Below are 56,098 nucleotides of genomic sequence, written 5' to 3'. Positions count from 1 at the left end.
CGAGGCCATGGCCACGATAAACAGCGGGATACCGATGCTGATGGCCGCCGCCAGGGAGAAGCTTGGCGTGGTCCATTCCGGCACCGCCAGTTGCAGCTCGAAATGTTCGAAATTGAGCAGGCCGAAAATCCCGGCCAGCACACTGCCGACGATCAAAGCGGCGAGTACCGCATAGCGCGGCAGCAGGCGTTTACCCAGCAGGTAGGCGAGCAGCATGGCCACCACCAGCACCGGCTGCTGCTCGGCGGCCACGCAGATTTCCAGACCGATCTTGAACAGCACGCCAGCCAGCAGCGCGGCAGCGATGGAGGCGGGGATGCGCCGCATCAGGCGGTCGAAGGTGCCGGTCAGGCCGATCAGTACAATCAAACCGGAAGCCAGGATATAGGCACCGATTGCCTCGCTATAGGGAACTCCCGGCAGGCTGGTGATCAGCAGGGCGGCGCCAGGGGTGGACCAGGCGATCATGATCGGCGCGCGGTAGCGTAGCGACAGGCCGATGCAGCAGATCGCCATGCCAATCGACAGCGCCCAGATCCACGATGAAATCTGCCCGTTAGTCAGCCCTGCGGCCTGGCCGGCTTGAAACATCAGCACCAGCGAGCTGGTGTAGCCGGTGAGCATGGCGATAAATCCGGCGACTACCGCCGAAGTTGAAGTGTCGGCCAGCGGCCGTAGGCGTGCTTGCGGCAGGTCGTGCATCAGAGCAGTCCGGTGTCGGCGAAGATGGGGTACAGCGAGGCTACCAGCAGCAGGGCCATGCCGATATTAAACACGCGCAGCGCTCGGGCATTGTTCAGCCAGTTGCGCAGCAGGCTGCCAGCCACTGTCCACAGGCCGACGCTAGGGCAGTTGACCAGGGCGAACAGCGCCGCGATCAGCAGCACATTGACCACGAAGTTTTCCTGCGGGGTGTAGGTGGTGATGGCGCCGATGGCCATGATCCAGGCTTTTGGGTTAACCCACTGAAAGGCCGCAGCCTGGAGAAAGCTGAAAGGTTTGCCGGCCGCGTTGCTCTGGCTGTCCGGTGCGCCGGAGTTAGCGATTTTCCAGGCCAGATATAGCAAGTAAGCCGCGCCCAGATAGCGCAGCACGCTGTAGAGCAGCGGCACCTGCTCGAACAACTGACCAAGACCGAGGCCTACCGAGGCCACCAGCAGCATAAAGCCCAGGCTGATACCGAACATATGCGGCAGGCTGCGGCGTAGGCCGAAGTTCACTCCGCTGGCGAGCAGCATCATATTGTTCGGCCCCGGCGTTACTGAGGTGACAAAGGCGAAGGCGATAAAGGCGAGCAGCAGTTCGGTGGTCATGGCGCAGCACTCAGGGGCAGTGCTGATCAGCCTAGGAGGAGTTGGGCAGGCCGTCGCGGTACAGCGACGCGGGCAATCGACGGTACAGTTCTGCAATGGTTGTGTGCGGTCAGTACAGTTTGCCCTAGCCTTCGCCGGTACCGCTCTGGCGGCTGTTACCCAGGGTCTGATTAACTTGCAGCCAGCCGCTGACGGCGGTCTCCCCGGCTTCACTGAAGGCGCGTTGCAGCAGTTTGGCCTGTTCGCGGCGCAGTGCCTGCTCCAACTTGGCACCTTCGGCGGTAAAGCCGAGCAGACGTTTGCGCTTGTCGTCTTCGGCGGTAAGGCTCTGCACCAGATCCATTTCCAGTAATTGGCGCAGCGGGGTGTTTAGCGCCTGCTTGCTCACGCCCAGGTAGCCGAGCAGCTCTTTCATGCTCAGGCCTGGGTACTTGGCGATAAAAAACAGAATGCGGTGATGCACCCGCGACAGCCCACGGCGCGCCAGCATTTCATCGGCTTTGGCGGTAAACGCCTGGTAGCCGAAGAAGAATGCTTCCATGGCAGTCTGCTGAGTGATTGGATTTTTAAGGTCAATCATGTTGACGTATCCAGGCTGATCGTCGTAATTTCGGTCAAACAGTTTGACCTATTTTTATTTGCCTTTGCTACCGGTGATATCCATGGCCTTCTCCGAACGTGTTGCCCGCCTGAAAAGCTCCCTGATCCGTGAAATCCTCGCCGCGGCGCAGCGTCCGGAAGTGATGTCGTTTGCCGGCGGCCTGCCGGCCGAGCCGATGTTGCCGAAGGTCGAGTGGGCTAACATGCCGGCCAGCATGGGCCAGTACGGCATGAGCGAAGGCGAGCCGGCGCTGCGTGAGGCGATTGCCGCCGAAGCGCGTGCCTTGGGCGTGCCGTGCGATGCGAGCCAGGTGCTGATCGTCAGCGGTTCGCAGCAGACGCTGGATCTGGCCAGCAAGCTGTTTATCGATCCGGGCACCGAAGTGCTGCTCGAAGCGCCGACCTACCTGGCCGCGCTGCAAGCCTTCCAGCTGTTCGGCGCCGATTGCATCGCTGTGCCGCAAGAAGCCGATGGCCCGCAGATCGATGCCTTGCGCGAGCGGCTGCAGAACCACAAGCCGGCTTTCGCCTATTTAATCCCAACTTTCCAGAACCCCTCGGCGGTGCGCTACAGCGAAGCCAAGCGCGACGCGGTGGCGGCGCTGCTGGATGAATTCGGCGTGACCCTGATCGAAGATGAACCCTACCGCGAGCTGGTGTTCGACGAAGGCAGCGCCACGCCGATTGTCAGCCGCCTGCAGAAGGCCAGCTGGATCTACACCGGCACTGTGTCGAAAACCCTGCTGCCGGGCCTGCGCGTGGGCTACCTGATCGCCACCCCGGATCTGTACCCCTACCTGCTGCGCCTCAAGCAGTCGGCGGATCTGCACACCAACCGCATAGGCCAATGGCAGGCGCTGCAGTGGCTGGGCAGCGAGAAGTACCGTGGCCATCTGGCCGAGTTACGCGACTTCTACCGCATCCGCCGTGATGCCATGCAGGCGGTGCTGGAAGAGCATTTCAGCGACCTGGCCGACTGGCAGATTCCCCAGGGCGGGCTGTTCTTCTGGCTGACCCTCAAGCAGCCGCTGGACACTCGCACGCTGCTAGCGCCGGCTCTGGCGCAGAACGTGGCGTTTATGCCGGGCGAACCGTTCTTTATCGACCCGGACGCTCATCCGGGCCATTTGCGACTTAACTTCAGCCACGTTGCGCCGGAGCGTTTGAGCGAAGGCCTCAAACGCCTGGCCGAGGTAATCCGTCAGGCGCAAGCGAGCTAGTTGAGCGGTTTCAGAAATATTCGGGAGGAGGGCGATATGTTCAAGGTTTATGGCGATTACCGCTCGGGCAACTGCTACAAGATCAAGCTGATGCTGCATCTGCTTGGTCAGCCCTATGAGTGGATACCGATCAATATCCTCAAGGGCGAGACCCAGAGCGAAGCCTTTCTGGCCAAGAATCCCAACGGCAAGATCCCGGTGCTGGAGCTGGAAGACGGCACCTGTCTGTGGGAGTCCAATGCCATCCTCAACTTCCTCGCTGATGGCAGCGCGTTTCTGCCCAGCGAGCCGCGCCTGCGCACCCAGGTGCTGCAGTGGCAGTTCTTCGAGCAGTACAGCCATGAGCCCTATGTCGCGGTGGCGCGCTTTATCCAGCTGTATCAGGGCCTGCCCGAGGCCCGCCGCAGCGAGTACGAGGAGTGCCATGTGCGTGGGCACAAGGCCCTCAAGGTGATGGAGAAACAGCTGCAACGCGCGCCGTATCTGGTCGGGGAGAACTTCTCGATTGCCGATATCGCGCTGTATGCCTATACCCATGTGGCGGACGAAGGTGGCTTCGATCTGGCCCCGTATCCGGCCATCCGCACCTGGCTGGCGCGGGTTGCCAGCCATCCGCGCTATATCGGCATGCTCGACTGACAGTCCGTCGGGTGAAATGAGCGGTGAGAGGCGCTGCGCTTTCTCACCGCTCAGTCGCCAGCTCGCCGTAAAAAGCACTTATCATTCAACGATCTGTATATTCGACTGGGTCGCGAATGCCATCTGCTGTTCAGCGCTACAAGCGGCTCCTGTCCGCTGCTCTGGCGCGTTATTTCCCCCATACCACTGCCTATCTGCGCGCCGAGCGTGAAGCGGCTGCGCCGCTGAAAAAGCCTGCATCACGGGCCAAAAAAGCGGCTGCCAAGGTCAAGTCGGACAGTACACAGACGCAGGGCAAACCGCGCCGCGCTGTCAGTAAACCGCTTATTCAAGGCATTTACGGGCCGGCCATGCTGGCGGTCGATGCGACGCAGAGCCAGGCCATGCGCGAGCAGGTAGCGCGGGCGGTGACGGCTGGGCTGCTTAGTGCACCATCGGATGAGCAGTGGGCGATGATCCTCAGCAATCATCCGCTGACGCGCATCTTCGCCGGGGCCGGCTCGGGCAAGTCCACCACGCTGGTGCTGCGGGTGGTGTTTATGCTCTGTCACCTGGGTATCAAGCCCGAACAGCTGACGGTGATTTCCTTTACCAATGCTTCCTGCGCCGAGCTGCGCGAACAGCTGCTTAAGGTACTGGGCTTCTTTAACTATCCCTTCGATGCCACTCAGGCGCGCCAATGCGTGCGCACCTTCCACTCGGCCATGGGCAGTGTGGCCAAGAGCGTGCTGGATAACCCGTGCTGGTTCGAACAGCTGGATGACCCACAGGCGGCGAGCCGCGAGCTGGATAACCCACTGAGCGCCGGCCGCCTGCGACCTGCGCAGCTGCGCCTGCTTAAACAGGCCTATCAGCAGTGCTATGCCGAGCAGCCGGTATTTCGCCAGCGGGTGCATAGCCTGTTGCAATTGCCCATGCCGCCGGCTGAGGGCAAGCGCCTGCCGAAGGCGCCGTTGGATGCCTACAAGCTGCCGGGCGAATTCAGTGCTGCGCCGCTGTATGAGGCGTTCTACGCCCAGGCCGGGTTTGCCGAAAGCATTGGCATCACTGTCGCGGCCTTACAGCCGCAGGCGCTAACGGGCCCGGCAGCGGTACGCGAGTTCAGCGAAGCGCTGCTGCTGTTCTGGCCGTACTTCGAGCGTTGCCTGCAAGCGCAGGGTTTGATGACCTTCAATGGCGCCTTTGCCCAACTAACGGCGCGACTAAACGCCGGCGGGCAGGGCGTTCCAGCGCAGTTGCTGGCGCCATTTAGCCATTTATTGATCGATGAATTTCAGGATATCTCGCCGCAAATCGTTCTGTGGCTGCAAGCCGTACAGCGTGCCCAAGCCGGGCAGGGCGCAACCGTCAGCCTGATGGCGATTGGGGATGACTGGCAGTCGATCTACGGATGGCGCGGCAGCTCGCCCGAGCTGTTTATCGACTTCGACCGACACTTTCCGGCCAAGGGTCGGGCAAAGCAAAGCGCGGTGCTGACCCTGGCCAACAACTACCGTTCGATTGAGCCGATCATCCTTGACGCCGAAGCTCTGCTGGGCGGCGTGTTGCACAAGCAGGCGAAGGCCAGCCAGGCGATCAAACCCACTCAGCCGGGCGATCATGGCGTGCGCCTGATTCAGCGTTTCGACAGCAAGGTACGCCTGCCGGAACTGCTCAAGCAGATCAACGAGCAGTGCGCCTATGCCGCCGGGCGCAACAGTCGCGAGCGCAACGCGGTATTGCTGCTCAGCCGGCGCAACGAACCGCTGCAGGCCATCACCGCGCAGCTGGACAAGAAGCTGGCGGTCAAGGCCTACACCATCCACCGCGCCAAGGGCCTGCAGGCCGAAGTCGCGATCATCCTCGACGACTGCCAACCGCCTGAACCGCACCCGCTGCGCAATGCGCTGTACGCCTACTCGGGCTTTTTCAGCAACAGCTACGGCCAGGCCATGCAGGACGAAAGCCTGCGCCTGGCCTATGTGGCCGTCACCCGCGGGGTCAGCCGGGTGTTCTGGTACTGCCAGAGAACCCAGGGCGCAACGCGCATCCTGGCGGGGCGGGGCAAGTAGAAGCTCCCTCTTGATGTCAGTGCTGCGATGTCGTTGGCAGATTGGCTAAATCACTTTTGCTTATTCACCCAGACGGGATCGCTGCACTTGTCGGCCAAAGCCGCACGTGGGCTGCAGGTTCGCTGCGGATGGCTGCAAATCCCACCATTTCGTCTCAGTAACCCTCGGGCTAGAGCCTTAGAAATAAATTGACGCAACTTCTGCGAGTGGTTAGTTTTGCCTCCTTTATGTAAATGCTAATTGTTCGTATTAGCGTTAGATATGGAGGTTGGAGTGAATGCATTGACGCGTGTCGCTCGTGGGGGCTCCCCGTGGAGCGATATCTATGCACCCACTTATCGGTTCTATTCCCCCGAAGGCGGGGTTGAGGCCAGCGGCTGTTTCAAGGCCATCGAGACACCGGCCGGTGAGGATGGTCACGGCGTTGAACGGGCGGTAGAGGCGGCCTTTGCCGAGGCTAGGGCGGCGGGCTTGGGCCAGCCGATGGTGGTCGGGGTGATTCCCTTCGACAAGCAGCAGCCGTCCAGTCTTTTTGTCCCGCGCCATGTTTCGCGCCTGTTGCCTGTCGCACCGCCAACCAGGGTTTGCGGTTTACCCTGCGGCAAGGCCCGCCAGTGTACCGAGCAGCCGGATCAGGCTGGTTTCAAACAAGCCGTCGGTCGTGCCGTCGAAGTGTTGCGTGGTGGCCAGGTGAGCAAGGTGGTGTTGTCGCGGCTTTTGCAGCTGGAGTTCGACAACGCACCATGCGCCGCCACAGTGTTCCAGGGGCTGCGCCAGCAGAACCCCGAGGCTTACCATTTTTCCATGGATTTGCCGGATGGCGGCGTGCTGATCGGCGCGAGCCCCGAGCTGTTGCTGCGTCAACACGGTCGGCACTTCACCTCCAACCCACTGGCCGGCTCGGCCAAGCGTCTGGCTGACCCTGCTGCCGATGCGTTGGTGGCGCAGGCGCTGCTGCAATCGACCAAGGACCTGCACGAGCATCGCCTGGTGATCCAGGAGCTGGATCGTCAGCTGCGCCCGCTGTGCCGCAGTCTGAACGTGGCCGATGCGCCTTCGTTGTTGAAAACCGCGCGGCTCTGGCACCTGTCGACGCAGATCGCCGGCGAGCTGGATACGCCTGCGTCTGCGCTGAGCCTGGCTTGCCGCCTGCACCCGACGCCGGCGCTGTGCGGCTTTCCGACAGCGGCGGCCAAACGTCTGATCGCCGAGCTGGAGCCGTTCGACCGCGGCGTGTTTGGCGGCATCGTCGGCTGGAGTGATGCCGACGGAAACGGCGAATGGGCGGTGGTAATCCGTTGCGGCATTGTCGACCACACGCGGGTCAGCCTGTTTGCTGGCGCGGGACTGGTTACCGCGTCCTGCCCAGAATCGGAGTGGCTGGAGACCGGCAACAAGCTCGGCACCATGCTCTCGGCCTTCGGCCTGGAACGGGAGGCGCTATGAGTCTGGTGCCGTTCACGCCCTGGCCGGCGGAATTTGCCGCGCGCTATCGCCAGGCCGGCTACTGGCGCGGTGAGCCGCTGACGCAACTGCTTGAAGCCCAGGTGCAGACGCAACCCGAGGCGATTGCGCTGATCTGTGGCGAACGCCAGCTGAGCTACGCCGACGTGGATGCGCAGGCCGCTCATCTGGCTCAGCGTCTGGCCAATCAGGGCTTCGCTCCGGGCGATCGGGCGTTGGTCCAGCTGGGTAATCAGGCTGAGTTCTATATCGTCTTCTTTGCCCTGCTCAAAGCCGGCATTGCGCCGGTCAACGCGCTATTCAGCCATAGCCGCCTGGAGCTGCTGGCTTACGCTGGGCAGATCCGCCCGCGGCTGTTTATCGGCAGTCGCCAGCATCCGCTGTTTGCTGATGACAGTTTCCTCGGCGAATTGCAGGCCGCCATTCCTGAGTTCGATACTTTGCTGCTCGATGCCGATGCCGATTCTGCGCGGTCGCTAAGCGCCTGGCTGCAGCCGGCTGCCGCGCTGCGTGCCTATGCACCGACGCCAGCCGATCAGGTGGCGTTCTTCCAGCTTTCCGGTGGCAGCACCGGTACGCCGAAGCTGATTCCGCGCACCCATGACGATTACGCCTACAGCGTGCGCCGTAGCGTGGAAATCTGCGGGTTCGACCGCGACACCCGCTATCTCTGCGCGCTACCTGCGGCGCACAACTTTGCGTTGAGCTCGCCTGGCGCGCTGGGGGTATTGCATGCCGGCGGCTGCGTGGTGCTGGCGGCCGATCCGGGGCCGGCGACCTGCTTCCCGCTAATCGCCCGTCACCAAGTGAATGTCAGCGCCTTGGTGCCGCCGGCACTGTCGCTGTGGTTGCAGGCCGCTAGCGGGAGAGCGGCAGAGCTGGCCAGCCTGCAACTGTTGCAGGTCGGCGGTGCGCGCTTGCCCGAGGCACAGGCGCAGCGCATCGGCAGCGAGTTGGGTTGTCGTCTGCAGCAGGTGTTCGGCATGGCCGAGGGCTTGGTCAATTACACCCGTCTTGATGATGACGAGGCGCACGTCTATGGCACTCAGGGTTGCCCGATGAGCCCTGCCGATGAAGTGCGCGTGCTCGACCGCGCCGGCAACCCGGTGGCGGTCGGTGAGATCGGTGCGCTGCTGACTCGTGGCCCGTACACCATTCGCGGTTATTTCCAGAGCCCCGAACACAACGCCCAGGCCTTCGATGCTGAGGGTTTTTACCGCTCCGGCGATCTGGTGCGGCTGCGCGCTGATGGCTATCTGGAGGTGGTCGGGCGGATCAAGGACCAGATCAATCGCGGTGGCGAAAAGATCGCCGCCGAAGAAGTGGAAAACCTGCTGATGGCGCACCCGGCAATCACCCATGCGGCGCTGGTGGCGATGCCCGACACGGCGCTGGGCGAGAAAAGCTGCGCCTTTGTGGTCAGCCGTGACCCTGCGCTCAAGAGCATCGCCTTGCGCAAGTTCCTGCGTGGCCTGGGGCTGGCCGATTACAAGCTGCCTGACCGTTTCGAACACCTCGACAGGCTGCCCATGACCGCCGTCGGCAAGGTCGACAAGACCCGTCTGCGCCAGCGTATTGCGGCGCACCTGGCTCCTACTGAATTAGCTCCTACTGAATAAGGAAATCCCCTCATGGCTATCCCGGCTCTGCAGCCCTACAGCATCCCCAGCGAATGGACGCCAAACAAGGTCAAGTGGACGCTTGATCCTGCCCGCGCGGTGTTGTTGATTCACGATATGCAGGCGTACTTCGCCGACTTCTGGGAGGCCGACAGCGCCTTCGTTCAGGCCTTGGTCGAACGTCTGGTGGCTGTGCGTGCGCAGTGCAAGGCGCTGGGCATTCCGGTGGTCTACACCGCCCAGCCCGGCGAGCAAAGCGACGCCGAGCGGGCCCTGCTCAACGACATGTGGGGGCCGGGCATTACCCAGCACCCCGAGCGCCAGGCGATCATCGCCGGGCTGGCCCCGGAGTCTGACGACACGGTATTGGTGAAGTGGCGCTACAGCGCCTTTCAGCGCTCGCCGCTGGAGCACATGCTCAAGGAACTGGGTCGCGATCAACTGATCATCGGCGGCATCTACGCCCATATCGGCTGCCTGATGACCGCCTGCGACGCCTTTATGCGTGACATCCAGCCGTTCCTGCTGGCCGATGGCGTGGCCGACTTTAATCAGGCCGACCACCAGATGGCGCTGAATTATGTGGCGACGCGCTGCGGCCAGGTGATTCGCTGCGCTGATGTGCTCAGCCTGGGCCGCACCGCCGCACCGGCGTTGACCCGCGCCGCCTTGCAGGCGCGCCTGCTGAGCCTGCTGGATGAGCTGGACGAACCCTTCGACCCCGACGAGAACCTGCTCGACTACGGCCTTGACTCGATTCAGGTGATGGCGCTGCTCAGTGAGTGGCGCGCGCAAGGTCTGGAACTGAGCTTTACCGACCTGGCCAAGACGCCGACGCTGAACGGCTGGTGGAGCCTGATCGAACAGCATGGCGGTGCCGCATGAGGCGCTTGGGAGTAGCCCAGCAGGGCCTGTGGCACGGCTATGTGCTGAATGAAGACCGCGCCATGTTCAACACCGCCGAATGCATCGCCTTCGCCGGCAAGATCCAGGCGCCGCCGCTGCTCGCCGCGCTGCGCCAGGCGGTCAGCGAGTGCGAAGCGCTGTCCGGGCATTTCGTGGTCGATGGCGAGCAGGTGTGGTTCAACTCTGCCGAGCTGCCGCTCAGTGTGGCGCAGGTGCAAATACCGGATGGGGTCGATGCCCAGGCCTGGGTGCAGCAGTGGGGCATGGCCGAGATTCGCCAGCCGTTCGATCTGGAACGCGAGCAGCCATGTCGCTTCACTCTGCTGCAGGGCGAGCAGGTGGATTTTCTCTACGGCTGCATTCACCACATCGCCCTCGATGGCTACGGCAGCAACCTGCTCTATCAGCGCGTTGCCGATTTGTACGGTGCGTCTCTGCGCGGTGAGCCGGGCGCGCCTTGCGAGTTCGGCGACTACGCCGCCGTGCTGAGTGAGGATGCCGAGCGCGACAGCCAGGGCCGCACGACCGCAGCCCGCGACTACTGGAGTGAACAGCTGGGCGCACTGCCTGAGGCAGTCAGCTTTAGCGAGCGTGTCGCGCCGATTTCGGCGACCTTCCTTCGTCATTCGGCGGCGTTCCCGCCGGCGCTTTGGCAGGCCCTGAATCAACTGGCCGAGGCCAACAAGCTTGGCTGGCCAGACCTGCTGCTGGCCACAATGTCGGCACAGCTGCGCCAGGTCAGCGGTAGCGCCGCCCAGGTGCTCGGCCTGATGGTGATGAACCGCATGGGTTCGGCCTCCTTCAACGTACCCTGCATGCAGATGAACATCGCCCCGCTGTGTCTCGATCTGAGCGATCAGGCCAATCTGCTAGAAGCCGCACAGAGCATCGGCAAGCTGCGCCGCAGCAGCCGCAAACATCAGCATTACCGCTACGAGTCACTGCGTCGCGACCTCGGTCGGGTTGGCGGCGAGCAGCGTCTGTTCGGTCCGCTGATCAATATCATGCCGTTCGACCGACCGCAGACCTTCGGCGACTGTCCGGCGCGCACCTTGAGCCTGAGCGCCGGCCCGGTGGAAGACCTGACCCTGGAAGTGCACCTGGGGGCTAACGGTGTGCCGCTGCTGGATTACGACGCCAACCCGGCGTGCTACAGCCAGGCGCAGGTGCGCGCGTTGCAGGAGGAATTGTTCAGCCTGCTGGCCGCCTGGTTGCAGGCCCCGCAACAGCCGCGTGATCAGTTGCTGAGCGCCTGGAGCGCGCAATACCGCGCGCAACATTTGCTTAGCGCGCCAGCCAGCGAGCAGGCCGCCATGGCTGAGGTCGGCAGTGTGCTGCAGGCCATTCGCGTCCAGGCCGAACGCCAGCCGCAGCACCTGGCGCTGTGCCAGGGCGAGCGCAGGCTTACCTACGGCGAATTGCAGGCGCAGGCCGAAACCATCGCCTCCGCCTTGAGTGAACGTGGCGTGCAGCCGGGCGAGCGGGTCGGGGTGATGCTCAGTCGCAGCCCCGAGGCGATTGTCGTGCAGCTCGGCGTGCTGTTGGCCGGGGCGGTGTATGTGCCGCTCGATCCGGAGCAGCCTGGCGAACGCCAGCGGCTGATCTGCACCACCGCGCAGCTGGCGCTGGTGGTTACCGAGGCGGCGTTCCGCCATCGCCTGGCCGATAGCTACAGCGGCCCGGTCGAACTGGCTGGCGTGCTGCACAGCGCCAAGCGCCTCTGCGCGCCGCGTCAGGGCGAGGCAGCGGCCTACCTGATGTTCACCTCCGGCTCTACCGGTACGCCCAAGGGTGTGGAAGTCAGCCACCGCGCGCTGGACCACTTTATCCAGGCGGCGCGCCTGCGTTATGGCGTGGATGCCACCGATCGCATGCTGCAGTTCGCCCCGTTCAACTTCGACGCCAGCATCGAGGAGGTATTTGTCAGCCTCAGCGCCGGCGCGACGCTGGTGCTGCGTACCGATGCGCTGCTGGAGTCGATCAGCGCCTTTGTCGAGGGTCTCGAACAGCTGGAAATCAGCGTGCTCGACCTGCCAACCGCCTTCTGGAACGAATGGGTGGTGGCCCTGCGCGCCGGCCTGGTGCAGGTGCCGGGTGGGTTGAAGAGCGTGATCATCGGCGGCGAGGCGGTTTATCCCGAACAACTCACGGCCTGGCAGCGCATGGCCCCGCCAGCGATTCGCCTGATCAACACCTATGGTCCGACCGAAACCACGGTGGTGGCGACTACCTGCGATCTGCAAGGTGTTGCGCCGGCCAGCGATAGCCTAACGAGTAGCGCCAACTTGCCGATTGGTCAGCCGCTGGCCGCCGTCACGGCGCTGGTGCTGGGCCGTGGCGAACGCCCGGCCGAGGAGGGCGAGCTGGTGCTGTGCGGCGCGCAGTTAGCCAACGGCTACCTTGGCAGCGATTCGCAAGCCTTTGCCAGCCTGCTGATCGGCGCGCAGCAGACACAGGTCTACCGCACTGGTGACCGGGTGCGGATAGAGGAAGGCCGGCTGGTTTACCTCGGCCGTCTGGATAACGAGTTCAAGATCAGCGGCTATCGCATCCAGCCCGGCGAAGTCGAGTCGCGCCTGCTGGCCTTGAGTGGCGTCGATGAGGCCTGCGTGCAGGGCCTGGAACTGGGCGGTGGGCTGCGCCGGCTGGTGGCCTTTATCAGTGGTCCGCGGGATGACGTGCGCGGCATTCGCCAGGAGCTGAGCAAGCTGCTGCCGGCGGCCATGGTGCCGACCGACTACCGGCACTACCCGGCGTTGCCGCGCACCGCCACCAACAAGCTCGACCGCAAGCGCCTGCAAACGGAGTACCTGCAAGGCTCCCGCGAGCAGGCGTTGGACGATGAGACCCAGCAACGGGTGCGCAGCATCTGGCAGCAGATTCTCGGCGTCAGCGCGATTCAGGCCGCTGACAACTTCTTCGAACTGGGCGGGCAGTCGCTGCAGACCATCCAGATCGTCAACCGTCTGGCCAGTGAGTTCGGCACGGCGGTGAAGGTTTCCGATGTTTTCGATCACCCGCGGCTGGCGGACTTTTGCCACTTCCTCGACAGCCGCGTGCTGCAGAGTGAAGCGCAGGTGGAACAGGTCTGGTAAGGAAGCGTCATGCAAATGAACAGACAAATGGATTTCAGCGGTCAGACCATCTGGGTCACCGGTGCCGGCCAGGGCATTGGCCGCAGCGTGGCGGAGGGGTTTGCCCAGTTGGGTGGGCAGGTGATCGGCTTCGATCTGAGCTTCCCCGAGCAGAATTACGGCTTTACCCGCTATGTGCTGGATATTGGCGATGCCCAGGCGGTGCAGCAGGCCTGCTTTGAGCTGCTGGGTGCCCACGGGGTGATCGATGTGCTGGCCAGTGTCGCCGGCGTGCTGCGTCTGGCGCCGATTGAGGAGCTGGCACTGGAGGACTGGGATGCCTGCCTGCGGGTGAATGTCTCCGGGCCGTTTTACCTGCTGCGTCAGCTGATGCCACGCTTCAAGGCCTGGCGGCGCGGCGCGGTGGTGGCGGTGAGCAGTAACGCGGCGCATGTGCCGCGCATGCAGATGGCTGCCTACAGCGCGTCCAAGGCGGCCTTGAGCAGTCTGATCCGCACCGCCGGCCTGGAGCTGGCGACCCATGGCGTGCGCTGCAACCTGGTGTCGCCGGGTTCCACCGACACGCCAATGCAGCGCGGCATGTGGCACAGCGCCGATGCAGCGGCGCGCACCATCGCCGGCTTTCCCGAGCAGTTCAAGCTGGGCATCCCGCTGCAGAAGATCGCCACCCCGGAAGAGGTCGCCAGCGTCGTGCTGTTCCTGGCCTCCAACCTGGCCAGCCACATCACCCTGCAAGACATCGTGGTTGACGGCGGCGCAAGCCTGACCGACTAAGAGGTAGTTAATGGACACTAATATCATCGGCCTGCTGAACCAGCTGGCCCGCCAGGGCGTGCAGTTGAGTCTGAATGCCCAGGGCCAGCTGGTTTCCCAGTCGAGCAAGGACGCCATCACCCCAGAGTTGGGCCAGCTGATCCGCGCTAACCGCGACGCCATTGTCACCTGCCTGGCTGCCGCCAACGCCTTTGCCGCGCCGATCCAGGCGCAGCACGCCGAAAGCGGCCCGCTGTCGTCGTCGCAGAGCGGCTTGTGGTTTATCGAGCAGTACGAGGAAAGCTCGCACCTGTACAACATGCCGGTGTATTTCCGCCTGACCGGCGAGCTGGATGTGCCTGCGCTGGCGTTTTCCTTCGATGCACTGGCGGAGCGCCACGCCAGCCTGCGCACGCGCTTTGTGCGTAATGCCCAGGGCCGTGGCGAACAGCAGATTTTGCCGCACCGACCGTTGCAGCTGGATGTCGAGGATTTATCCGCACTCGAGTTACCAGCCCGTGAGGCGCAGGTGGCGCAACGGGTGCGCGAGGAGATCAACCGGCCCTTCGACCTCACCACGGGCGAGCTGACCCGCGTGCACCTGCTGCGCCTCGGCGCGCGTGAGCATGTGCTGCTGATCACCCAGCACCACATCATCTCCGACGGCTGGTCGGTGAAGAATATGTTTGCCGATCTGAAGACCGCGTTTCTGGCCTTCCAGAATCGCCAGCCATTGAACTGGCAAGCGCCGGCGCTGAACTACATCGACTACGCCAGCTGGTTCAACTCGCCGCTGTTCCGTGACTACCACGAGCAGTTCAAACCGTTCTGGGTCGAGCGCCTGCGCGGCATTGCCGATGTGCACAGCCTGCCGCTGGACAAGCCGCGTCCGGCGCATCAGGCCAGTGGCGGCGAGCTGGTCTTCTCGACCATCGACAACGCGCTGTGGGCGCGTTTCAAGCAGCTCTGCCAGCGCCACAACACTTCGCCCTTTATTGGCCTGCATGCGCTGTTCGCGCTGCTGCTGGCGCGCCACAGTGGTGAGCGCGACATTGTTATCGGCACGCCGCTGGCCTACCGCGAACGCCCGGATATCGAAGGGCTGGTGGGCTTTTTCGTCAACACCCTGGTGCTGCGCACCCAGCTGCCGGAGCAGCAGAGTTTTAGTGATTACCTGCAGGCTTGCCGCAAGGATGATCTGGAGGCCTTCGACCACCAGCTTTACCGCTTCGAGGCGCTTAGCGAAGCGTTGGGCATGGATCGCCACACGGCGATCAACCCGATTTTTCAGATCATGCTGGTATACCAGGCGCGGGTCGATTTCAACGACCTGATTCCCGGTTGCCAGGCGGTCGAGGAGACCTCGCCGGTGCTGCCGGCCAAGACCGATATCTCGGTCAAGGTCACCGAGTTGATGGACTCGGTGCGGGTTGACTGGTTGTACGCCACAGCGCTGTTCGAGCACGCCACGGTCGAGCGTTATGCCGAACGCCTGTTGTTGCTGCTGGACGCTGTGGTCGAACAACCCGAGATGGATATCTGGGCGCTGCCGCTGCTCGATCAGTCGCTGGTGCAGCAAACCGCCGCGCGCTTGGCTGCGTTGCCTCGCGAGTATCCCAATCGGCGCACGGCGCTAGGCTTGTTCGAGGACATGGCGCGGCTGCATCCGCAGCGTCCGGCGCTGGGCGTTGGCGAGCAGGCGATAAGCTATGCCGAGCTGGACGCGCGAGCTAATCGCCTGGCGCATTGGCTGCTGAGCCAGGGCTGCGGCCCGGGGGCGCTGCTGGGCGTACTGGCGCGCCGCGAAAATGCCTTCGCGGTGGCGGTTATGGCCATCTGGAAAATCAACGCCGCCTACGTGCCGCTGGACCCGGCTTACCCGCGCGAACGCTTGCAGCACATCCTTGGCGACGCTGGCATCGAGCTGATCGTCGCTCAGGGCGAACCACCCTTCGCGCTGGACGCCGGTGTGCGCTGGGTTGATCTGCTGGATACCAACCTGCAGGCGCAACTGGACGGCATGCCGCCGACCACCCCGGCGCTCGGCCACGACCCGCAGCAGCTCGCCCAAGTGATCTACACCTCCGGTTCCAGCGGTTTGCCCAAGGGCGTGATGGTCGAGCAGGGCAGCCTGGTCAACCTGCTGCAGGACCACGCCCAGCGCCTGCAACTGGGCTGCGAGGCGCGCATGTTCAACTGCATGTCGCTGTCCTTCGATGCCGGCAATATGTGTGCGCTGCTGCCGCTAACCCACGGCGCGAGCCTGGTCTGGGGCGACCCGGACGAGGGCCTGCTGGAGCAGCTCGAACGCAGTGCCAGCAGCCATATGATCTTCCCCACCGCGTTGCTCGCTACCCTGCCCGAGCGTGAGTTGCCGGCTTTGCAGGCCATCGGCTTCGGCGGTGAGGCCTGTCCGACCGGGTTGATCGAGCGCTGGGCCGGACGCGTGCGCCTGATCAATATGTATGGGCCAACCGAGGCTACGGTGACTGCGCTCTGCAAGCATTTGCTGCCAGGCAGCAGTCTGAGCATCGGTACGCCCATCGACGGTATGCAGGCGCTGATTCTTGATGAGCTGGGCAACCTCTGCCCGGTCGGCGTGCCGGGTGAACTGTGCCTGGCGGGCCTCGGTCTGGCGCGCGGCTATTTGAACCAGCCGCAGCGCACGGCAGCGGTGTTCCGCGAACACTGCGTGGCCGGCGTCACCCTGCGCCTGTACCACAGCGGCGACCGCGCGCGGCTGTTGGGCAATGGTGAGTATGAATACCTGGGCCGCCTCGATGAGCAGATCAAACTGCGCGGCTACCGCATCGAGCCGGGGGAGATCGAAACCCAGCTGAGCCTCAGCTGCCCGGCGCTGCAACAGGTCAAGGTGCTGGTGCTGCGCGATGGCCAGCGCCAGGCCCTGGTCGCCTACGCGGCGCTCAAGCCCGGTGAGGCGCAGCCTGCGGTCGAGGCGGTGCTGCATGACGTGGCGCAGCGCCTGCCGGAATATATGGTGCCGAGCAGCTTGGTGCTGCTCGAACAGATGCCGCTGACCCCGAATGGCAAGCTCGACCTGCGCCAGTTGCCGAAGATCGACCTGGCGGCCTGCGGGGAGCATACGCCGCCGGCCAACCCGCTCGAGGCCGAGATCCTCGCCATCTGGCAGGCCGTGCTGAATCAGCCGCTCGGCGTGCAGAGCGACTTCTTCCAGATGGGCGGCGATTCGATTCTGAGTATCCAGCTGACCACGCGCCTGCGCGATGCCGGCTATCCCTGCTCGGTCAAGGAAGTGTTCGAGGCCAAGACAGTGCGCCGCCTGTGCCGGGTGCTGGGCAGCAAGCGTGATGATATTGCGGTGCAGGCCGAACAGGGCGTGCTGACTGGCGAGTTCCCCTTGCAGCCGATTCAGCGCTGGTTCTACGAGCAACCGCTGGCCACCCCGCAGCACTGGAATCAGGGCGTATTGCTGCGCCTGCCTGCGGGCATTGCGGTGACGCAGTTGCGCGGTTATCTGCAGCAGCTGTTGCAGCATCACGATGCCCTGCGCCTGGCGGTGACGCCGACCAGTCAGCGTTACCTGGAGAATCTGCCGCTGGCGGCCCCAGCAACCCTCGATTACGCCGAACTGGGCGAAGCCGGTTTGCAAACGGCGCTGACCGAGCTGCAAAGCCACTTCGAGCCGATGCTGGGGCGTAGCCTCAGCTGGGCGCTGGTAGAAAACCTGCCGCAGGGCCGCGGGCTGTTTATCGCCTGTCACCACCTGGTGGTCGATGCGGTGTCCTGGCGCATCCTCGCCGATGACCTGGCGCGCCTACACCGTGGCGAAGCGCTGCCGGCCAAGACCAGCAGCTATCGCCAGTGGGGCCAGGGCTTGCTCGCCTATGTGCTGCAAGCCGGAGCGCAGCTGCGCTTCTGGCGCGAGCGCATGGCGGCGATGGACTATCGCATCGCGGACGACTGGATCAGCGTCGAGCCGACCCAGGTGCATCTACTTGAGCTGGAACCGGCGCTAACTCAGCAACTTAGCCAGCACGCCACCCAGGTATTTGCCTGTGAGGTGCGCAGCCTGTTGCTGGCTGCCTTGACCCGTGCTCTGCGCGAGATGGGCCTCGGTCAGCGCCAGTGGATTCTGCTGGAAGGCCATGGCCGCGAGTCGATAGACCCGAGCCTGGATGTCAGCCGCACCCTGGGCTGGTTCACCAGCATGTACCCGCTGGTGCTGGATGATCAGGCGGATTGGGCGCAGCTGATCGCGCAATGCGCCGAGCAGCTGCGCCAGGTGCCGGATAACGGCGTCGGTTATATGCCCTTGCGCGCCAGCCTGGCGGAACCCAACCCCTTGCCGTTGCCGCCCGTGGCGTTGAATTACCTGGGCAGTGCGCGCAGCGGCCAGGGCGACTGGCAGCCGTTGCCCATCGCGCCGGGCCGGCCGAGTGCGGCGGACAACCGTTCGGCGGAGCTGATCAGCCTGCATGGCGGGATTTTTGATGGTCGCCTGACCCTGCGGCAGATCGGCTGTTTGCGCGGTGACCTCAGCGAGCAGCTGCTGCAGCGTCTGCGTCAGCACCTCAGTGAACTGGCCGAGCTTGCCGTGGCGGTGCAGCCATGACAGTGATGCAACAGAACCTCGGCGTGCCACTGCTGGGCACCCACCTGGCGCAGGTGTTCGTCGAGCATGCCGGCGCGCCCGCGCTGGGCTGGGCTGGCGACAGTTATAGCTACGCGCGTCTGGCCGCACGTACTGCGGCGATTGCCGCGCAACTGACGGCGCGGGGCGTGCCGCCCGGAACACGGGTTGGCCTGTACCTGCAGCGCTCGGCCGATCTGTTGGCAGCGACGCTCGCCTGCCTGCATAACGGCCTGTGCTTTGTGCCGCTGGACCCGGAGTTCCCCCTTGAACGGTTGCAGGGCATTGCCGACGACGCCGAACTGGCGCTGGTGTTGCAGGATGCCGGGGGCGAAGGCCGCTTCGCTATGCCGAGCCTGCACCTACAAGAAGGTGAGGGCGGCGAGCTGAGTTGGCCGGCGCTGGATGAGCAACTGCCGGCCTATATGATGTTCACCTCGGGCTCCACCGGACGGCCCAAGGGGGTGGTGATCAGCCGCCGCGCCCTGGCCAATTTCCTCAGCGCCGCTAGCCGCAGGCTGCAGTTGGGCAGCGCCACCCGCTGGCTGTTTATCACCACCCCAGCCTTTGATATCTCCCTGCTGGAAATGCTCGGCCCGCTATGGGCCGGTGGTGCGCTGGAAGTGGTCGGCAACCCGGCGCACAAGGACCCAGACGCGTTGCTCAGGCTCTTGGCCGAGCATCCCGAAATCAACACTCTGCAGGCCACCCCAGCGTTCTGGCGCATGCTGCTCAAGGCCGGCTGGCCGGGACGTGCGGGGCTGACTGCGCTGTGCGGCGGCGAGGCACTGGATGCGCCCCTGGCTGAGCGCCTGGCGCCATTGGTTGGCCAACTGTGGAATTGCTATGGCCCCACAGAGGCCACGGTCTGGTCGCTGATGGCGCAGGTGCAATTGCCGCTCGGCGAGCAGGGCGTATTGCTGCGTCAATCCCTTGATGGCTACCGTCACTGGGTGCTGAACGAGGCGGGTGAAGCCTTGGCCATTGGCGGCGAGGGCGAGCTGTGTATCGAAGGGCCGTCGCTGACCAGCGGCTACTGGGCGCGCGCGGATCTGACCGCACAGAGCTTTATTGCCTGGCAAGGCCGCCAGCTGTATCGCACCGGTGACCGCGTGCAGCGGGTCGGCGAGGATGCCTACCGCTATCTGGGACGGCGCGACGAGCAGATCAAGCTACGTGGCTTTCGCATCGAGCTGGGTGAGATCGAAGTCTGTCTGCGGCGTATCGACGGCGTGCAAGACGCGGCAGTGCGCTTGCATGGCAGCGGCGATGAAGCCTGTCTGGTGGCGTACGTGGAACTGCGCGAGGGCGCTGGTCTGGGCCGTATGACCATTCGCCGGGGGCTGCAGCAATGGCTGCCGCACTACATGATTCCGGCGCGCATTCTTCTACTCGACAGCCTGCCGAAAACCGCCAGTGGCAAGCTGGATCGCAAGCGCCTGCCGGCTCCTGAATAAGTTGTACGTAGCCCGGATTGCATCTTGGCTACGCACGGTCCAATCGCTTAGTTCTTGAGCGGCTGAGCGTCGGCCTTGCCGAGCAGCTGCTCAATATCAGCGATCACCTGCAACGCTGCTTGCGGGCCGCCGAGCGAGGTCCAGAGTGAGCCATCGACTGCGCCGAAGCGTTTACCCTGGATTGCCGACAGTTGCTTGAACGCTGGGGTCTGTTCGGCCTGTTGCAGGGCTTCCACGGCTTCGCCGCTGGTGCTCAGGGTGCCGATCACCAGCCAGTCGGCATCCAGCAGTTGCAGCGACTCCAGGCTGAGGGCCATGGAGTGGGTGTGCCCGGGGTCTTGCTGGTAGCTCGGGCGAACCAGGCCTAGGTCGCTGATCACGCTACTGGCGAAAGCATCCTTGAACATGTAGGACGGGCCTTTGGGGTTCCAGCGCACGATGCTGAAGGTCTCGCCCTGGTGAGCCTTCAAGCGTTCGCGGGCTTCGGCGGCGCGGGCGTTGTAGCGTGCCAGCAGCGCATCGGCGGCAGCGCTTTGGTTGAGCGCGTTGGCAGTGCGTTGCAGGCTTTCCTGCCAGGGTTTGGCCCAGGCGAAGGTGATCACTGTTGGGGCGATTTCATTGAGGATCGCCAGTTGCTCGGGTTTTACCGGGCCGGTGAGGATCAGGTCGGGTTCCAGCTCCAGCAGGGTTTCCAGGTTGGGGTTGTCGATATCACCGACTACCTTGATCCCGGCCACCGCTTGGCTGTCGAGGTAACGCGGCGGCGCGGCCTGACCACGGCCGTTAATCGTGCCCACTGGGGTGATGCCCAGGGCCAGCGCCGCATCCAGATCCAGTTCACTGAGGGTAATTACCCGTTGCGGCGCGCTCGGCACAGTAACCGGGTTGCCGAAGGCGTCTTCGATCTGGCGAGTGTCGGCCACGGCGGCCGCGCTTAACAGCTGGCTGACCAGCAGCAGGGGCAGGCTCCAGCGCAATAGAGTAGTCATCGGATTAGTCCTGTTCAGAGTGGGCGGGCTTGCGCCGGCGTGGCACCACCACGGGGGCGCCGTCATCAGGCGCCGCGAGGATGTCCACGTCGGTGTGGTAGAGCTGGTCGACCAGGGTTTTATTGATCACCTCGCGGGCCGGGCCCATGGCGGCGATACGGCCGTTGTCGAGGGCGATGATTTCATCGCAGTAGCGCGCGGCCACCCCCAGGTCGTGAATCACGATCAGCACGGTGCGGCCCTCGCCGGCGATATTCAGCACCGCTTCCATAACCTCGGCCTGGTGGCCGATATCCAGAGCGCTGGTGGGTTCGTCGAGCAGCACCAGGTCGGTGTTCTGCGCCAGGATCATGCCCAGCCAGGCGCGCTGGGCCTGGCCGCCGGACAGCGAGGAGGCGACCTGTTGCCAGATGTCCTGCAGCTGCATGGCATCGCGGGCGCGGGCGACCTGGCGGGCGTCTTCCGCGCTCCACTGGTTGAACCAGCCCTGGTGCGGATGGCGGCCGTATTGCACCAGTTGTTCGACGCGAATGCCTTCGGCCATCACCGGGCGCTGCGGCAGAAAGGCCAGCTCGCGGGCCAGGGCTTTCATTGCGTAGCGTTGCAGCGGTATGCCGTTGAGTTCGACTTGGCCGCCCTGCAATGGCAGTTGCCGCGCCAGCAGCTTGAGCAGGGTGGATTTGCCGCTGCCGTTGGGCCCGACAATGCCGATCAGCTTGCCCTTGGGCAGCTCGAACGAGACGTCCTGCAGCACGCTCTTGGCCTGGTAGGCGAAGCTCAGGTTATGCGCACGCAGTTGCGCAGGTAGGGGCTGGGGTATCGGCGTGGGTAACAGGGGCATCAATCGGAGCCTTTGCGGTCTTTGAGCAACAGGATCAGCAGCAGAACGCCGCCAAGCAGGCGGGTCATGGTCCCAGTGGGGATTTCTTCGGGCTGTGCCAGCAGGCGTACCAGGGTGTCGCTGCCCACCAGCAGCACCGCGCCACATAGCGCTGCCAGCCAAATCGGCGCGAGGTGATCGCGGGCCAGCCAGGAGGCGATGATCGGCGCGACCATGGCGATAAATATCACCGGGCCGCCGATGGCGGTGCCCAGCGCCGCCACCAGAATCGCCACGCCAAGCACTGCCAGTTGCAGCGCCGCGACCTTGATGCCGAGGTTCTGCGCCGTCGCCTCGCCGAAGCGCAGCAGCGCCAGCGGGCGGTTAAGCCAGGCCAGCAGCGGGCAGAGCGCCAACAGAATCAACGCAATTGGTGTGACCGTCTGGTAGCTGGCTCCGGCGAAATGGCCCATGGTCCACAGGTAGATGCTGCCCAGGTGCACCAGCGGCTGCGTGGCCATCATAAAATCACCGATGGCGCCGAGCAGCTCCGACAGGGCGATACCAATCACAATAAACAGATAACCCTGCTCGCCAGGCCGGCGGCACAGCACGAACAGCGCTACCGCAGCCAGCGCCGCACCCAACGGCGAGGCCCACCAGGGCCAACTGCCAACAGTCAAATAAAGAGCAAAACCGATCACTGCCAGCGATGCGCCTTCGTTGACCCCGACCATATCCGGGGTGGCCAGGCGGTTGCGCACCAGGGTCTGGATCAGGCAGCCGGCCATGCCCATGGCGAGTCCTGCGACAACCACAGCGGCGACCCGTGGCATGCGGATCTTGAACACCATGATGTCATTGAGCTTGCTGCCCTGGCCGCTCAGTGTGGCCAGCACATCGAGCACGCCCATGCGCCCGGAGCCGAGGCTGATGGCCATGATCACCAGCGCCAACAGCACCGTAAGCACCAGCAGGCTGAGCAGCCAGGTGCGCCGATGCAGCAGCAGGTTCAGCTGACCCAGACGCAGATGCCAGAGCCCGGAGGGTTGATGGCTGGGCATGTTTACTTCACCGCCAATAGAGAACGGAAGCCGCCGCGCAGAACGATGGCGATCAAGGCCGGTGCGCCTAGCGCAGCGAGGAGGGTGCCGACCGGCAGCTCGTAGGGTTGCACCAACCAGCGCGCGAGGATGTCGGCGGCGAGCAGAAACAGCATGCCGAACAGGCTGGAAAACAACAGCTGGCGTAGCAGCGCTACCGGTTCCAGCAGACGCGCGCTGTAGGCAGCCAGAAAGCCGACAAAACTGATTGGTCCGGCCAGGGCGATGGCGCAGGCGGTCAGCAGGGTGGCGGCGAGCAGCACACCAACGCGCACCCAGGTGGTCGAAATGCCCAGGGCGCGGGCCTGACTGTCGCCCATCTGCATCAGGGTCAGTTGCCGGCAGAGCAGGGCGGCGAGCACCAGGCCGAGCAGCGCCAATGGGCTGACCGTGCTCACTGCCGACAGTTCGGAGGCCGACAGTGAACCGAGGTTCCAGTAGCGAAACTGCTCCAGCGCCACCCGGGTGGAGAGCAACAGAAAGTTGGCGATGCCGCCGAACACCGCCGCCAGCGCCATGCCGGCGAGGATCAGCTTGAGCGGGCTGGCCTGGCCAAGCATTACGCCGATGCCGAGCACCAGCAGGTTGCCCAGCAGCGCCCCGGCACCGGCCCAGAGCAGGTAACCCTGGGTCGATTCGACGCCAAAGTAGATCAGCCCGACCACCAGGCCGAGCACCGCGCCAGCGTTGACCCCGAGCAGGCCGGGTTCGGCCAGTGGGTTGCGGGTGGCGCTTTGCAACAGGGTAGCGGCCAGTGCCAGGCTGGCGCCGACCAGCAACGCGGCGAGGGTGCGCGGCAGGCGCAGGCTGTTAACCACCATGGCCAGTTTGTCATCGGCCAGGCTGCTGGGGTTGCCCATTAGAAAACCGAGCACATCCGACGCGCCGTATTGCCCGGCACCGGTGGCCAGGGATAGTGCCAGCAGGCCGAGCAGTAACAGGCTGCCGGCGAGCAGGACGTGACGTTGCTGAATATGGAGGGTGCGGGTTAGTTGGCTCATGGTTCTACTGGGCAGAATTCGTGTAACCCCGGCGACAGGTGTCGCCGGGGTACGGGTGTTACAGGTCGTAGCTAAAGCCGACGAATACCGTGCGGCCCATCAGGAGATGGTCGATGGACTGCGCCACGTCATCGCGTTTGCTATCGGTCAGGTTGTTTACCCCGGCCTTGAGCGCGAGCTCCTTGGTGGCCTGGAACTTGGTGCCCAGACTGACGGTGTGGTAGGCGTCCGATTCAACACTGGAGGCGTTGTTGGGGATGACCAGCATCTGGTTGCCGGTGTACTGGTAGTCCAGGTTCAGACCCAGTTTCGGCAGGGCCTGCCAGTCGAGGCCGATATTGCCAACGTGCTTCGGGCTGTAGTTCAGCTCGTTGCCCGTGTCACGGTTTTCGGCGTCGGAATAGGTGTAGTTGGCACGTGCTGTAACCGCATCGGTAAAGGCGTAGCTGCCCTGCAGCTCATAACCCTGAATACGCGCCTTGCTGACGTTGGTGTACGTCATGACACGTGGCCGGTAGAGCGGCGGCCGCCAGCTGTCGCTGACGATCATGTCTTCAATCTCGTTGTTGAAGAACATGATGCCGGCTTGCAGGCGCTCGTCCTGATACAGGGTGCCCAGCTCATAGCTGACCGAGGTTTCCGGTTTCAGGTCCGGATTACCGACGATCTGACACATACCACGGCAAGCCAGCACGCTGTAATTCTCGTCGGACTGGGTAATGTCCGGTGCCTTGAAGGCCTTGCCGACACCGCCCTTGAGCACCCAGTTGTCGGTTAGGTTGTAGATGCCGTAGAGGCGCGGGCTGAATGCGCCGCCGAATACTTCGTGGTCATCCCAGCGTCCGGCGAGGGTGATATCGAGGGCGCCAAGGGAAAACTCGTCCTGCAGGTAGACGGCTTTCTGGTCGACTTCGGTTTCCTCGCCGAGGTTCTGGTTGTGCTCCAGGGTGGTACGACGCAGCTCGCTACCAGCGGTCAGCAGATGGCTGCCCAAGGTGGTTGAGATCTGGCCGTCTACGGTGTGGTTATTCTGCTCCACTTCACCCACACGGCCGCGCAGGGTGGTCATGATCTGCGAGTCGTCGGTCAGGTCGACCTTTTCGTAGTAGTAGCGCACGCGGGAGTTGAAGCTGTCCCAGTTGCCGTTATGGGACAGACCGAAAGTGGTGCGATCCATTTCCTGCTCATTAGTGACCAGCGGGGCAGGGGCGCCGGCGTTGTTCCAGCGTGCCTTGCGCTCATCCTTGCGGTGGCTGAAGTCCAGGTCGATGCTCTGCTGCTCGTCGAGCAACCAGCTCAGTGAGCCCAGCACATTGGCGCCCTGGCGCTTTTCCGTGGCGTCGGTGCCCTTGAGGCTGAGCTTGTCGGTTTGCCAGGCGGCCTGGTCGGTGGATTCGACAATCAGATTGCCCAGCAGCTTGTCTTCAATCAGCGCGCCGCTGAGGTAGCCGCTGCTGATGTGACGGTCACCGTTATCCCCCTTGGTCGGGTGCTCGTAGCTGTAGGCCACGCCGGCTTCGGTGCTGTTGGTGGGCTGACGCAGGATCACGTTGACCACGCCGCCGAGGGCATCGGCGCCGTACAGCGAAGACATCGGGCCACGGATCACTTCGATGCGCTCAACCGCTGCCATGGGGATCGAGGACAGGTCGAAGTCGTTGGCGTAATTGGAGGTCAGGGCGTCACGCGAGTTGATGCGGCGGCCGTTGACCAGCAGCAGGGTGTAGTCCGAATCCATGCCGCGAATCTTGATCTCCTTGCGGCCATAGGCCGACGAGGTATTGATGTGTACGCCAGGTAGGCGCTTTACCGCATCGGCCAGGTCATAGACCGGCATCTTCTCCAGTTCAGCGCGGGTGATGACCGAGGCGCTGGCGGGCACGCTCAACTGGCTGTGGGCCGTTTGCGAGGCGGTGACGATGCTGTCTTCCAGGGTGACGCTGTTGTCGGCCAGCGCCGCGAAAGGCAGCAGACCACCCAGTACGCCCACCGAGATGGCGCGACGGCGATTGATGTTTCTGACAAAAGACATGACAGGTTCCATTTGAGTAGGTGTTGACGCGTTTACAGCTGATCACTGGTGATCGGCGGTTTCAGCCCGCCTGTGTTGTTATGCCTGCGGTGTGGCTGGCGGCGTCGCGTCGCCGGATACCGCGCTGGAGCAACCACATACCCACCCCCGTGAGTATTCCGACGACCACATAAAAGCCGCTCAACTGGGTGAAGCCCTGAAGCTGGTTGTCTGCACCCGTGCTCAGGTAGAGCGCCGAAAACAGGCTGCCGAGCCCGGCCGCGACATTGCTGACGGTGCCCTGAAACGCCATAAAGGCGGCGCGCTGGTGCGGCGGCGGGATCACTGCAGCGATGGTCATACTGCTGTTGGTGCGCACTGCGCTGGCGGCCATAAACAGCACGAAGACCAGGTAAATCGACAGGCCAATCGGCATGGCGAAACCCAGCAGCGTGGTCAGCGCTAAACCGCCGCTGCTGAGCAGAATCACCGTCAATGCCTGGCCACGGTCGATCCAGATACCGCCCAGGCGCATGGCCGCCAGGCTGGCCAGGCCGCCGCAGAGAAACAGCAGGCCGATCTGCTCGCGCGGAAAATTCAGGTTGAACTGGAAGTAGTTGGAGAAATGCGGCACCAGCAGAAAGTGGCCGAATATCTGCAACGCGGTGATCGCCAGTGCGCCCAGGCATAGCGGCGATTTCAGCAACGGCAGCACCGAGCCGCTGGGCCGAGAAGCGCTGGCCTGAATGTGCAGCAGCAGGTGACACAACAACGCCAGCGCCAAGCCCACACCGCCGAAAACGATAAAGGGCGCTTGCCAACTCCAGCGCAGCGCCAGCTCCAGAGCCAGGGGCACCACCACAATCGCCGCCAGAGAAAAGCCCATGCCGATATAGGCGAGTTTTCGCCCGCGTTCGGCCGGCGGGATGATGTCGAGCATGCTTGCCATCAGCAGCGCGCCCATGGGCCCGGCAACCAGGCCGGAGAGCACAAACAACAGAATCAGCTGTTCGGCGCTGCTGGTCAGAGCGCAGGCCATCAGCAGGGCGAAGCGCAGGGTCAGAAGGATCACCAGCGCCTGTTTGCGCTGCAGACGATCCAGCCAGGGCGCCGCCAGAGCCATGCTCAGGGCCGAGGCGAGCGTGGCGCCGCCACTGATATAGCCAACATGGCTGGCCTGCATGCCGAGGTCGCGCACAAGGTCCGGACCCAGGGGCATCACCATCATCAGGCTGCCGATGGAAAGCAGGTTGATCAGCATCGCCAGATGCACGGCTGCTTTCGACTGTCCTACATCATCCATGTGCATAACCGCTCTAGATTGGGCGCGGGCTGCATCTTAAGTAATGAATCAGTATTTCGCAAACGCTAATCGTTAGCGTTACTATTGGTGTTTTTTGACGGATGAAGGCATTGCACGCCAAGGATTTTCCCAAGAAGAACGCTGTTGCTGAGGCGACTGATTTGTCTGCAACGGCTGCTCCAGCCACCTCAACGGATACCTCTGTGGAAGGAGAGATGTTGTCCGAGCTGGCCACGCTGTTCAGTGGCGATCTGGCGCGTTACCGCAATGTTTTTGTGGCGGCGGATGATCCGCGCGAGGCAATCAGTGGCGCGCAATTCCTTCAGCCGCAGACACTGAGTACGTTGATGGCACGCTTCCGTCCGCAGTTCGCGACCGCGGACCAGCGCGGCTTGGCGTCGATCTGGGCCAATCAGTACTTTATGCGCCTGTTTCCGCCGGTGATCAGTGCGGCGCTGCTGCTGGACCAACGCATGCCGCTGCGGATCGAACAGCTGGCGATCATCGTCGATGGCGAAGGTTTGCCGCTGGTGTTCAAACTGCCTGGGCCGTGCGAGCCGCTACCACCGCCGCAGAATCCCTTCGAGCGCTTTGCCCATCTGCTCGATGACAATCTGCAGCCCTTTATCCAGGCGCTCTGCGCCCATACCGGAGTATCGGCGAAAGTGCTCTGGAGCAACGCCGGCAACTACTTCGAGGCTTGGCTCGGGCAACTGCAAAAGCGCAGCGATCAGCCGCAGCTATTGCTCGATGGCCAGCGCCTACTGAGCGCCACGCAACGCCCGGATGGTTCGCGCAACCCGCTGTATGCACCTATCCGCTATATCGATATCGAGCACGCCGACGGCCAGGTACGCCCTTGGCGGCAGCGCCGCTTGTGCTGCATCCGCTACGTGCTGCCAGAGGTTGAACTGTGCCCCAACTGCCCACGGCTCAAGCAGCCTCAGTAGCACTTGCTATGCATCGCGCAGCAGGTTGTGGGCTGGTCGGGGTCGGTAGTCGATTAGATAAATGTCTGCCGAACTACGCCGCGCGGGATGCGGTTTTTACCTGGCAGTTGCTTCAGGCGTTGCTGCCATTCGGCGCGAGGGGTCAGGGTAGGGGCCGCCTTCGCCATTTCAGCTGCTGCGAGGGCAGCTTTGGCGGCTTTTGCTTCGGCTCTAAGCTCAGCCAGGGTGGGTGTCTTGCGTACAGGTTCAGTAGCGCCCTTTTCAAGGGTGCGAAGGCAGAGCTTGCATGACACCTGAGTAACGTCCTGGGTGCTGTTCAGGTTCGAGCCAGTGCGCCCGCATGCAACATTTTCCTGGGACGCGTAATAGTGAATGGCCAACGTGTTGTCTCCTGCATTTTCGGGCGCGGGATTCTACACGGCGTCGCTGAGGCTGCAAGCGCTTGGGTCGAAGCGAGGTCAGGTGCATGCAGGATTTCTTAGCGAGGGATTGAGGTTTCCCTCGGCATAGTCGGTACGAATCAGGTTAGCTTTTTGGAGTGGCGATGACCTGCTGTAAAAGCACCTGTAAGGGCTTATGTGTGTCCGCGTCGGTGGCGTAAAGTCGGTTTCTGATCTGTGCCCAGGCTGCCTGAAACAGCGTGTGACAAGGCGTGGGCAAATCCGCTTTCAACGGATGCCAGAAGAACTCAAAGACATGTCCGCCATCATCATGTGTGTCGAAGCGCCACTGGTGGGGCAGCGACTCTGCAACCTCACAAAGCTGAAACGACCAGATCTGTTGTTCGTACCCGGCGTTCCAATTGCCTAGATCCCTTACTGCCTGGGCATTACGAATGCCCGATTCTTCAGCAAGCTCACGTACGGCTGCATGGGCAGGCCGCTCAGCCAATTCAATGGTGCCCTTCACCAGTTGGTAACCCGCTAGCGGATGTTTGAACACCAGCAGGTGCTCCATGCCGTCAATCATCCGCACAACCACAGGGCATGCTTTTGTCGCAAGCAGGTCGAGCCCAGGAGCATCCTCCAAGTCAGCCTCCATCAGGGCGGTAGTAATGGGCGCTTTTTCTAGCAGGAATGCCATGTGCCTGATCCTTGAGTTTGAAAATTGCGTCCTATGCCAACATCGCCTTAATTGGCATACGGCCAGCCCCGGCCTACCTTTGCGCCGTTACAGCAGCAATGCTCGCTTGAGCAGATCGTAGAGTCCCTCAGGTACTAGCGGTGATGCAGGGGTGAAACTGGAGCTGGAGTGCCACTTGGCTCTGAACGGCGCGCCATCGCTTTCGTGGCCGTCTAGCCAAGGTTTTTCATAGACGTCTGCGTCGTCAAACCGTGCATCGTAGACTTGAACAATCTCGTGCCCTGGTTTGCCTGCGTAGGTGAAGATGCTTTCCAGCGTGCCAATCAAGCGAATATCGCTGATCGAACGGCCCAGTTCTTCTTGCACTTCCCGGACGATGGCGTCGTGACTCCTTTCGCCGAATTCAATGCCGCCACCAATGGGGCGAAACAGCGTCATGTTTTCAACGGCATCGTGGAATTGGTTGACCAGTATTTTTCCGTGATGATGAAAAATGCAGAGCGCGAGTGGGCGAATGAACTGTTCTGCCACGAGTAGTAATCCCTTTCTTCTGGTCGTCAATTGCTCTAGCTGGACCGAGTTGCAGGTGTTGCGGGCAACCCATCAAGGAAGGTGGCAATCTTTCGACTGCCTCGTAAATGCATCGTTGGCACCTTCGGACCGATGGCCATACGCACTGCGTCGATACCTTGGCGGTAGCCATGGTCGAACTGCCATACGAATTTAAGAAAAGCCAGGAATGCCCGGTCGAGGTTCTCTCTACAGCCTGCTGGAAGGTCGGGGCGAGGTCGGTTCAATACGCTACGAACGATAACGCGCGTCAGGCAGGTCAGTCGCGGCGTATCAAGCCAGATGATCAGGTCGGCGCTGGGCAGGCGCAGGTCAAAAGTGCGTCGGGCGTAGTTGCCTTCGCAGATCCAGGCATCAGTTGTGAGCGCATTGCGGACCCTTTCACGGAACTGCGCAGCGTCTGGCTCGACCCAGCCAGGCTCCCAGAACAGTGTGTCCAGGTGCACTACGGGCAAACTGAGGTGTTTGCTCAAGGCACGAGCCAGAGTGGACTTGCCGCTGCCAGCATTGCCCAAAATCACAATCCGTTGCACGAGGGACTTCCAGTCGCGAAAAAAGGACGGCGATTCTGCTGATTATTGCGGGCCTGTCAATCGCGCGGTCACCGGCAATGGGCAAATGATCGAGGCCCGCCTCTAGCCATTTTCTGCCAGCTCACGACCATCCGCCCCCAGTCCCTTAAATATCCCGAAACAGGTCATGGGCGTTAAGCAGGTCGTAGGCGATCTGCGGGCGTTTTTCCAAACCGCGGCGGATGGCGGTGGGGATTGCCTGGCGGGTTTTGCGACACAGCCCCGGTAATTCATCGATCTGAATCGCGATGCCGCGCATGCTGCGCACTTCGTTGAAACCGGGGGCGACGGCGACGCGCACGCCGAGTTGCTCGTAGATGCGCCGTTGCAGCTTTTCCAGGTCCGCCAGGCTTTCAAGGTTTTCCAGGCGCTCTAGCAGGCGCTTTTCCTCGGTGCGGGTAAGCAAAAGGATGCGCACATCGCTGTTTGCTTGCTGCAACAGTTGCTCGCGCCCGCAATCGCAGGCGCCGGGTGGGCAGGGTTGGCGCAAGGGTGGGGTGCTGGTCATGGGCTCCGATCATAGCCAGCTACGGGGGCATTTGCCCATGCTCGGGTGTGGACAAATGGCCTATTGGGTGGATAATCCGACCCATCAACCGTGCTGAAGACAAACTCGCACCATGGGTAAAGCTCTGCGTACCGCTCTGATCTGGATGCTAATGCTCGCCCTCCCGGCGCAGAGCATGGCGGCCATCAGTATGCAGTTATGCGCGGTAACCCAGCAGAGCGGGGCGATGGCCCAGGTTGATCCGCAAATGGCGGCGCATCATCCGGGCGCGATGGTGATGGCTCAGCCTATTGAGGCCTCGGCCCATGGTGAACATCACGCCAGCGACACCTCCAGCAAGTCCATGCCAATTGCCGATAACAGCCTGTGCAGCCTCTGCGCCTTTTGTGTCGGTGCGGCGGCCCTGAGCACAGTGGTTGCCAGCAATTCTCCGCTGCAAGCGGTCGAGCCGTCCCTGGCGCGACTGGATCAGTTTGTCGGCTTTATCGCCGAAACCCCCGAAAGACCCCCACGCCTGTTTCTCGCCTAAGCCAAACCGTGCGTTGACGCACCTGGCGCAGTTGCTGCCCAGGCCCGCGTAACGCGTATTTAGCTATTAGTCGGTGTTTGCCTGCGCAGTGCAGGCGCGCCGCTGCACGCGAGACTATTCGATGATGCGTTTTCTCTTTGCCCGCCGGCAGGCGTTTATCTGCCTGGCATGGCTGCTGCCGGCCGGCAGCTGGGCCGAGTCGCCCGACCCGCTGGACGCTCAAGCCGCCACGCCGGCTCTGCACTATCAATCGCCACTCAAGGCCTACCAGGGTTTTAGCGCGCAACCGCTGCACGACTGGCGCGAGGCCAATGATCTGGTTGGCCGGATCGGCGGCTGGCGCACCTATTCCCAAGAACCGTATGCCCAGGAGCCCGATACCCAGACAACTCCGGCGCAGCAGCCCGCCGAGCCGTCGACCAAGCCAATGGAGGCGCACCATGGCCATCACTAGATCGAGTGGCATGACGAGCCGCGTCGGGCTTTGCGCAATGGTTGTTCTACTGAGCGGCTGCGCCAGCTTTAGCCAGGATGGTGGTTTTACTCAGGTCGAGCAGACCAGCCAGGCGCAGTTGGACAAGCAGGTGACCTGGGTGAAAACCCCGGAGCAGCGTAGCCAGGTGGCCGAACGGGTCGCCGAGTTGCTGGCCGAGCCGCTGACGGTGGATGCCGCAGTGCAGGTTGCCTTGCTGAATAACCGCGATTTGCAGGCAAGCTTCGATCAGCTGGGTATCAGCGAAGCCGAGCGTGTGCAGGCCGGGCGTATCTCCAATCCGGGCTTTTCCTTCGGGCGTTTGGAGAAGGGCAGCGAGGTGGAATACGAGCGCGGCCTGCATATCAACCTGGCGCGGCTGATCGCCATGCCGCTGACCTCCGGCATGGAGGCCAAGCGCTTTGAGCAGGTGCAGCGGCAGACCAGCCTGGCGTTGTTTGAGCTGGCCAGCCAGACCCGCAAGGCCTGGTACCGCGCGGTGGCAGCGCAGGAAAGCCTGGTTTATATGCAACAGGTGATGCAGGCGGCCGAGGTATCGGCTGAGCTGGCCCGGCGGCTGGCGGCGGTGGGTAACTACAGCACCTTGCAGCGCGCCCAGGAGCAGAGCTTCTATGCCGATGCCGGACTTAACCTGATCCGCGCCGAACAGGCTCGGATACAGAGCCGCGAGCAGTTGACCCGCTTGCTCGGCTTGTGGGGCGAGCAGATTGATTTCAGCTTGCCAGAGCGTCTGCCCGAGTTGCCGGCTAAGCCTGAGCAGTTGCCGGATGTCGAGCGTCTGGCCATGGCTCAGCGTCTGGATATCCAGGCCGTGCGCCTGGACGCCGAGCGGCTGGCCAGCAACCTGGGGCTGAGCAAGACCACGCGCTTTATCAACGTGCTGGAGCTGGGCGTGGTGAACAATCGCTCGAATGAGGAGCCGACCCAGCGTGGCTACGAGATCAGCGTCGAGTTGCCGCTGTTCGACTGGAGTGGGGCCAAGGTGGCCAAAGCCGAGGCGCAGTACCGGCAGATGCTTAATCGCGCCGCTGCCACGGCAATCAACGCGCGCTCGCAAGTGCGCGAGGCCTACCTGGGTTACCAGGCCAGCCATGACATTGCCCGGCATTACCGTGACGAGGTGCTGCCGCTGCGCGCGCGTATCGCTGAGGAAAATGTCCTGCAGTACAACGGCATGTTTATCAGCACCTTCGAGCTGCTGGCCGATGCGCGCAAACAAATCCTCGCGGTCGATGGCTATCTGCAGGCGCAGCGCGACTTCTGGATCGCCAAGGCTGATCTGGATATGGTCCTGTTGGGCGCACCCAGCTTGTCACCGAGCACACCGGCTATGGCCGCCACCGACGAGCCCGCCGGGCACTGATCAAGGACTATTTCCCATGGTTTCACGACGTGATTTCTTTCTCGGTGCCAGCGCGATTACTGCAGCTGTCGCCACCTCGGCGGTCAGCCGGGTATCCCTGGCCGGCATACCGGAGGCGGTGTCGCAGGGCAGCGCCGACACCCAACCGCCGCTGCAGCCGCAGAACGGCCGGCCCTACAACCCGGTTGTGACGCTTAACGGCTGGACCCTGCCGTGGCGCATGAACAACGGCGTCAAGGAGTTCCACCTGGTTGCAGAGCCGGTGGTGCGTGAGCTGGCGCCCGGCTACAAGGCCCATCTGTGGGGCTATAACGGCCAGTCGCCGGGGCCGACCATCGAGGTGGTGGAGGGCGATCGGGTGCGCATCTTCGTCACCAACAAGCTGCCCGAGCACACCAGCATCCATTGGCACGGCCAGCGCCTGCCCAATGGCATGGATGGCGTGGCAGGGCTGACCCAGCCCGCGATCCCGGTGGGCAAAACCTTTGTCTACGAATTTGTCGCGCGCCGCCCGGGCACCTTTATGTACCACCCGCACGCCGACGAGATGACCCAGATGGCCATGGGCATGATGGGCTTTTGGGTCACTCACCCCAAGGAACACCACCCGCTGATCAGCGAAGTGGATCGGGATTTTTGCTTTCTGCTTAACGCCTACGACATCGAGCCCGGCGCGGCTACGCCGAAGATCATGACCATGCTCGACTTCAACCTGTGGACCTTCAACAGCCGCATCTTTCCCGGCATCGACCCGCTGGTGGTGCGTAAGGACGACCGCGTGCGTCTGCGCGTCGGCAACCTGACCATGACCAACCACCCGATCCATCTGCATGGCCACGAGTTCGAAGTGACCGGCACCGATGGCGGGCCGACGCCAGTGGGCTCGCGCTGGCCGGAGGTGACCACGGATATTGCCGTGGGGCAGATGCGTCAGGTTGAGTTCCTTGCCGATGAGGAGGGCGACTGGGCTTTTCACTGCCACAAGAGCCACCACACCATGAACGCCATGGGGCATGACGTGCCGACGCTGATTGGCGTAGACCACCGCGATATGACCCGCAAGATCGCCAAGCTGATCCCCGACTATATGGTGATGGGCGAACGCGGCATGGCCGATATGGCGGAAATGCAGATGCCCCTGCCGGACAACACCGCACCGATGATGACCGGCGACGGCCCCTTCGGCTCGGTGGAAATGGGCGGCATGTTTACCGTGCTCAAGGTGCGTAAGGATCAAGCGCCAGGCGATTACCGCGACCCGGGCTGGTTCAAGCACCCGGCCGGCACTGTGGCCTATGAGTGGAAAGGGGAGCTGGCCAAACCGGCGCGTTCGAGCGAGGCCGGTGGGCAGTCGATGCCGCTCAAGCAGCCGCCTGGCGAGCCGGTCGAAGTGCAGGTGCGTAAACCTAGCGGCCATGCAGGCCATTGAGGAGGTAGACCCATGAAACAGACAGCTTATTTGCCGTTGGCATTCGCCCTGGCGGGCTTGCTGCTTAGCGGTTCAGCGCTGGCCCATAGCGAACAACACGCTGCGCAGCACAGCGCTGCCGTAGTCAAAGAGCAGAAACCCTGGGGTATTGCCGGTGACCTTGAGCAGGTCAGCCGCACCATCGAAATAGGCATGAGCGACCAGATGCGCTTTAGCCCCGACCAGCTTGAGGTCAAGCAGGGCGAGACCATCCGCTTTGTGCACCGTAACCAGGGCAAGTTGCTGCATGAGTTCGTCCTGGGTACTCAGGCGGATCTGAACGCGCATGCGGCGATGATGGCCAAGTTTCCCGGCATGCAGCACGACGAGCCCTATATGGCCCATGTTGGGCCGGGGCAGAGTGGCGAGATCATTTGGACCTTCAATCGTGCTGGCGACTTCGATTTCGCCTGCCTGATCGCCGGCCACTATCAGGCAGGAATGGTTGGCCGCATTCGTGTGCTGACCAACTAACCCCTTACCCAAGCAGAGGATCGACCATGAAAAATCTACTGAGTGTTATCGCCTTGGCCTGCGTACTGGGCAGCCCCGTATTTGCCAGCCAGCACAGCGCCGCGCCGGCCACCAGCAGTGCTGCGGCCACAAGTCAGGGCGAGGTGCGCAAGATCGATGCAGCCAACCAGAAAATCACCCTGCGCCACGGGCCGTTGGCCAATATCGGCATGCCGCCGATGACCATGGTGTTCCAGGTGCGGGACGCCGCCCAGTTGGAGGGGCTCAAGGTGGGCGACAAGGTGAGTTTTGTTGCGCAGCAACAGGGCAGCCAGTTTGTCGCGAGCGAGTTGCAGGCTGTGCAGCCTTGAGCTGTTGGGGCCGCTAGGCGGCCCCGATTGCCTGATCAGGCAGCAGCGAAGCGCTCGTCGAGATAAGCGATGATCGCCTTGGATTCATACAGCCAGGTGCTCTGGCCGTTTTCTTCGATGCGCAGGCACGGCACCTTGATCTTGCCGCCTTGCTGTTCCAGCTCGCTGCGCGCCTGGGCGTCGTTCTTCGCGTCGCGCAGGGCCACGGGCACATTGAGCTTGTGTAGGGTGCGGCGGGTTTTTACGCAGAACGGGCAGGCGTGGAACTGGTATAGCGCGAGGTTGCTGGCGCTTTGCTCGACCGCCGCTTGAGCTTGCGGGGTGCGTTTGAGCTTGGCCGGACGGCTGATCCAGTCGAGGAGAATGATCAACTGGCCGAGGGCGATACGCAGTGCCTTGATAATCATGCGGGGACAAACCTTGGGTCGATAAACAGGGGCGCGCAGCTTACCCGAGTTTTCTCGCCTTGGCCTGGCCCTAGGCCGAACGGCATAATCCGCGCTCGATTGCCCAACCCTGCCGAGTCTGCGATGAAACCTGAAGACCTGCTGTTGCTGGTAACCCGCGAGATGCCTTTTGGCAAACACAAAGGCCGCTTGCTCGCTGATCTGCCGGGTAATTACCTCAACTGGTTTGCCCGCGAAGGCTTCCCCCAAGGTGAAATCGGCCGGCTGCTGGCGCTGATGCAGGAGATCGACCATAACGGCCTGTCGGGCCTGCTCGACCCGTTACGGACCAAACCGCGGGTGCCGTTCAAGGGGCAATAGGCTTTTTACGGGGCAATAAAAAACCGGCTTGTGGCCGGTTTTTTATTGCGTGCCATCCATGGCCGCAGCGTGTGTCGCGCGAGGCGACGGTAAAAGGTGCTTCTGGCAATTTGCATTGCGCAGCAGGCGGCTTACTGCGCCTGGCTGACCTCTGGGGTGAGGGTCAGCGGTGGCACTTCAACGAACTCCAGTTGCAGGCGTTCGCTACTCCAGGCGCGGGTCTGGTTGGTCAGCGCCAGGTCGTCGTTCAGCTTTTGGCCGTAGGACGGGATGATTTCTTTCAGCTTGGCTTGCCACTCTGGGCTCTGCATCTTGTCCTTGAAGGTCTTCTCCAGCACCGAGAGCATGATCGGCGCGGCGGTCGAGGCACCTGGCGAGGCGCCGAGCAGGGCGGCGATGCTGCCATCGGCGGCGCTGACCACTTCGGTGCCGAACTGCAGGATGCCGCCGTGTTCGGCGTCCTTCTTGATGATCTGCACGCGCTGGCCGGCCTGGATCAGCTCCCAATCCGCCGACTGTGCTTCTGGGAAGTAGTCGCGCAGCGAGTCCATGCGGTCTTCCTGGCTGAGCATCAGCTGGCCCATCAGGTAGGTGCTGAGCGAGAAGTTATCGATGCCAGCGTGGGTCATCGGCAGGATGTTGTCGGTGGTCAGGGCGCTGAAGGTGTCGAGCAGCGAGCCATTTTTCAGGAACTTGGTGGAGAAGGTGGCGAACGGTCCGAACAGCAGCACCTTCTTGCCATCAATCACGCGGGTATCCAGGTGCGGCACGGACATCGGCGGTGAGCCTACCGATGCCAGGCCATACACTTTGGCCTGGTGCTGGGCGACGATTTCCGGGTTGCTGGTTGCCAGGAACGAGCCGCCGACCGGGAAGCCCGCATAGCCTTCGCCTTCACTGATGCCGGACATCTGCAGCAGTTTCAGCGCCGCGCCGCCAGCGCCGATAAACACGAATTTGGCGTTGATGGTTTTCTCTGCGCCGCCGTTGGCCAGGTCGGCCACCAGCACGTTCCAGGTGTTGTCGGCATTGCGTTCGATGCCACGCACTTCATGCTGCAGGTTGAGGCTGACGTTGTCCTGCTGGCTTAGCGAGCCGAACAGCTGGCGGGTGATTTCGCCGAAGTTGACGTCGGTGCCAATCGATACGCGGGTCGCGGCGAGCTTCTGCCCGGGCTCGCGGCCTTGCATCACCAGCGGCACCCACTGCTTGATCTGCTCCGGGTCTTCGGAATATTCCATGCCGCGGAACAGCGAACTGGCCTGCAGGGCTGCGTGGCGCTTCTTGAGGAAGTCGACGTTGTCATCGCCCCAGACAAAGCTCATATGCGGCACGTTGTTGATAAACGAAGGCGGGTTGTTCAGCACCTTGCGCTCAACCTGGTAGGCCCAGAACTGCTTGGAAATCTCGAACGACTCGTTGATCGCCACCGCCTTGCTGATATCGATGCTGCCGTCAGCCAGTTGCGGGGTGTAGTTCAGCTCGCAGAAGGCCGAGTGTCCGGTGCCGGCGTTGTTCCAGGCATTGGAGCTTTCATCGGCGACCTGATCCAGGCGCTCGTAGATGTCGATGCTCCAGCCCGGCTCCAGCTCGTTGAGGTAGGTGCCCAGGCTGGCACTCATGATGCCGCCGCCAATCAGCAGAACATCCACGGATTTTTCCGGCTCGGGGTGCTTGGCGCAGCCGATCACGCTCAGGCACAGCAGGGTCAACAGGAGCTTTTTCATTAAACCAACCATTTCAATCGGTGAAGTCAAAATGACGACCTGCGCCGACACGGGATCAGGCGTGTGGTAATAGCGTGCTGGCCCGTCGGCGAGCGACAGGCGCGGGGCAGGGTATGCAGGGCGTCGTGTGCATAACGGCAGCGGCCCAAGGCGCGGCGACTGGCGTTGCCTGGGGCTGACTAATGGCAAGTGGCAAGAAGCATGCCCGTCACCGTAAAGCGTTGGACTGCGGCGCGCTGCCGCAGTTGCACTGGGTTGCTCGGCGGTTCTGGGTGGCGTGATCTCGCCATGTTCTGGCGAATTTATCGCGGCTTTTGGCGGAATCTCGCCGCGCACCTTGAGAACGTGCAGGCAGAAAAAAACCGGCGCGGGGCCGGCTTCTTCTGATTCAGGGCTTGATCAGTTATTGACCAGGCTGAGGAACTCGCTGCGGGTGGCGGCGTTCTCGCGGAACTCGCCGAGCATCACCGAGGTGACCATGGAGGAGTTCTGCTTCTCCACGCCGCGCATCATCATGCACATATGCTGCGCTTCGATCACCACCGCAACACCGAGGGCGCCGGTGACTTGCTGGATGGCTTCGGCGATCTGCCGGCTGAGGTTTTCCTGGATCTGTAGGCGACGTGCATACATATCGACGATGCGTGCAACCTTCGACAGGCCGAGCACCTTGCCATTGGGGATATAGGCAACGTGGGCCTTGCCGATAAACGGCAACAGGTGGTGCTCGCACAGCGAATACAGCTCGATGTTCTTTACCAGCACCATTTCGCTGTTGTCGGAGCTGAACAGTGCGCCATTGGTGACTTCTTCGAGGGTTTGCTGGTAGCCCTTGCACAGGTACTGCATGGCTTTGGCGGCGCGCTTGGGCGTGTCGAGCAGGCCCTCGCGGGATACGTCTTCGCCGAGTTGGCCGAGAATCTCGGTGTATTGCTGTTCCAGGGACATGGACAATCTCGTAGGTCTTTCTAAAGGGCGCAGGTTAGGCCGCGAGGGTCGGGCTGGCAAGTGCGCAGGCCGCCAGCTGCATGAGCTTATTCGTCGCGGCCATCCATCATGGTGCGCTTGAGCATCACGTAAACCGCGCCGGTGCCGCCGTGTTTGGCCAGGCAGGAAGTGAAGCCGAGCACCTGTGGATGCTGACGCAGCCAGGTGTTGACGTGGCTTTTGATCATTGGTTTGCGGCCGTCCATGCGCACCGCTTTGCCGTGGGTGATGCGCACGCAGCGCACCTCCAGCTTGTTGGCCTCGGCAATAAACTCCCACAGGGTGTCGCGGGCTTTTTCCACGTTCATACCGTGCAGGTCGAGGCTGCCTTCAAAGCTGATCTGTCCCAGCTTGAGCTTGCGCATCTGGCCTTCCTGCACGCCGTTGGCGGCCCAATACAGCGCGTCTTCAGCGCCGACATCGATCACGAACTGGTCGGACAGGCCGTCGACCTTGACCGATTCCACGCGCGCCGTGGCGGCCTGGCGCAGGGTGGCCAGTTGGGCACGGTTGGGTTTCGGCTTACCGGTGTCGGCGCGGTCATGCTTGATCGGTTTGACGCCGCGCAACTCGGCTTTAAATAGGGAAAAATCGTCGTCTTGCATTTAGGCCTCCGCGAAGGCCGCTAGTGTAACCAAGCTGCCAGATTCGTGTTGCCTGGAAGCAATCAGTCGCGCTTTTTCATCAGATGTGGGGCCATGCTCAGGTCGCTGGGGCGGCGCAGGCGGCGTCGGCAGCGGCGCCAGAGCAGCACGCCGAAGACCAGCAATAGCAGCCCGATCACGACAAATACGCTGGCTGTGGCTGGCGATTCGTTCAGTGGGCCGAGCGCGGCAGGTTGGCCGAGCAAGGTGGCGATGCCTGCCATGCTCAGCAGCACGCCGAATGTGGCAAACAGCGCTGCCAGGCCAGCCCCCAGGCGCAGGCGCCAGTTGCTAGCATTGCGTGGGCGCAGGCGGCGTGCATCGAAACCATCGGAGTGCTTCATTCCGATTTCCTCATGCCAATTTCCTCGGTGGTTATCGGCGGTATGACCGGTGTGGGCTGGCGTGGTTCAACTGTGGCGGCCAGCCCATGCTCGGGTTGCGAACTACTGCGCGGCTGGCGGTGACTCAGATCAAGGCGCTGGCGCGCGGCACCACGGCAGCAAAATTGTCGGCCAGGGCGATCATCTCGGCGCGGTGCATGTCGGCGGCGCTGATCACCTGGCCATCAAGTGTCGGTAGGTCGCGGGTGGCGCAAGCGGCATCTACCACGGTGCAGCGGTAACCATAGTCCTTGGTGGCGCGCACCGTGGTGCTGATGCTCGAATGGGTCATAAAACCGCAGACGATCAGGTCCAGGTGGCCCAGGGCTTGTAGGCGCTCATGCAGGTCGGTGCCGTTAAAGGCGTTGGGCATGCGCTTCTCGACGATGATTTCGCCCGGCAGCGGCGCCGCTTCTGGCAGGTGCAGGCCACGCGGGCCACGAGGGTCGAGCAGGCCGTCGGGGATGCCCAGGTGTTTGACGTGGACGATGGCGCTGCCCTGGGCGCGGGCGGCTGAGAGCAGTTTGGCGATTTCTTCCAGCGCGGCATCCAGCCCCGGTAACTGCAATACGCCGCTGCGGTATTCCTCTTGCGCATCGATGATCAGCAAGGTCGCATTGCTCAGGCTGGCGGGGGCATGGCCGCGGCCAGTGAGGGCGAACAGCGTTTGTGGGGTGGACATGGCAGGAACTCCAGGCTGGCATGGACAGTCCCACCATTGTCCGCCTGTGCTGCGCTGCTGTGAACCTTTGTGGTCGATGATCTTGCGTGTCGCCTATGCGGCGAGCAGAATCGGGGGGCTGCCGAGGAACGGCGATTTCAAGCAAAGGAGCTGCAATATGAACCTGATTGCATTGTTTTCCGAACACTTCTGGCTGTTGTTCGCCGTGGCGATTTCCATCGCTGTGCTACGTGAGCTGCGCCTTAAACGGGATTAGTGGGTGCCCGCGTTAACCACCAAGTCGCCACCTCATCAAAAACGCCAGGGCATGCCCTGGCGTTTTCGTTTCAGTACAGGCCAAACAGTTCGAACTGCAGGTACCAGATACCCAGCGAGCCGAAGAAGTTGACCAGAATGGCCGGCAGAAACTTCAGGTGCACAGCAAAGCTGTAAGTCTTGTCCAGCGACATCGCCATCACCCCGGCGGCAGAGCCGACCACCGTCAGCGAGCCGCCAATTCCCACCATCAGCGCATTCAGCGCCCACTGATCGAGCCCCAGCTGTGGGTTGGACATCAGCGCAGCCGCTTCCACGGGCACGTTGTCCATCACCCCGGAGGCCACCCCGAGCACCACGTTAACGGCGGTGGGGTGCATCACTTCAAACAGCCGCGAGATATACGACAGCCAGCCGACGTGGTTAAGGCAGGCCACCGAGGTGATGATGCCGATAAAGAACAGCAGGGCGTTCCACTCGACCTTTTGCAGTTGATCCTGCCAGGGCAGCTCGATACCGCGGCGCATCAGCAGCCAGGCATACAGAGCGACGATGCCCAGGCCAATACCGATGGCGAACTCGATGCTGACTTTCAGCACGATATTGCACAGCACCGCGCCAAATACGGCGAAAAAACCGACTATCGCCAGACCCGCGCCGCCGGGTTTGAGTGCGGACTCGGCCTGGTCAGCCACCTGGATCAGGCTTTGGCCATCGAGTTTGCGCAGGTAGAAGAAGTGCAGCGTGGCGGCGAACAACAGCCAGCCAGTCAACGCCGAGGGGATCAGCAACAGCAGGCCGGCGATGCTGATTTTTCCGGCCAGCACCACCATCAGGCTGGTCGAGGTGCCGAGAAACCACACCCCGGAGTTGGAGGCGACCACGATGTTGCACAGCGAAATATGGGTGTAACGCTGATTGGTCGAGATGTTCTTCACCGTCTTGCCGAAGATCATCGCCGTGGTGATGTTGTTGAGAAACGGCGAGAGCAGCGCCGACAGCGCGCCGGTGGCCCAGAACATGCCGCGCGCTCCGAGACCTTTACGCATCAGGTAGCCATTGAGTGCGGTGAAGACGTTCCGCTCATTGAGCAGCTCGACCACCATCCACATAAACGCCATAAAGGCGATCAGGCCGAACAGTTCTTCCTTGATCTCGCTCTGCGCGTGCAGGAAGAACTGAAAACCATTGGGGTCGTAAAACGCGTAGTGGGCACCGATAACGATCAGACCGGACATCATGAACATTGCCGGCTTGAACTTATCCATCTCCAGTTGTGCTTCAAAAACGATCAGCGTCATGCCAATCAGGAATATCGCCAGCACGAGCAAGCCCGTGATCGAGAAGGGATCTATGACCATTTTTAGGGATGTCTTGAGAAAGGGAGGGAAGGGTTAGAAATTGGTAACAAAATTATACTGATGAGCATGGTGCTTGGGCAGGTCTACTTTGTGACTGTGGCGGCCTTTATGGTCAGTAATGCGTCGCGCCGTTAGATCAGCGCTGCGCTCGACGCAGGCAGGTGCGGCAGGCTGTTAGAATGGCGCACTTTTTTCTTCGGAGAGCTGCCGTGACCGACGCTACACATACCTACCCAACCCGCCTGCGCAGCGTGCGCGATTACATTCGCTGGGCGGTCAGTCGGTTTCATGGCGAGGAGCTGTTCTTCGGCCACGGCACCGACAACGCCTGGGATGAAGCCCGCCAGCTGGTGCTCGGTGCCCTGCACCTGCCATACGAAATTGCCGACAGCTACCTCGATTGCCGCCTGGAAGACGACGAGCATGCGCACCTGCACGCTTTGCTCGCACGGCGCATCGACGAGCGCGTACCGACCGCTTACCTGTTGGGCGAGGCCTGGTTCTGCGGCATGCCGTTTATTGTCGATGAGCGCGTGCTGATTCCGCGCTCACCGATTGCCGAGCTGATCGAACAGCACTTCGAGCCCTGGCTGGCGATCGAGCCAGCGCGGATTCTCGATCTGTGCACCGGCTCGGGTTGCATCGGTATTGCCTGTGCCTATGAGTTCCCCGAGGCTGAAGTGGTGCTCGGTGATCTGTCCTACGAAGCGCTGGAAGTGGCCAACCAGAATATCGAGCGCCATGGTCTGGATGAGCGTGTGTACACCGTGCAGGGCGATGGTTTTGCCGGGCTGCCGGGCCAGCGTTTTGACTTGATTGTTTCCAACCCGCCTTACGTGGATGCCGAGGATTTCGCCGATATGCCGGCCGAATACCAGCACGAGCCTGAGCTGGGCCTGGCTTGCGGTGACGATGGCCTGGACCTGGTGCGGCGCATGCTCGCCGAGGCGGCGGATCATCTGACCGAAAAGGGCGTGCTGATTATCGAAGTCGGCAATAGCCAGGTGCATGTCGAGGCGTTGTACCCGGAAGTCGATTTCACCTGGCTGGAATTCGAGCGCGGCGGTCACGGCGTATTCCTGCTCGCAGCCGCGCAATGCCGCGAGCATCAGGCGCTGTTCCGTCAGCGCCTGAATGGTTGATCAGCGCAGCACTAGATGCCGGCTTAGCAGCGCGCGCAAAGCGGCCGGCTTGACCGGTTTGGGCAGGAAGTCGAGGCCGGCGGCATGCACCTGAGCGATCAGCTCGGGGCGGCCGTCGGCGCTGATCACCACACCTGGTAGCGGTTCACCCAAGCGTGTGCGCAGCCAGGCCATCAGCTCGGTGCCGGTTTCGCCGTCATCCAGGTGATAGTCCACCAGCGCCAACTGCGGGCGGACGTTTTCACTCAGCAGGTGTTCGCACTCCAGGCGATTACGCGCCGTCCACACCTGACAACCCCAGCGTGATAGCAGGCTGTGCATACCGGCGAGGATGCTGTCCTCGTTGTCGATGCACAGCACCTGGATACCGGCCAGCGCCTCGCCATGCTGCTCGGGCTGGCTGACCGGCACGGGCGGCTCGGCGTGCAAGGCCAGGGGAATGGTTACGCTGAATACGCTGCCCTTGCCCGGCCAGGAGCGCACTTCCAGCTGGTGGCCGAGCACTCGGCATAAACCGTCGGCAATCGCCAGGCCCAGGCCCAGGCCTTTTTCGGCGCGGGTCTGGTGGCTGTCCAGGCGTTTGAATTCCTCGAAAATCACCTTGCGCTTGTCGTCGGGAATGCCCGGGCCGCGATCCCAGACTTCCAGGCGCAGCTGTTGGCCTTTGCGGCGCACGCCAAGCAGCACGCGGCCCTTGGCGTAGCGGAAGGCGTTGGTCAGGAAGTTCTGCAGGATGCGCCGCAGCAGTTTGATGTCACTGTCGACCCGCAGGCGGCTGCCGCGCAGGCGGAAGTCCACTCCATGTTCGGCTGCCAGCACCTTGAATTCCGCGCCGAGGGTGTCGAACAGGTTGTTCAGCACAAAAGCGTGGCGGTCCGGGGTGATGCGGCCGTTTTCCAGGCGCGAGATATCCAGCAGGTCACTGATCAGGTCTTCGGCTGAGCGCAGTGAGCTGTCTAGGTGGCGCACCAGCTCGCGGGCGTCGGCAGGCAGGGCGTCGTCCTGGTGGGACAGGGCGGCTGAGAACAGCCGCGCGGCGTTCAACGGTTGCATCAGGTCATGGCTGACGGCGGTGAGGAAGCGAGTTTTCGATTGGTTAGCCGCTTCCGCCACGCCCTTGGCTTCGGTCAGCGCCTGATTCAGTTGTGACAGCTCCTGGGTGCGCTCGCTGACCCGTTGTTCCAGACCTTCGTTGGCGTCCTTGAGCGCGCGCTCGGCTTCGCGGAATTCGGTGATGTCGGTAAAGCTCATAACGAAGCCGCCGCCGGGCATGGGGTTGCCGATCAGCTCGATCACCCGGCCGTTGGGGAACAACCGCTCTGAGGTGTGCGCAGTGCCCTGGCGCATCCAGTACAGGCGCTTGCTGACGTGCTCCTCGATATCACCGCCACCGAGCAGGCCGCGTTCAGCGTTGAAGCGGATCAGCTCGGCCACTGGCCGGCCGACATACACTTGGCCGTCGGGGTAGTTGAACAGCTCGATATAACGGTGGTTCCAGGCCACCAGGCGCAGCGACTGGTCGACCACACTGATGCCCTGGGTGATGTTCTCGATGGCGCCTTGCAGCAGCGCGCGGTTGAACTGCAGCACTTCCGAGGCTTCGTCGACGATGCGCACCACATCCTCGACCTGCATCTCGCGGCCTTCGATGGCCGCCTTGACCACTGCGCGGGTCGATGAGGCGCCGAGCACACCGGCCAGCAGGCGTTCGGTGTGGGCTATCCATTCACTGTTGGCGGTCTGGTTGGGGTCGAAGCCCTTGCCCTGGCGGTAGGCAAAACGCATAAAGCTCTGCCGCGCACGGTCTTCGCCGACAAAGCGGTTGGCCAGCAGCAACAGGTCGCCGACCTGCACCGCGAGCATGCTGCGGTTGCTTGGCTTGTTGCCCAGGTCATGGCCGATAAAGCGCCCGGCCTGCCAATGCTCGGCCACCCGGGTGCGTGAGAAATAGGAGACCCAGGCAAACAACAGGAAGTTGCCGGCCAGCGACAGCACCACACCACGGGTCAGCGGGTCGACCTGAAAGCCGATCGGCCCGTACAGCAGGGTTTGCACGCCCGGCAAGGCATCCGCTGGCCAGCCCAGGCCGCGCGCTACCAGCGGCATGACCAGGGTGTAGAACCAGATCAGCGCGCCAAAGAACAGCCCGGCAAAAACGCCCTGGCGGTTGGCCTGCTTCCACACCAGCGCGCCGAACATCGCCGGTGCCAGCTGGCCAATGGCGGCGAAGGAGACTTGGCCGATGGTCGCCAGGCTGGCGTTGGAGCCGAGCAGGCGATAGCACACATAGGCCAGCAGCAGGATCACCACGATGCTCACTCGGCGCGCGGTAAGCATCCAGTGGCGGAAGGCCTCGAAGGGTCGTTCGGTGTTCTGCCGACGCAGCAGCCAGGGCAGCAGCATGTCGTTGGAGATCATGGTGGAGAGCGCTACCGAGGCAACAATCACCATGCCGGTAGCCGCCGAGGCGCCGCCGATAAAGGCCAGCATGGCCAGCGCCGGATGGGCTTCGGCCAACGGCAGGCTGATCACGAAGGAGTCCGGGGTGATGCCGGCGGGTAGCAACATCTGCCCGGCCAGGGCGATGGGCACTACAAACAGCGCGGCGAGGATCAGGTAGGCGGGGAACACCCAGCGCGCCAGGTTGAGGTCCTTGGGCTCGATATTCTCCACCACCGTCACATGAAACTGTCGCGGCAGGCAGATGATCGCAATCATCGCCAGGCCCGTCTGGGTCATCATCGCCGGCCAGTTAACGGTTTCCGCCCAGAAACTCTCCAGTTCTGGGCTGGCTTTGGCTTGGTTGAACAGGTCGCCAAAACCGTTGTACAGGCCGTAGGTCACAAATGCGCCGACGGCGAGGAAGGCCAGCAGTTTGACCAGCGACTCGAAGGCAATCGCCAGAACCATGCCGCGGTGGTGTTCGGTGACATCCAGATTGCGCGTGCCGAACAATATTGTGAACAGGGCCAGCACCAGCGAGACGATCAGCGCGGTGTCCTGGGCGCCGGTGCCATTGGCCCCCGCGCCGGCTCCGCTGAGCAGGTTTACCCCCAGCACAATGCCTTTGAGCTGCAGGGCGATATAGGGCAGCACGCCGACTAGGCAGACCAGCGCCACCACCACCGCCAGGGCCTGAGATTTGCCGTAGCGGGCGGCGATAAAGTCGGCAATCGAGGTGATGTTTTCCTGTTTGCTGATCATCACCATCTTCTGCAGCACCCAGGGTGCGAAGACCAGAATGATGATCGGCCCGAGGTAGATCGGCAGAAATGACCAGAGCTGCTCGGCGGCCTGGCCCACCGCGCCGAAAAACGTCCAGCTGGTGCAGTAAACCGCCAGCGACAGGCTGTACACCCAGGCGCGAACCTTCGGATGCATGGGCGTGGCGCGGCGGTCGCCGTAGAAGGCGATGGCGAACAGAAGGGCCATGTAAATCAGCGCAACCGCGGCGATCAGCCCGCTAGACAGGGTCATGCAAACTCCGAAAACAAACTATAGGGGGCTGCCGGGGTCTTATCTGGCAGCGCAGCGGCTGCCCAGAGCCTACTGCATATGATTTGTCCCAGTCTCGCAGCAAAGTGACGGTGCGTCAGGCACGACCAAGGTCGCACTGGCGCAGAACTTGTTGCTGTTGTGGATTGTGCACACTTGCCGGCCCTGTTAGCGTGTCGCGCCTGCGACTCTGTCCGAGGAGGGACCCTATGTTCAAGCCGCAACTGATTACCCTGCAACGTGGCGGATTGCGCATCGAGCCCATGGTCGATGCCGATATTCCGGCGTTGGTGAGCCTGGCCGAAGCCAATCGCGCAGAGCTGGTGCATATGAATGGCACCCAGCGTCTGGACTGGTACCGCGAAGGCCTACTCGAACAGCGCGAAGGGTGCGCCTTGCCTTTTGCCATCCGCCTGGGTGAGCAACTGGTGGGTACCACCCGTTTTGCCGACTTTGTCAGCAGCCTGCCCGCCGCAGAAATCGGCTGGACCTGGCTGGACCGCAGCCAGCACGGCACGGGCCTTAACAGCACCATCAAGTACCTGATGCTCAAGCATGCCTTCGAGAACTGGCGCATGGTCCGTGTGCAGTTGAAAACTGCGGCGAGCAACCTGCGTTCGCAACGCGCCATCGAAAAGCTCGGGGCGCAGCGTGAAGGTGTGCTGCGCAACCATCGCCGCCTGGCAGATGGCCGTCTGGACGACAGCGTGCTGTACAGCATCACCGATCATGACTGGCCGACCATCAAGCAGCAGCTGGAGGCGCGTTTCAGCGGTTGATGCATGGTGCAGGCAGGTACCGAACAAACACGCTTCTGGCAGGCGCGCGAACTGGGCGGTATCGAGCTGCTGCACGCGCACTATATCGAGCAGCGCTTTTCGCCCCATGTGCACGAAGGCTTTGTCTTTACGGTGATCGAAGAGGGTGCCCAGCGCTTTCGCCACCGTGGCAGCGAGCATCTGGCGCCGGCCGGCAGTATGGTGTTGATCAACCCGGATGAGCTGCACACGGGCTCCAAGGCCCATGACCAGGGCTGGCACTACCGCGGTTTCTACCCGGACAATGCGCAAGTCTGCGGCGTGCTGGCGGAGCTGGAACTGGGCCAGCATGGCATGCCGTCATTCGCCCTGAGCGTGCTGCATGACCCGCAGCTGCATCGTCAATTCGGCAATCTGCATCAGCTGCTGGACAGCCACGCCTCGGCGTTGCAGCTGCAAACCGCCTGGCGTGAGGCGATTCTGCTGCTGTTTCAGCGCCATGCGCGCTTGCCTGAGGGTCTGGCGCCGGGTGATGAACCGCGCGCGGTCAGCCGCGCCAAGGAAATACTGGCCAGTCAGCTGGCAGCGCCGCCATCACTGGAGCAACTGGCGCAGGCGGTGGGGTTGTCGCCGTTTCATTTCGCTAGAGTGTTTCGCCGCGCCACCGGCCTGCCGCCGCATAGCTGGCTGATGCAGCGCCGCCTGGAGCAGGCTCGGGCGTTATTAAGAAATGGCTGTGCGCCGCTGACAGTGGCTATGCAGCTGGGTTTTGCCGATCAGAGCCATCTCAGTCGGCAGTTCAAGCAGGCCTACGGCGTTGCGCCGGGGCAGTATCGTCAGGCCCGCGCCATTCGCTAGCGCGTGGCAATCCATATCAGTAGCCCCGCCTGAAACACGCAGAAGGCCACCAGGCAGGTGATGGTGAAGCGCAAGCCGCCGTCTTCGCGTTTGAATACATCAATACGCGCCTCAAGCTTGCGCACTTTTACTTCCAGTTCGCGAAGGCTTTGATCGGCCTGTTGCAGCATGCTGGCGGCGTCCAGCAGTTCGACGATCTGCACCTTTTCCGTATGCCAGTCGCCATGCAGCGCGCTGACCCGTGGCGCGCCGCATTGCGCCTTGATCTTTAGCGGGTCGAGGTATTCGACCACAAAGCCCTGGGCCTGCAGGCAGTGGTCGCGACGGGCGCGGGCTTCATCGCTGAAGGCGTCCTTGCTCGCCAGCGGGGTGTTTTCCACCTGGTAATGAGCGAAGTGCTGGCGTGCCCAGATAATCCCCTGAGCCAGCATAAAGCGCCCCAGGCCACGGTTTTCCGGCTGTACCAGCAGGCCAGTGTCGGGGCCGAAGCGCACCGTACGCTGTTCATGATTGGCCCAGACTTCGAAGATGTTCTGCTCCTTGCGCACGCGCTGGCCGGGCAGCTGCAAGGTCAGGCGCAGCAGGCTGTGCTGTTTGCCCAGGCGTTCGACGCGGCCTAGCTGGATAAACCGCAGCGGCCGCGCACCGGTGTGGCGGTCGGTGGGCAGGGCGGCCAGGCGTAACAAGCTGAAGTGCTCGGGAGCAAGCTCGGCCCAGGGATGGGCTGGCTCGACGACTTCCTGCGGGGCAGCGTCGGTGTCGGTTTGCGGCGCGGGGCTGTCGGTCATAAGCGGCGGTCCTGTGCGCGACACCTTAGGGTGTCGCCTGATGCGCTTATCGGCCGCCGCTCGGCTAACTGGAGGCTGGCTTTTTGCCGCTGCGCTGGATGAACTGGGCGATCTGCTCGCCCAGCCCTTGTGCCAACGGTAGCCGAGGATTGTCATAGCTGGCCAGTTGCGCGGTTAAATCCAGCGCGCTGATGCGCAGCATATGGTTCATCCCGGGGATGATAAGCAGCTCGGCATCCGGCTTGGCCACCTGTAGCGCTTGGGCATCGGCGACGCTGACCTGAATGTCGTGGCTGCCTTGCACGATCAGCGCCGGGATCTGCAGACGGGCAAAGGCCTCGCCGGGTTTCTGCCGCAGCAGCGAGATCAAGTAGGGCTGCACGCTGGGGCGAAACAGCACATGCAGCTGCTTGGGCACTTTGGGGCTGAATTGCCCGGCCAGCAGGCGGTCGAGTATTTGATTGCTCTGCGCCAACAGATGCGGCGGCAGGCGCGCGGCCAGTTGCTCGCGCAGCAGCTGGTCAATTGGCCGTGAACTGCCGGCAATTGCCACCAGGGCATCGGCCTGGGCCTGTTCGGCTGCCAGGCTGGCAATTAGCGCGCCTTCGCTATGGCCGATCAGAATCAGCCGATCAAAAGCCGGGTTGGCCCTGAGCAGCTGTGCCCAGCCCACCGCATCGCTGACATAACCCTCGACACTGAGTTCGCGTTCATCCGGCGTGGCGGCGCGGCTGGCGGCCACGCCGCGCTTGTCGTAACGCAGGCTGGCGATGCCCTGTTTGGCCAGGCTCTGCGCCAGACGCTTGAGGCTGTCGCTCTGGCCGCCTTCGGGGTTGTTGCCGTCACGGTCGGTGGGGCCGGAGCCTGCAATCAGCAGCGCCACGGCTACTGGCGTGGTGCTGCTGGGCTTGAGCAGCGTGCCATGCAGCGTGCCCTGGTCTGTCTGCAGACGCATGGGTTGTTGCACGCTGCTGTGGGCGTTGCTGCTCTGTGCGGCGTCGGGGGCGGCTTGCAGCAGGGTGCTGCAGAGGAGAAGGGGTAACAGAAGAGCTCGGGTCATGGATAGGGACTGCCAGGGGTGAGTCGATTGGACGTTTATCCGCCCTGAAGGTTCGAGGATGATCTGTACGGACGCCACGGGTATACTCGCCGCCTTTACTCAAGTGGGGTTCTGCGCCGGCTGGCGTAGCCTCGGAGCTGATTTTCGCGGAGCGTTTTGCACATGTCCGGCAATACCTACGGCAAGCTGTTCACTGTCACCACCGCTGGCGAAAGCCATGGCCCGGCGTTGGTCGCCATTGTTGATGGCTGCCCGCCGGGGTTGGAGATTAGCCTGGAAGACCTGCAGCGTGATCTTGATCGGCGCAAACCAGGCACCAGCCGGCATACCACGCAGCGCCAGGAAGACGACGAGGTGGAAATTCTCGCCGGCATCTTCGAGGGCAAGACCACCGGTTGCTCGATTGGTCTGCTGATTCGTAATACCGACCAGAAGTCCAAAGACTACTCGGCGATCAAGGATTCTTTCCGCCCGGCCCACGCTGATTACACCTATCACCACAAGTACGGCGTGCGTGACTACCGTGGTGGTGGCCGCAGCTCGGCGCGCGAAACCGCCATGCGTGTGGCCGCTGGTGCCATCGCCAAGAAATACCTGGCCACCCAGGGCATTGTGATTCGCGGTTATATGAGCCAGCTTGGCCCCATCGAGATTCCGTTCAAGAGCTGGGAATCGGTCGAGCAGAATGTCTTCTTCAGCCCCGATCCGGACAAAGTGCCAGAGCTGGAAGCCTATATGGACCAGCTGCGCCGTGATCAGGATTCGGTTGGGGCGAAGATCACCGTGGTTGCCGAAGGCGTGATGCCCGGCCTGGGCGAGCCGATTTTTGATCGTCTGGACGCCGAACTGGCCCATGCGCTGATGAGCATCAACGCGGTCAAAGGCGTGGAAATCGGTGCGGGTTTCGCCAGCGTGGCGCAGCGCGGCACCGAGCACCGTGACGAGATGACCCCGGAAGGTTTCCTTTCCAATAACGCCGGCGGCATCCTTGGTGGTATCTCCAGTGGTCAGCCGATTGTTGCGCACCTGGCGCTCAAGCCGACCTCGAGCATCACCACGCCGGGGCGCTCGATTGATATTCACGGCAATCCGGTGGATATCATCACCAAGGGCCGTCACGACCCCTGTGTGGGCATCCGCGCCACGCCAATCGCCGAGGCGATGATGGCCATCGTGCTGATGGACCATCTGCTACGCCACCGCGCGCAGAATGCCGATGTGCGGGTCAGCACGCCGGTGCTGCCACAGCTGTGATGAGCCTTGCTGCGCGGCCAAGCGCGTCCCGCAGCAGAGTTCCGGGTTTATGCCCAGCATGAGCCCGGCATTGCCTTACTGGCGCCTGTCCGGTTTCTACTTCTTCTATTTCTCGCTGCTCGGCGCCACCGCGCCGTTTCTCGCGCTGTATTTCGACCACCTGGGTTTTTCTGCCGCGCGGATCGGTGAGCTGATCGCCATTCCCATGCTGATGCGCTGCATTGCGCCAAATATCTGGGGTTGGCTGGGTGACTACAGCGGGCAGCGGCTGGCTATCGTGCGCTTTGGCGCACTGTGCACGCTGCTGTGCTTTGCCGGCATCTTTGTCAGCCAGAGTTACGCCTGGCTGGCGCTGATCATGGCGCTGCATGCGTTCTTCTGGCACGCGGTGTTGCCGCAGTTTGAAGTCATCACCTTTGCCCATCTCAAGGAGCAGGCCGCGCGCTACAGCCAGATTCGCCTGTGGGGCAGCATCGGTTTTATCGTCGCGGTGGTGGGCCTGGGCAAGCTGTTCGAGGTGCTCAGCCTGGACGCCTATCCCTGGGCGCTGATCCTGATCATGGGCGGCATCGTGCTGAGCAGCTGGTGGGTGCCCAATGCCCAGCCGCAGATGCGCCCCAATACCCAGGACCAAGGCGGCTTTCTCCAGCAACTGCGGCGGCCGGGGATTCTCGCCTTCTATCTCTGCGTCGGCCTGATGCAGCTGAGCAACGGCCCGTACTACACCTTTCTCAGCCTGCACCTGGAGGCGCTGGGTTATTCGCGCGGGGTGATCGGCCAGCTGTGGGCGCTGGGCGTACTGGCCGAGATCGTGCTGTTTATGGTTATGGCCAGGTTGCTGGCGCGCTACTCCCTGCGTACCGTGCTGCTGGCGAGTTTTTTGATTACCGCACTGCGTTGGTTGCTGCTGGGCAACCTGGCCGGGCATCTGCCGGTGCTGCTGTTTGCCCAGCTGATGCACGCCGCAACCTTCGGCAGCTTCCACGCAGCGGCCATGCATTTTGTTCAGCGCAGCTTCGCCGACCGCCAGCAAGGCCAGGGCCAGGCGCTGTATGCCGCGCTGGCGGGTGTGGGCGGGGCATTGGGTGCGTTGTATTCGGGTTACAGCTGGCACAGCCTCGGCGCCGCCTGGACCTTTGCCATCGCCAGCCTGATTGCCCTGGCGGCTGCGGTGATTACCGCGTGCTATATGCGTGATGAGCGGCCCTAGCTTTTACTTGCCGAATTGAACACCTGAATTAAAACCGTACGAGAGCCCGACCATGAGCAGCCTGACCGTCTACCACCAGTCCTCGCCCGAGTACCCGAACAAGCTGCTGACCCACGTCGAAGACATCGCCAGCACCCTGGCCACCGTCGGCGTGCAGTTCAGCCAGGTGCAGGTAGCGCAGCCGGTCACGGCCGGCACTGTCAGCGATGAACTGATGGCGGCCAGCCGCGTGCAGATTGACCAGTTGATGACCCAGCACGGCTATGCCAGCGCCGAGGTTCTGAGCCTGTGTGATGAGCGCGGCGAGGGCAGTGAACTGGCCCGTGGCCTGCGTCAGGAGCAAAGCTGTCAGCCGGCCCATCTGCATTACTACCTGGCCGGCCGTGGCCTGCTGGCGCTGCATATTGGCGAGTACGTCTACAGCCTGTTGTGCGAGAAGGGCGATCTGATGCTGGTGCCGGCCGGCACGGCGCATTGGTTCGACGGCGGCGAGCATCCGCGCTTTGCCGTGTTGCGCCTGTTTGCCAGTCCACAAGTGCCGGTTTTCACCCCGGCAGCCGGTGATTTTGCGGCCGCGTTTGCTGGCTTGGATGATTGCTGAGTAATCAAACTGCTGAACTCTGGTCGCGAGCGGCTATCCTAGCTAGGCGATTTCTTCGCATAGGAGCGTCAAGTTATGGGTTCAACATTCAACGGTTTACTGGGGCTGGTCATTCTGGCGCTGGATATCTGGGCGATTCTCAGCGTTATCAAAAGCAACGCCGAAACGGGCATCAAGGTGCTGTGGATCTTGCTGATCGTCTTGCTGCCGGTGATCGGTCTGATCATCTGGGCGCTGATGGGCCCGCGTGGCACGGTCAAGTTCTAGCCATGCGGCGGGCAGGCGCGTGGTTATTGGCGCTTTGCCTGCTGAGCGGCGCGGTTCAGGCCAGCGATAAGCACGCCTGGACCGCGCTGCGTGAAGGCCGCGCCGTGCTGCTGTTGCGCCATGCCACAGCGCCCGGCACGGGTGATCCGGCGAATTTTCAGCTGAATGATTGCCGCACTCAGCGCAATCTCAATCAGGTCGGTCGTGAGCAGGCGCAGCGCTGGGGACAGTTGCTGCGTAGCCAGTGGATTGAGCCGCGCCTGCTTAGTAGCCGTTGGTGCCGCGCCCAGGATACGGCCCGTGAAATGGGCTTGGGTGCAGTCGAAGCGCTGCCAGCCCTGGATTCATTCTTCCAAACACTCAACACCGCCCGCGAGCAGACCGCCGCGCTGATCGAGCAGATCAATGCACAGCCCCGTGGCACGTCGTTAGTGCTGGTCTCCCATCAGGTCAATATCACCGCGCTGACCGGCATCTACCCGGCGTCGGGCGAAGGGCTGATTCTGGCGTTACCGCTAGAGGCTCCGGCGCGTGTGCTGGCGCGAGTTCAGCCCTGAATCGCCGCGTGCTTTAAATACTCAGCAGCCGCTGTTCCGGCAGCTGCGCCCCTTCCAGTTTGAGCAACAGCGCTTTGCGTGGCAGGCCGCCGGCATAACCGGTAAGGCTGCCGTCACGGCCGATCACCCGGTGGCAGGGAATGATGATGGCAATCGGGTTGGCGCCATTGGCTGCGCCGACGGCGCGCACCGCCTTGGGTCGTGCAATCTCGGCGGCGAGGGCGCTGTAGCAGCAGGTTTGGCCAAACGGAATGGTCTGCAGCGCCTGCCATACGGATTGCTGAAACGCCGTGCCTTGCGGCGCCAGGCGCACTTCGAAGCGCTGCCGACGCCCGGCAAAATACTCATCCAGTTGCCGGCACACTTCATCCAGTTCATCGGCGGCGCGGCTCCAGTGTTCGCTGATATGCCAGGGCTTGTCATCGATATCCATCAGCAGTTTTTGCAGGCCGGTTTCGTCAGCGGCCAACAGCAGGCGACCGATCGGGCTGTCGTGGTAGCGGTAGAACATCGGTTCAGCCCTCTGAGTAGTTGTGCCACAGGTGTGCGGCGGCATAGGCGCGCCAGGGTCGCCAGGCTTCGGCGCGGGCCTTGAGCTGTTTGGCGTCGATGCCATTCGCGCCCCACACCGGCGCCTTGAGCAGGCCCAGGTCGCTGGCGGGAAAGGCATCGACCTCGCCAAAGGCGCGCAGCGCAATATATTCGGCGGTCCACGGGCCGATGCCGGGCAGGGCGCACAGCTGCTCGACAAAGGCGGTGTAACCGGCCCGCAGATCCAGACGCAGGTCGCCGCTGGCCACCTGCGCGGCGAAGTGCTGCAAGGTCTGCACGCGCTTGCCGGGCATGCCGATGCCATCCAGATTGGCTTCGGCGATAGCGGTCGGGCTGGGGAACAGCCGTTGAATCTCTGGCGCATCGGCAAACTGCAGCGGTTCACCCAGGCGCGTAACCAAGCGGCCGGTGATGGTCACTGCCGCCTTGACCGTAACCTGCTGGCCAACAATGGCGCGCACCGCCTGCTCAAACGGTTCGAAAGCAGTTGGCAAACGCAAACCGGGATTACGCGCAACCAGCGGTCCGAGCTGCGCATCGCTGGCAAAGTGCGCGCTGATCTGCTGCGGCTGGCAGTCCAGATCAAACATCTTGCGTACCCTGGCGGTGAGCGTTGCCAAGTAGGGCTGCAGCGATTCGCTGTAGTGCAGTTTTAGCGCGGGTTGATCAGCCAGCGGCTGCACGCGAAACCATCCGCGCACGCCATCAAGCAGCCCGCTGCGTGCGTAACTGTGCGGTTGCAGGCTTTCCACCCCTGCCAGGGCGCGCAGGGCAAAGTGACTATGGAACTGTTGCCACTGCCAGGGCGGCTGATAGCTCAGTAATAGGATGTGAGGTGATTGGTTCATGGCCAAACAATAACCGCAGCCTGGCCGGCTGTCAGCGCAGAACTGACTTTCAAACTGGAGTGGTCGAGGCTTTTACCCTCTCCCAGATGTGGGAGAGGGGCGCTGAGTAGCTAAGCGCTGGCTACCCGCTGATGTAGCTGATGCGACAACTGCTCCAGCTGCTGGCCTAGCTGCACCAGAGACTCCTGGGCATCCAGCAGTTCGGCGCTAGCGGCGCGTTGGCGTTGGCTGGCGTCACGTTGTGCGGCGCTGTTGTCGCGTACGTGCAGCAGCTGCTGATGCGCGCGAGTAAGCGCCTGGCTGTGCTGCAGAATCGAGCTGGAGAGGTTGTCGGTCAGCCCGGCGTTGCTGCTTAGCGCAGTGCCGACATCGCTGACCTGGGCCGCGCCGGTATCGATGATCTGCTGCGACTGGCCCAGCACGTTCTGCACCGTATCGGCGGTTTYGTTTCTGCGCCGCCGGGRGGGTGSGCGCCCCNCCTNCGGCCAACCACCGCMAAACCSCCGGCCCYGTTYGCCSGCGCGGGSCGCCTCGMTGGSBGCGGTWAGCGCSAGCAGGGTGGGSTGTTGGGGGGTGGGGGTGGTCA

At 62.7% G+C, this 56,098-nt stretch carries 53 protein-coding genes (1 of these 53 cut by a window edge); 26 read left to right on the top strand and 27 right to left on the bottom strand.

What is annotated here, in order from left to right; all coding sequences use genetic code 11:
• From ACQ4LH_RS15490 to ACQ4LH_RS15480, 3 genes are all read right to left on the bottom strand, one after another.
• Nucleotides 1–702, bottom strand: partial view of a benzoate/H(+) symporter BenE family transporter gene (locus tag ACQ4LH_RS15490; protein WP_430697972.1) — the 5' portion only. It extends 495 nt beyond the left edge of the window; 702 of the gene's 1,197 nt are visible here — the first part of the coding sequence; its start codon is at nt 700–702; its stop codon lies off the left edge, out of view.
• A complete protein-coding gene (locus ACQ4LH_RS15485) occupies nt 702–1,313 on the bottom strand; it encodes a LysE family translocator (protein ID WP_430697971.1) in 612 nt (203 codons plus the stop codon). Before ACQ4LH_RS15485 ends, ACQ4LH_RS15490 begins: the two co-directional genes overlap by 1 nt.
• A gap of 124 nt (nt 1,314–1,437) precedes the next feature.
• Complete coding sequence (locus ACQ4LH_RS15480; RefSeq protein WP_430697970.1) at nt 1,438–1,893, bottom strand: MarR family winged helix-turn-helix transcriptional regulator; 456 nt, start codon at nt 1,891–1,893, stop codon at nt 1,438–1,440.
• Between the two features lie 82 nt (nt 1,894–1,975).
• On the opposite strand from ACQ4LH_RS15480, the gene ACQ4LH_RS15475 reads away from it, so the two are divergent.
• From ACQ4LH_RS15475 to ACQ4LH_RS15430, 10 genes are all read left to right on the top strand, one after another.
• Entirely contained in the window at nt 1,976–3,133 is a 1,158-nt protein-coding gene (locus ACQ4LH_RS15475) for a PLP-dependent aminotransferase family protein (RefSeq protein ID WP_430697969.1), read from the top strand.
• 36 nt (nt 3,134–3,169) lie between these two features.
• Nucleotides 3,170–3,772, top strand: coding sequence for a glutathione S-transferase family protein (locus ACQ4LH_RS15470; protein WP_430697968.1), 603 nt, complete (start codon nt 3,170–3,172; stop codon nt 3,770–3,772).
• 116 nt (nt 3,773–3,888) lie between these two features.
• A complete protein-coding gene (locus tag ACQ4LH_RS15465; protein ID WP_430697967.1) occupies nt 3,889–5,823 on the top strand; it encodes a UvrD-helicase domain-containing protein in 1,935 nt (644 codons plus the stop codon).
• Nucleotides 5,824–6,096: 273 nt separating this feature from the next.
• The gene (locus tag ACQ4LH_RS15460; RefSeq protein ID WP_430697966.1) at nt 6,097–7,269 is read left to right on the top strand and encodes an isochorismate synthase; all 1,173 of its coding nucleotides are present in this window, start codon (nt 6,097–6,099) and stop codon (nt 7,267–7,269) included.
• Nucleotides 7,266–8,906, top strand: coding sequence for a (2,3-dihydroxybenzoyl)adenylate synthase (locus tag ACQ4LH_RS15455; protein WP_430697965.1), 1,641 nt, complete (start codon nt 7,266–7,268; stop codon nt 8,904–8,906). The genes ACQ4LH_RS15460 and ACQ4LH_RS15455 overlap by 4 nt, the downstream gene beginning before the upstream one ends.
• Before the next feature lie 12 nt (nt 8,907–8,918).
• Nucleotides 8,919–9,791 (top strand): isochorismatase family protein, encoded by an 873-nt coding sequence (locus ACQ4LH_RS15450; protein WP_430697964.1) that lies wholly within the window; start codon nt 8,919–8,921, stop codon nt 9,789–9,791.
• Complete coding sequence (locus tag ACQ4LH_RS15445; protein WP_430697963.1) at nt 9,788–12,907, top strand: amino acid adenylation domain-containing protein; 3,120 nt, start codon at nt 9,788–9,790, stop codon at nt 12,905–12,907. The genes ACQ4LH_RS15450 and ACQ4LH_RS15445 overlap by 4 nt, the downstream gene beginning before the upstream one ends.
• A 15-nt stretch (nt 12,908–12,922) precedes the next feature.
• Nucleotides 12,923–13,681, top strand: coding sequence for a 2,3-dihydro-2,3-dihydroxybenzoate dehydrogenase (gene dhbA, locus ACQ4LH_RS15440; RefSeq protein ID WP_430698025.1), 759 nt, complete (start codon nt 12,923–12,925; stop codon nt 13,679–13,681).
• A gap of 10 nt (nt 13,682–13,691) precedes the next feature.
• A complete protein-coding gene (locus ACQ4LH_RS15435) occupies nt 13,692–18,254 on the top strand; it encodes an amino acid adenylation domain-containing protein (RefSeq protein WP_430697962.1) in 4,563 nt (1,520 codons plus the stop codon).
• Nucleotides 18,251–19,729, top strand: coding sequence for an amino acid adenylation domain-containing protein (locus ACQ4LH_RS15430; RefSeq protein WP_430697961.1), 1,479 nt, complete (start codon nt 18,251–18,253; stop codon nt 19,727–19,729). The genes ACQ4LH_RS15435 and ACQ4LH_RS15430 overlap by 4 nt, the downstream gene beginning before the upstream one ends.
• A gap of 47 nt (nt 19,730–19,776) precedes the next feature.
• On the opposite strand, the gene ACQ4LH_RS15425 is transcribed toward ACQ4LH_RS15430, so the two are convergent.
• The 6 genes from ACQ4LH_RS15425 to ACQ4LH_RS15400 all read right to left on the bottom strand — a co-directional run bounded on the left by ACQ4LH_RS15425 (nt 19,777) and on the right by ACQ4LH_RS15400 (nt 26,956).
• Nucleotides 19,777–20,718, bottom strand: coding sequence for an iron-siderophore ABC transporter substrate-binding protein (locus ACQ4LH_RS15425; protein ID WP_430697960.1), 942 nt, complete (start codon nt 20,716–20,718; stop codon nt 19,777–19,779).
• 4 nt (nt 20,719–20,722) lie between these two features.
• Entirely contained in the window at nt 20,723–21,559 is an 837-nt protein-coding gene (locus tag ACQ4LH_RS15420) for an ABC transporter ATP-binding protein (RefSeq protein WP_430697959.1), read from the bottom strand.
• A complete protein-coding gene (locus tag ACQ4LH_RS15415) occupies nt 21,559–22,602 on the bottom strand; it encodes a FecCD family ABC transporter permease (protein WP_430697958.1) in 1,044 nt (347 codons plus the stop codon). Before ACQ4LH_RS15415 ends, ACQ4LH_RS15420 begins: the two co-directional genes overlap by 1 nt.
• A gap of 2 nt (nt 22,603–22,604) precedes the next feature.
• A complete protein-coding gene (locus ACQ4LH_RS15410) occupies nt 22,605–23,642 on the bottom strand; it encodes a FecCD family ABC transporter permease (protein WP_430697957.1) in 1,038 nt (345 codons plus the stop codon).
• Nucleotides 23,643–23,700: 58 nt separating this feature from the next.
• Nucleotides 23,701–25,674, bottom strand: a complete 1,974-nt coding sequence (locus ACQ4LH_RS15405) for a TonB-dependent receptor plug domain-containing protein (RefSeq protein WP_430697956.1) — start codon at nt 25,672–25,674, stop codon at nt 23,701–23,703.
• Between the two features lie 61 nt (nt 25,675–25,735).
• On the bottom strand, nt 25,736–26,956 hold the full coding sequence (locus ACQ4LH_RS15400) for an MFS transporter (RefSeq protein ID WP_430697955.1): 1,221 nt from the start codon (nt 26,954–26,956) through the stop codon (nt 25,736–25,738).
• A 215-nt stretch (nt 26,957–27,171) separates the two neighbouring features.
• Here ACQ4LH_RS15400 and fhuF point away from each other — a divergent pair, with 215 nt between their 5' ends.
• Nucleotides 27,172–27,906 (top strand): siderophore-iron reductase FhuF, encoded by a 735-nt coding sequence (fhuF, locus tag ACQ4LH_RS15395; protein WP_430697954.1) that lies wholly within the window; start codon nt 27,172–27,174, stop codon nt 27,904–27,906.
• Nucleotides 27,907–27,959: 53 nt separating this feature from the next.
• Here the strand turns inward: fhuF and ACQ4LH_RS15390 are convergent, their stop codons facing one another.
• From ACQ4LH_RS15390 to ACQ4LH_RS15370, 5 genes are all read right to left on the bottom strand, one after another.
• The gene (locus tag ACQ4LH_RS15390) at nt 27,960–28,286 is read right to left on the bottom strand and encodes a hypothetical protein (RefSeq protein ID WP_430697953.1); all 327 of its coding nucleotides are present in this window, start codon (nt 28,284–28,286) and stop codon (nt 27,960–27,962) included.
• Between the two features lie 145 nt (nt 28,287–28,431).
• Nucleotides 28,432–28,989 carry an NUDIX hydrolase gene (locus ACQ4LH_RS15385; protein WP_430697952.1) on the bottom strand — a complete coding sequence of 186 codons (558 nt, stop codon included), beginning with the start codon at nt 28,987–28,989 and terminating at the stop codon, nt 28,432–28,434.
• An 87-nt stretch (nt 28,990–29,076) separates the two neighbouring features.
• Nucleotides 29,077–29,520, bottom strand: coding sequence for an NUDIX hydrolase (locus tag ACQ4LH_RS15380; protein WP_430697950.1), 444 nt, complete (start codon nt 29,518–29,520; stop codon nt 29,077–29,079).
• Nucleotides 29,521–29,555: 35 nt separating this feature from the next.
• Entirely contained in the window at nt 29,556–30,092 is a 537-nt protein-coding gene (locus ACQ4LH_RS15375) for an AAA family ATPase (protein ID WP_430697949.1), read from the bottom strand.
• A gap of 145 nt (nt 30,093–30,237) precedes the next feature.
• A complete protein-coding gene (locus ACQ4LH_RS15370) occupies nt 30,238–30,639 on the bottom strand; it encodes a hypothetical protein (RefSeq protein ID WP_430697948.1) in 402 nt (133 codons plus the stop codon).
• A gap of 112 nt (nt 30,640–30,751) precedes the next feature.
• Between ACQ4LH_RS15370 and ACQ4LH_RS15365 the strand changes: the two genes are divergently transcribed.
• The 6 genes from ACQ4LH_RS15365 (at nt 30,752) to ACQ4LH_RS15340 (ending at nt 35,316) form a co-directional block, all read left to right on the top strand.
• Nucleotides 30,752–31,168, top strand: coding sequence for a hypothetical protein (locus tag ACQ4LH_RS15365; RefSeq protein ID WP_430697947.1), 417 nt, complete (start codon nt 30,752–30,754; stop codon nt 31,166–31,168).
• Between the two features lie 121 nt (nt 31,169–31,289).
• Entirely contained in the window at nt 31,290–31,622 is a 333-nt protein-coding gene (locus tag ACQ4LH_RS15360) for a hypothetical protein (protein WP_430697946.1), read from the top strand.
• Between the two features lie 37 nt (nt 31,623–31,659).
• The gene (locus tag ACQ4LH_RS15355) at nt 31,660–33,024 is read left to right on the top strand and encodes a TolC family protein (protein ID WP_430697945.1); all 1,365 of its coding nucleotides are present in this window, start codon (nt 31,660–31,662) and stop codon (nt 33,022–33,024) included.
• A 16-nt stretch (nt 33,025–33,040) separates the two neighbouring features.
• On the top strand, nt 33,041–34,453 hold the full coding sequence (locus ACQ4LH_RS15350; RefSeq protein WP_430697944.1) for a multicopper oxidase family protein: 1,413 nt from the start codon (nt 33,041–33,043) through the stop codon (nt 34,451–34,453).
• Nucleotides 34,454–34,465: 12 nt separating this feature from the next.
• Nucleotides 34,466–34,966, top strand: a complete 501-nt coding sequence (locus ACQ4LH_RS15345; RefSeq protein ID WP_430697943.1) for a cupredoxin domain-containing protein — start codon at nt 34,466–34,468, stop codon at nt 34,964–34,966.
• A gap of 26 nt (nt 34,967–34,992) precedes the next feature.
• Complete coding sequence (locus tag ACQ4LH_RS15340; RefSeq protein ID WP_430697942.1) at nt 34,993–35,316, top strand: copper-binding protein; 324 nt, start codon at nt 34,993–34,995, stop codon at nt 35,314–35,316.
• A 35-nt stretch (nt 35,317–35,351) separates the two neighbouring features.
• On the opposite strand, the gene ACQ4LH_RS15335 is transcribed toward ACQ4LH_RS15340, so the two are convergent.
• On the bottom strand, nt 35,352–35,723 hold the full coding sequence (locus ACQ4LH_RS15335; RefSeq protein WP_430697941.1) for a glutaredoxin family protein: 372 nt from the start codon (nt 35,721–35,723) through the stop codon (nt 35,352–35,354).
• 123 nt (nt 35,724–35,846) lie between these two features.
• Here ACQ4LH_RS15335 and ACQ4LH_RS15330 point away from each other — a divergent pair, with 123 nt between their 5' ends.
• Nucleotides 35,847–36,083 carry a DUF3820 family protein gene (locus tag ACQ4LH_RS15330; RefSeq protein ID WP_269383119.1) on the top strand — a complete coding sequence of 79 codons (237 nt, stop codon included), beginning with the start codon at nt 35,847–35,849 and terminating at the stop codon, nt 36,081–36,083.
• 131 nt (nt 36,084–36,214) lie between these two features.
• Here ACQ4LH_RS15330 and mqo read toward each other — a convergent pair whose 3' ends face one another.
• The 6 genes from mqo to nhaD form a co-directional block, all read right to left on the bottom strand.
• On the bottom strand, nt 36,215–37,810 hold the full coding sequence (gene mqo, locus ACQ4LH_RS15325) for a malate dehydrogenase (quinone) (RefSeq protein WP_430697940.1): 1,596 nt from the start codon (nt 37,808–37,810) through the stop codon (nt 36,215–36,217).
• Between the two features lie 399 nt (nt 37,811–38,209).
• Entirely contained in the window at nt 38,210–38,758 is a 549-nt protein-coding gene (gene folE / locus ACQ4LH_RS15320; protein WP_430697939.1) for a GTP cyclohydrolase I FolE, read from the bottom strand.
• Between the two features lie 86 nt (nt 38,759–38,844).
• The gene (locus ACQ4LH_RS15315) at nt 38,845–39,402 is read right to left on the bottom strand and encodes a Smr/MutS family protein (protein ID WP_430697938.1); all 558 of its coding nucleotides are present in this window, start codon (nt 39,400–39,402) and stop codon (nt 38,845–38,847) included.
• 62 nt (nt 39,403–39,464) lie between these two features.
• Nucleotides 39,465–39,785, bottom strand: coding sequence for an LPXTG cell wall anchor domain-containing protein (locus tag ACQ4LH_RS15310; protein WP_430697937.1), 321 nt, complete (start codon nt 39,783–39,785; stop codon nt 39,465–39,467).
• A 124-nt stretch (nt 39,786–39,909) separates the two neighbouring features.
• A complete protein-coding gene (locus ACQ4LH_RS15305) occupies nt 39,910–40,506 on the bottom strand; it encodes a cysteine hydrolase family protein (RefSeq protein WP_430697936.1) in 597 nt (198 codons plus the stop codon).
• 326 nt (nt 40,507–40,832) lie between these two features.
• Entirely contained in the window at nt 40,833–42,122 is a 1,290-nt protein-coding gene (gene nhaD, locus ACQ4LH_RS15300; protein ID WP_430697935.1) for a sodium:proton antiporter NhaD, read from the bottom strand.
• Between the two features lie 209 nt (nt 42,123–42,331).
• Here nhaD and prmB point away from each other — a divergent pair, with 209 nt between their 5' ends.
• Nucleotides 42,332–43,264 carry a 50S ribosomal protein L3 N(5)-glutamine methyltransferase gene (prmB, locus tag ACQ4LH_RS15295; protein ID WP_430697934.1) on the top strand — a complete coding sequence of 311 codons (933 nt, stop codon included), beginning with the start codon at nt 42,332–42,334 and terminating at the stop codon, nt 43,262–43,264.
• On the opposite strand, the gene ACQ4LH_RS15290 is transcribed toward prmB, so the two are convergent.
• Nucleotides 43,265–46,741, bottom strand: coding sequence for a hybrid sensor histidine kinase/response regulator (locus ACQ4LH_RS15290; protein WP_430697933.1), 3,477 nt, complete (start codon nt 46,739–46,741; stop codon nt 43,265–43,267).
• Nucleotides 46,742–46,968: 227 nt separating this feature from the next.
• Between ACQ4LH_RS15290 and ACQ4LH_RS15285 the strand changes: the two genes are divergently transcribed.
• The gene (locus ACQ4LH_RS15285) at nt 46,969–47,538 is read left to right on the top strand and encodes a GNAT family N-acetyltransferase (protein WP_430697932.1); all 570 of its coding nucleotides are present in this window, start codon (nt 46,969–46,971) and stop codon (nt 47,536–47,538) included.
• Between the two features lie 3 nt (nt 47,539–47,541).
• Nucleotides 47,542–48,375 carry an AraC family transcriptional regulator gene (locus ACQ4LH_RS15280; protein ID WP_430697931.1) on the top strand — a complete coding sequence of 278 codons (834 nt, stop codon included), beginning with the start codon at nt 47,542–47,544 and terminating at the stop codon, nt 48,373–48,375.
• Here the strand turns inward: ACQ4LH_RS15280 and ACQ4LH_RS15275 are convergent.
• Nucleotides 48,372–49,163, bottom strand: a complete 792-nt coding sequence (locus ACQ4LH_RS15275) for a hypothetical protein (protein WP_430697930.1) — start codon at nt 49,161–49,163, stop codon at nt 48,372–48,374. The two genes, ACQ4LH_RS15280 and ACQ4LH_RS15275, sit on opposite strands and share 4 nt — an antisense overlap.
• A 64-nt stretch (nt 49,164–49,227) precedes the next feature.
• On the bottom strand, nt 49,228–50,223 hold the full coding sequence (locus ACQ4LH_RS15270) for an alpha/beta hydrolase (RefSeq protein ID WP_430697929.1): 996 nt from the start codon (nt 50,221–50,223) through the stop codon (nt 49,228–49,230).
• A 162-nt stretch (nt 50,224–50,385) separates the two neighbouring features.
• On the opposite strand from ACQ4LH_RS15270, the gene aroC reads away from it, so the two are divergent.
• The 5 genes from aroC (at nt 50,386) to ACQ4LH_RS15245 (ending at nt 54,112) form a co-directional block, all read left to right on the top strand.
• Nucleotides 50,386–51,477, top strand: a complete 1,092-nt coding sequence (gene aroC / locus ACQ4LH_RS15265; RefSeq protein ID WP_430697928.1) for a chorismate synthase — start codon at nt 50,386–50,388, stop codon at nt 51,475–51,477.
• A gap of 58 nt (nt 51,478–51,535) precedes the next feature.
• Entirely contained in the window at nt 51,536–52,687 is a 1,152-nt protein-coding gene (locus ACQ4LH_RS15260) for an MFS transporter (RefSeq protein WP_430698024.1), read from the top strand.
• 52 nt (nt 52,688–52,739) lie between these two features.
• Nucleotides 52,740–53,288, top strand: a complete 549-nt coding sequence (locus tag ACQ4LH_RS15255) for an acireductone dioxygenase (protein WP_430697927.1) — start codon at nt 52,740–52,742, stop codon at nt 53,286–53,288.
• 75 nt (nt 53,289–53,363) lie between these two features.
• Nucleotides 53,364–53,555: a PLDc N-terminal domain-containing protein gene (locus ACQ4LH_RS15250; RefSeq protein WP_275961538.1), complete on the top strand. Its 192-nt coding sequence runs from the start codon at nt 53,364–53,366 to the stop codon at nt 53,553–53,555.
• Between the two features lie 2 nt (nt 53,556–53,557).
• Entirely contained in the window at nt 53,558–54,112 is a 555-nt protein-coding gene (locus ACQ4LH_RS15245; protein ID WP_430697926.1) for a histidine phosphatase family protein, read from the top strand.
• A gap of 13 nt (nt 54,113–54,125) precedes the next feature.
• Here the strand turns inward: ACQ4LH_RS15245 and ACQ4LH_RS15240 are convergent, their stop codons facing one another.
• From ACQ4LH_RS15240 to ACQ4LH_RS15230, 3 genes are all read right to left on the bottom strand, one after another.
• A complete protein-coding gene (locus ACQ4LH_RS15240) occupies nt 54,126–54,623 on the bottom strand; it encodes a methylated-DNA--[protein]-cysteine S-methyltransferase (RefSeq protein WP_430697925.1) in 498 nt (165 codons plus the stop codon).
• A gap of 4 nt (nt 54,624–54,627) precedes the next feature.
• Nucleotides 54,628–55,518 carry a DNA-3-methyladenine glycosylase family protein gene (locus tag ACQ4LH_RS15235; protein WP_430697924.1) on the bottom strand — a complete coding sequence of 297 codons (891 nt, stop codon included), beginning with the start codon at nt 55,516–55,518 and terminating at the stop codon, nt 54,628–54,630.
• Nucleotides 55,519–55,622: 104 nt separating this feature from the next.
• On the bottom strand, nt 55,623–55,934 hold the full coding sequence (locus tag ACQ4LH_RS15230) for a hypothetical protein (protein ID WP_430697923.1): 312 nt from the start codon (nt 55,932–55,934) through the stop codon (nt 55,623–55,625).
• Nucleotides 55,935–56,098: the final 164 nt, after the last annotated feature.

Source organism: Pseudomonas peli (assembly GCF_050563605.1).
GTDB lineage: Bacteria > Pseudomonadota > Gammaproteobacteria > Pseudomonadales > Pseudomonadaceae > Aquipseudomonas > Aquipseudomonas peli_A.
The sequence above is the reverse complement of the archived record's forward strand: the minus strand, read 5'-3'. Positions and strand labels throughout refer to the sequence as shown.

Bases quoted from the DNA above. Each gene is read 5' to 3' on its own strand.
- aroC (WP_430697928.1), top strand. From the start codon at position 50,386: ATGTCCGGCAATACCTACGGCAAGCTGTTCACTGTCACCACCGCTGGC.
- ACQ4LH_RS15280 (WP_430697931.1), top strand. From the start codon at position 47,542: ATGGTGCAGGCAGGTACCGAACAAACACGCTTCTGGCAGGCGCGCGAA.
- ACQ4LH_RS15420 (WP_430697959.1), bottom strand. From the start codon at position 21,559: ATGCCCCTGTTACCCACGCCGATACCCCAGCCCCTACCTGCGCAACTG.
- ACQ4LH_RS15415 (WP_430697958.1), bottom strand. From the start codon at position 22,602: ATGCCCAGCCATCAACCCTCCGGGCTCTGGCATCTGCGTCTGGGTCAG.
- ACQ4LH_RS15445 (WP_430697963.1), top strand. From the start codon at position 9,788: ATGAGGCGCTTGGGAGTAGCCCAGCAGGGCCTGTGGCACGGCTATGTG.
- ACQ4LH_RS15340 (WP_430697942.1), top strand. From the start codon at position 34,993: ATGAAAAATCTACTGAGTGTTATCGCCTTGGCCTGCGTACTGGGCAGC.
- nhaD (WP_430697935.1), bottom strand. From the start codon at position 42,122: ATGGTCATAGATCCCTTCTCGATCACGGGCTTGCTCGTGCTGGCGATA.
- folE (WP_430697939.1), bottom strand. From the start codon at position 38,758: ATGTCCCTGGAACAGCAATACACCGAGATTCTCGGCCAACTCGGCGAA.
- ACQ4LH_RS15405 (WP_430697956.1), bottom strand. From the start codon at position 25,674: ATGTCTTTTGTCAGAAACATCAATCGCCGTCGCGCCATCTCGGTGGGC.
- dhbA (WP_430698025.1), top strand. From the start codon at position 12,923: ATGAACAGACAAATGGATTTCAGCGGTCAGACCATCTGGGTCACCGGT.
- ACQ4LH_RS15260 (WP_430698024.1), top strand. From the start codon at position 51,536: ATGAGCCCGGCATTGCCTTACTGGCGCCTGTCCGGTTTCTACTTCTTC.
- ACQ4LH_RS15455 (WP_430697965.1), top strand. From the start codon at position 7,266: ATGAGTCTGGTGCCGTTCACGCCCTGGCCGGCGGAATTTGCCGCGCGC.
- ACQ4LH_RS15345 (WP_430697943.1), top strand. From the start codon at position 34,466: ATGAAACAGACAGCTTATTTGCCGTTGGCATTCGCCCTGGCGGGCTTG.
- ACQ4LH_RS15350 (WP_430697944.1), top strand. From the start codon at position 33,041: ATGGTTTCACGACGTGATTTCTTTCTCGGTGCCAGCGCGATTACTGCA.
- ACQ4LH_RS15330 (WP_269383119.1), top strand. From the start codon at position 35,847: ATGAAACCTGAAGACCTGCTGTTGCTGGTAACCCGCGAGATGCCTTTT.
- ACQ4LH_RS15285 (WP_430697932.1), top strand. From the start codon at position 46,969: ATGTTCAAGCCGCAACTGATTACCCTGCAACGTGGCGGATTGCGCATC.
- ACQ4LH_RS15360 (WP_430697946.1), top strand. From the start codon at position 31,290: ATGATGCGTTTTCTCTTTGCCCGCCGGCAGGCGTTTATCTGCCTGGCA.
- ACQ4LH_RS15450 (WP_430697964.1), top strand. From the start codon at position 8,919: ATGGCTATCCCGGCTCTGCAGCCCTACAGCATCCCCAGCGAATGGACG.
- ACQ4LH_RS15465 (WP_430697967.1), top strand. From the start codon at position 3,889: ATGCCATCTGCTGTTCAGCGCTACAAGCGGCTCCTGTCCGCTGCTCTG.
- ACQ4LH_RS15475 (WP_430697969.1), top strand. From the start codon at position 1,976: ATGGCCTTCTCCGAACGTGTTGCCCGCCTGAAAAGCTCCCTGATCCGT.
- ACQ4LH_RS15370 (WP_430697948.1), bottom strand. From the start codon at position 30,639: ATGACCAGCACCCCACCCTTGCGCCAACCCTGCCCACCCGGCGCCTGC.
- ACQ4LH_RS15365 (WP_430697947.1), top strand. From the start codon at position 30,752: ATGGGTAAAGCTCTGCGTACCGCTCTGATCTGGATGCTAATGCTCGCC.
- ACQ4LH_RS15275 (WP_430697930.1), bottom strand. From the start codon at position 49,163: ATGACCGACAGCCCCGCGCCGCAAACCGACACCGACGCTGCCCCGCAG.
- ACQ4LH_RS15430 (WP_430697961.1), top strand. From the start codon at position 18,251: ATGACAGTGATGCAACAGAACCTCGGCGTGCCACTGCTGGGCACCCAC.
- ACQ4LH_RS15425 (WP_430697960.1), bottom strand. From the start codon at position 20,718: ATGACTACTCTATTGCGCTGGAGCCTGCCCCTGCTGCTGGTCAGCCAG.
- ACQ4LH_RS15240 (WP_430697925.1), bottom strand. From the start codon at position 54,623: ATGTTCTACCGCTACCACGACAGCCCGATCGGTCGCCTGCTGTTGGCC.
- ACQ4LH_RS15255 (WP_430697927.1), top strand. From the start codon at position 52,740: ATGAGCAGCCTGACCGTCTACCACCAGTCCTCGCCCGAGTACCCGAAC.
- ACQ4LH_RS15270 (WP_430697929.1), bottom strand. From the start codon at position 50,223: ATGACCCGAGCTCTTCTGTTACCCCTTCTCCTCTGCAGCACCCTGCTG.
- fhuF (WP_430697954.1), top strand. From the start codon at position 27,172: ATGTTGTCCGAGCTGGCCACGCTGTTCAGTGGCGATCTGGCGCGTTAC.
- ACQ4LH_RS15400 (WP_430697955.1), bottom strand. From the start codon at position 26,956: ATGGATGATGTAGGACAGTCGAAAGCAGCCGTGCATCTGGCGATGCTG.
- ACQ4LH_RS15435 (WP_430697962.1), top strand. From the start codon at position 13,692: ATGGACACTAATATCATCGGCCTGCTGAACCAGCTGGCCCGCCAGGGC.
- ACQ4LH_RS15410 (WP_430697957.1), bottom strand. From the start codon at position 23,642: ATGAGCCAACTAACCCGCACCCTCCATATTCAGCAACGTCACGTCCTG.
- ACQ4LH_RS15335 (WP_430697941.1), bottom strand. From the start codon at position 35,723: ATGATTATCAAGGCACTGCGTATCGCCCTCGGCCAGTTGATCATTCTC.
- ACQ4LH_RS15485 (WP_430697971.1), bottom strand. From the start codon at position 1,313: ATGACCACCGAACTGCTGCTCGCCTTTATCGCCTTCGCCTTTGTCACC.
- ACQ4LH_RS15245 (WP_430697926.1), top strand. From the start codon at position 53,558: ATGCGGCGGGCAGGCGCGTGGTTATTGGCGCTTTGCCTGCTGAGCGGC.
- ACQ4LH_RS15305 (WP_430697936.1), bottom strand. From the start codon at position 40,506: ATGTCCACCCCACAAACGCTGTTCGCCCTCACTGGCCGCGGCCATGCC.
- ACQ4LH_RS15290 (WP_430697933.1), bottom strand. From the start codon at position 46,741: ATGACCCTGTCTAGCGGGCTGATCGCCGCGGTTGCGCTGATTTACATG.
- ACQ4LH_RS15250 (WP_275961538.1), top strand. From the start codon at position 53,364: ATGGGTTCAACATTCAACGGTTTACTGGGGCTGGTCATTCTGGCGCTG.
- mqo (WP_430697940.1), bottom strand. From the start codon at position 37,810: ATGAAAAAGCTCCTGTTGACCCTGCTGTGCCTGAGCGTGATCGGCTGC.
- ACQ4LH_RS15470 (WP_430697968.1), top strand. From the start codon at position 3,170: ATGTTCAAGGTTTATGGCGATTACCGCTCGGGCAACTGCTACAAGATC.
- ACQ4LH_RS15480 (WP_430697970.1), bottom strand. From the start codon at position 1,893: ATGATTGACCTTAAAAATCCAATCACTCAGCAGACTGCCATGGAAGCA.
- ACQ4LH_RS15355 (WP_430697945.1), top strand. From the start codon at position 31,660: ATGGTTGTTCTACTGAGCGGCTGCGCCAGCTTTAGCCAGGATGGTGGT.
- ACQ4LH_RS15315 (WP_430697938.1), bottom strand. From the start codon at position 39,402: ATGCAAGACGACGATTTTTCCCTATTTAAAGCCGAGTTGCGCGGCGTC.
- ACQ4LH_RS15385 (WP_430697952.1), bottom strand. From the start codon at position 28,989: ATGGCATTCCTGCTAGAAAAAGCGCCCATTACTACCGCCCTGATGGAG.
- ACQ4LH_RS15310 (WP_430697937.1), bottom strand. From the start codon at position 39,785: ATGAAGCACTCCGATGGTTTCGATGCACGCCGCCTGCGCCCACGCAAT.